At 62.3% G+C, this 57,373-nt stretch carries 46 protein-coding genes and 7 pseudogenes; 33 read left to right on the top strand and 20 right to left on the bottom strand.

Annotation, left to right across the window (positions count from 1 at the left end; genetic code table 11):
* Positions 1-282 (top strand): tol-pal system YbgF family protein (locus tag AC3FKH_RS27085; protein WP_488678802.1); only part of this gene is annotated, 282 nt, incomplete at its 5' end.
* Positions 283-361: 79 nt separating this feature from the next.
* On the opposite strand, the gene AC3FKH_RS27090 is transcribed toward AC3FKH_RS27085, so the two are convergent.
* Positions 362-727, bottom strand: a complete 366-nt coding sequence (locus AC3FKH_RS27090; RefSeq protein WP_488678803.1) for a hypothetical protein — start codon at positions 725-727, stop codon at positions 362-364.
* Between the two features lie 153 nt (positions 728-880).
* On the bottom strand, positions 881-1,459 hold the full coding sequence (locus AC3FKH_RS27095; protein WP_488678805.1) for a TetR-like C-terminal domain-containing protein: 579 nt from the start codon (positions 1,457-1,459) through the stop codon (positions 881-883).
* A 187-nt stretch (positions 1,460-1,646) separates the two neighbouring features.
* Between AC3FKH_RS27095 and AC3FKH_RS27100 the strand changes: the two genes are divergently transcribed.
* Positions 1,647-2,498, top strand: coding sequence for a phytanoyl-CoA dioxygenase family protein (locus tag AC3FKH_RS27100; protein ID WP_488678806.1), 852 nt, complete (start codon positions 1,647-1,649; stop codon positions 2,496-2,498).
* An 81-nt stretch (positions 2,499-2,579) separates the two neighbouring features.
* Here AC3FKH_RS27100 and AC3FKH_RS27105 read toward each other — a convergent pair whose 3' ends face one another.
* The 5 genes from AC3FKH_RS27105 to AC3FKH_RS27125 form a co-directional block, all read right to left on the bottom strand.
* A complete protein-coding gene (locus tag AC3FKH_RS27105; RefSeq protein ID WP_488678807.1) occupies positions 2,580-2,987 on the bottom strand; it encodes a RidA family protein in 408 nt (135 codons plus the stop codon).
* Between the two features lie 13 nt (positions 2,988-3,000).
* The gene (locus AC3FKH_RS27110) at positions 3,001-4,338 is read right to left on the bottom strand and encodes an NAD(P)/FAD-dependent oxidoreductase (RefSeq protein ID WP_488678808.1); all 1,338 of its coding nucleotides are present in this window, start codon (positions 4,336-4,338) and stop codon (positions 3,001-3,003) included.
* Entirely contained in the window at positions 4,335-5,576 is a 1,242-nt protein-coding gene (locus tag AC3FKH_RS27115; protein WP_488678809.1) for an MFS transporter, read from the bottom strand. Before AC3FKH_RS27115 ends, AC3FKH_RS27110 begins: the two co-directional genes overlap by 4 nt.
* A gap of 105 nt (positions 5,577-5,681) precedes the next feature.
* A complete protein-coding gene (locus AC3FKH_RS27120) occupies positions 5,682-7,061 on the bottom strand; it encodes a DUF1329 domain-containing protein (RefSeq protein ID WP_488678810.1) in 1,380 nt (459 codons plus the stop codon).
* Between the two features lie 48 nt (positions 7,062-7,109).
* Entirely contained in the window at positions 7,110-8,666 is a 1,557-nt protein-coding gene (locus AC3FKH_RS27125) for a DUF1302 domain-containing protein (protein WP_488678924.1), read from the bottom strand.
* Between the two features lie 161 nt (positions 8,667-8,827).
* Between AC3FKH_RS27125 and AC3FKH_RS27130 the strand changes: the two genes are divergently transcribed.
* The 6 genes from AC3FKH_RS27130 to AC3FKH_RS27155 all read left to right on the top strand — a co-directional run bounded on the left by AC3FKH_RS27130 (position 8,828) and on the right by AC3FKH_RS27155 (position 17,786).
* The gene (locus AC3FKH_RS27130; protein ID WP_488678811.1) at positions 8,828-9,853 is read left to right on the top strand and encodes a WD40/YVTN/BNR-like repeat-containing protein; all 1,026 of its coding nucleotides are present in this window, start codon (positions 8,828-8,830) and stop codon (positions 9,851-9,853) included.
* A gap of 81 nt (positions 9,854-9,934) precedes the next feature.
* The gene (locus AC3FKH_RS27135) at positions 9,935-12,400 is read left to right on the top strand and encodes an efflux RND transporter permease subunit (RefSeq protein WP_488678812.1); all 2,466 of its coding nucleotides are present in this window, start codon (positions 9,935-9,937) and stop codon (positions 12,398-12,400) included.
* A gap of 319 nt (positions 12,401-12,719) precedes the next feature.
* Positions 12,720-13,904 carry a helix-turn-helix transcriptional regulator gene (locus AC3FKH_RS27140; RefSeq protein ID WP_488678813.1) on the top strand — a complete coding sequence of 395 codons (1,185 nt, stop codon included), beginning with the start codon at positions 12,720-12,722 and terminating at the stop codon, positions 13,902-13,904.
* A gap of 272 nt (positions 13,905-14,176) precedes the next feature.
* Entirely contained in the window at positions 14,177-15,943 is a 1,767-nt protein-coding gene (locus AC3FKH_RS27145) for an FAD-binding protein (RefSeq protein WP_488678814.1), read from the top strand.
* Positions 15,940-16,110 (top strand): hypothetical protein, encoded by a 171-nt coding sequence (locus AC3FKH_RS27150; protein ID WP_488678815.1) that lies wholly within the window; start codon positions 15,940-15,942, stop codon positions 16,108-16,110. The genes AC3FKH_RS27145 and AC3FKH_RS27150 overlap by 4 nt, the downstream gene beginning before the upstream one ends.
* A gap of 20 nt (positions 16,111-16,130) precedes the next feature.
* The gene (locus tag AC3FKH_RS27155; protein WP_488678816.1) at positions 16,131-17,786 is read left to right on the top strand and encodes an FAD-binding protein; all 1,656 of its coding nucleotides are present in this window, start codon (positions 16,131-16,133) and stop codon (positions 17,784-17,786) included.
* A gap of 286 nt (positions 17,787-18,072) precedes the next feature.
* On the opposite strand, the gene AC3FKH_RS27160 is transcribed toward AC3FKH_RS27155, so the two are convergent.
* The 3 genes from AC3FKH_RS27160 to AC3FKH_RS27170 all read right to left on the bottom strand — a co-directional run bounded on the left by AC3FKH_RS27160 (position 18,073) and on the right by AC3FKH_RS27170 (position 20,267).
* Positions 18,073-18,957 carry an SDR family NAD(P)-dependent oxidoreductase gene (locus AC3FKH_RS27160; protein ID WP_488678817.1) on the bottom strand — a complete coding sequence of 295 codons (885 nt, stop codon included), beginning with the start codon at positions 18,955-18,957 and terminating at the stop codon, positions 18,073-18,075.
* A gap of 141 nt (positions 18,958-19,098) precedes the next feature.
* Positions 19,099-19,263, bottom strand: a complete 165-nt coding sequence (locus AC3FKH_RS27165; protein ID WP_488678818.1) for a hypothetical protein — start codon at positions 19,261-19,263, stop codon at positions 19,099-19,101.
* Positions 19,263-20,267, bottom strand: a complete 1,005-nt coding sequence (locus tag AC3FKH_RS27170) for a helix-turn-helix transcriptional regulator (RefSeq protein WP_488678819.1) — start codon at positions 20,265-20,267, stop codon at positions 19,263-19,265. The genes AC3FKH_RS27165 and AC3FKH_RS27170 overlap by 1 nt, the downstream gene beginning before the upstream one ends.
* Before the next feature lie 311 nt (positions 20,268-20,578).
* Between AC3FKH_RS27170 and AC3FKH_RS27175 the strand changes: the two genes are divergently transcribed.
* From AC3FKH_RS27175 to AC3FKH_RS27200, 6 genes are all read left to right on the top strand, one after another.
* Positions 20,579-21,667: a 3-ketosteroid-9-alpha-monooxygenase, oxygenase component gene (locus AC3FKH_RS27175; protein ID WP_488678820.1), complete on the top strand. Its 1,089-nt coding sequence runs from the start codon at positions 20,579-20,581 to the stop codon at positions 21,665-21,667.
* Between the two features lie 13 nt (positions 21,668-21,680).
* Entirely contained in the window at positions 21,681-22,505 is an 825-nt protein-coding gene (locus AC3FKH_RS27180) for an SDR family NAD(P)-dependent oxidoreductase (RefSeq protein ID WP_488678821.1), read from the top strand.
* A gap of 70 nt (positions 22,506-22,575) precedes the next feature.
* A complete protein-coding gene (locus tag AC3FKH_RS27185; protein ID WP_488678822.1) occupies positions 22,576-23,406 on the top strand; it encodes an SDR family NAD(P)-dependent oxidoreductase in 831 nt (276 codons plus the stop codon).
* A gap of 44 nt (positions 23,407-23,450) precedes the next feature.
* Complete coding sequence (locus AC3FKH_RS27190; RefSeq protein ID WP_488678823.1) at positions 23,451-24,092, top strand: nuclear transport factor 2 family protein; 642 nt, start codon at positions 23,451-23,453, stop codon at positions 24,090-24,092.
* A 33-nt stretch (positions 24,093-24,125) separates the two neighbouring features.
* Complete coding sequence (locus AC3FKH_RS27195; RefSeq protein WP_488678824.1) at positions 24,126-25,235, top strand: alkene reductase; 1,110 nt, start codon at positions 24,126-24,128, stop codon at positions 25,233-25,235.
* A complete protein-coding gene (locus AC3FKH_RS27200; RefSeq protein WP_488678825.1) occupies positions 25,232-26,842 on the top strand; it encodes a FadD3 family acyl-CoA ligase in 1,611 nt (536 codons plus the stop codon). The genes AC3FKH_RS27195 and AC3FKH_RS27200 overlap by 4 nt, the downstream gene beginning before the upstream one ends.
* Here the strand turns inward: AC3FKH_RS27200 and AC3FKH_RS27205 are convergent.
* The 3 genes and pseudogenes from AC3FKH_RS27205 to AC3FKH_RS27215 form a co-directional block, all read right to left on the bottom strand.
* Positions 26,821-27,213: pseudogene (locus AC3FKH_RS27205) on the bottom strand (hypothetical protein); the annotation flags it as partial. The gene AC3FKH_RS27200 and the pseudogene AC3FKH_RS27205 sit on opposite strands and share 22 nt — an antisense overlap.
* Positions 27,214-27,328: 115 nt before the next feature.
* On the bottom strand, positions 27,329-27,745 hold the full coding sequence (locus AC3FKH_RS27210; protein ID WP_488678826.1) for an MFS transporter: 417 nt from the start codon (positions 27,743-27,745) through the stop codon (positions 27,329-27,331).
* Positions 27,746-27,879: 134 nt separating this feature from the next.
* The gene (locus tag AC3FKH_RS27215; RefSeq protein WP_488678827.1) at positions 27,880-28,926 is read right to left on the bottom strand and encodes an AraC family transcriptional regulator; all 1,047 of its coding nucleotides are present in this window, start codon (positions 28,924-28,926) and stop codon (positions 27,880-27,882) included.
* 304 nt (positions 28,927-29,230) lie between these two features.
* Here AC3FKH_RS27215 and andAc point away from each other — a divergent pair, with 304 nt between their 5' ends.
* From andAc to AC3FKH_RS27275, 12 genes and pseudogenes are all read left to right on the top strand, one after another.
* Entirely contained in the window at positions 29,231-30,508 is a 1,278-nt protein-coding gene (gene andAc / locus AC3FKH_RS27220) for an anthranilate 1,2-dioxygenase large subunit AndAc (RefSeq protein ID WP_488678828.1), read from the top strand.
* Position 30,509: 1 nt separating this feature from the next.
* Positions 30,510-30,986, top strand: a complete 477-nt coding sequence (andAd, locus tag AC3FKH_RS27225; RefSeq protein ID WP_488678829.1) for an anthranilate 1,2-dioxygenase small subunit AndAd — start codon at positions 30,510-30,512, stop codon at positions 30,984-30,986.
* Positions 30,987-30,998: 12 nt separating this feature from the next.
* Positions 30,999-31,331, top strand: a complete 333-nt coding sequence (andAb, locus tag AC3FKH_RS27230; protein ID WP_488678830.1) for an anthranilate 1,2-dioxygenase ferredoxin subunit AndAb — start codon at positions 30,999-31,001, stop codon at positions 31,329-31,331.
* 15 nt (positions 31,332-31,346) lie between these two features.
* Positions 31,347-32,570, top strand: a complete 1,224-nt coding sequence (locus AC3FKH_RS27235) for an NAD(P)/FAD-dependent oxidoreductase (protein WP_488678831.1) — start codon at positions 31,347-31,349, stop codon at positions 32,568-32,570.
* A 65-nt stretch (positions 32,571-32,635) separates the two neighbouring features.
* Positions 32,636-34,022: pseudogene (locus AC3FKH_RS27240) on the top strand (MFS transporter).
* A 14-nt stretch (positions 34,023-34,036) separates the two neighbouring features.
* On the top strand, positions 34,037-34,954 hold the full coding sequence (locus tag AC3FKH_RS27245; protein ID WP_488678832.1) for a dioxygenase family protein: 918 nt from the start codon (positions 34,037-34,039) through the stop codon (positions 34,952-34,954).
* A 168-nt stretch (positions 34,955-35,122) separates the two neighbouring features.
* Positions 35,123-36,847: an amidohydrolase gene (locus AC3FKH_RS27250; protein ID WP_488678833.1), complete on the top strand. Its 1,725-nt coding sequence runs from the start codon at positions 35,123-35,125 to the stop codon at positions 36,845-36,847.
* Between the two features lie 310 nt (positions 36,848-37,157).
* The gene (gene tnpA / locus AC3FKH_RS27255) at positions 37,158-37,532 is read left to right on the top strand and encodes an IS66-like element accessory protein TnpA (protein ID WP_488678834.1); all 375 of its coding nucleotides are present in this window, start codon (positions 37,158-37,160) and stop codon (positions 37,530-37,532) included.
* On the top strand, positions 37,529-37,876 hold the full coding sequence (gene tnpB / locus AC3FKH_RS27260; protein ID WP_488678835.1) for an IS66 family insertion sequence element accessory protein TnpB: 348 nt from the start codon (positions 37,529-37,531) through the stop codon (positions 37,874-37,876). Before tnpA ends, tnpB begins: the two co-directional genes overlap by 4 nt.
* A 30-nt stretch (positions 37,877-37,906) precedes the next feature.
* Complete coding sequence (gene tnpC / locus AC3FKH_RS27265) at positions 37,907-39,487, top strand: IS66 family transposase (protein ID WP_488678836.1); 1,581 nt, start codon at positions 37,907-37,909, stop codon at positions 39,485-39,487.
* A gap of 1,861 nt (positions 39,488-41,348) precedes the next feature.
* Entirely contained in the window at positions 41,349-41,714 is a 366-nt protein-coding gene (locus AC3FKH_RS27270) for a hypothetical protein (protein ID WP_488678837.1), read from the top strand.
* Between the two features lie 585 nt (positions 41,715-42,299).
* A complete protein-coding gene (locus AC3FKH_RS27275; RefSeq protein WP_488678838.1) occupies positions 42,300-43,055 on the top strand; it encodes a hypothetical protein in 756 nt (251 codons plus the stop codon).
* A 728-nt stretch (positions 43,056-43,783) separates the two neighbouring features.
* Here AC3FKH_RS27275 and AC3FKH_RS27280 read toward each other — a convergent pair.
* A pseudogene (locus AC3FKH_RS27280) lies at positions 43,784-44,436 on the bottom strand (Tn3 family transposase); the annotation flags it as partial.
* Between the two features lie 118 nt (positions 44,437-44,554).
* Between AC3FKH_RS27280 and AC3FKH_RS27285 the strand changes: the two are divergent.
* Both AC3FKH_RS27285 and AC3FKH_RS27290 read left to right on the top strand, forming a co-directional pair.
* A pseudogene (locus AC3FKH_RS27285) lies at positions 44,555-45,377 on the top strand (DNA-binding protein); the annotation flags it as partial.
* Positions 45,361-45,604: pseudogene (locus AC3FKH_RS27290) on the top strand (H-NS histone family protein); the annotation flags it as partial. The pseudogenes AC3FKH_RS27285 and AC3FKH_RS27290, both read left to right, overlap by 17 nt.
* A gap of 170 nt (positions 45,605-45,774) precedes the next feature.
* Here AC3FKH_RS27290 and AC3FKH_RS27295 read toward each other — a convergent pair.
* Positions 45,775-46,566, bottom strand: coding sequence for a hypothetical protein (locus AC3FKH_RS27295; protein WP_488678839.1), 792 nt, complete (start codon positions 46,564-46,566; stop codon positions 45,775-45,777).
* 1,475 nt (positions 46,567-48,041) lie between these two features.
* On the opposite strand from AC3FKH_RS27295, the gene AC3FKH_RS27300 reads away from it, so the two are divergent.
* The gene (locus AC3FKH_RS27300) at positions 48,042-48,230 is read left to right on the top strand and encodes a hypothetical protein (protein WP_488678840.1); all 189 of its coding nucleotides are present in this window, start codon (positions 48,042-48,044) and stop codon (positions 48,228-48,230) included.
* Between the two features lie 369 nt (positions 48,231-48,599).
* Here the strand turns inward: AC3FKH_RS27300 and AC3FKH_RS27305 are convergent.
* A pseudogene (locus AC3FKH_RS27305) lies at positions 48,600-48,704 on the bottom strand (hypothetical protein); the annotation flags it as partial.
* A gap of 95 nt (positions 48,705-48,799) precedes the next feature.
* Here AC3FKH_RS27305 and AC3FKH_RS27310 point away from each other — a divergent pair.
* Together AC3FKH_RS27310 and AC3FKH_RS27315 are read left to right on the top strand one after the other, a co-directional pair.
* On the top strand, positions 48,800-49,123 hold the full coding sequence (locus AC3FKH_RS27310) for a P-type ATPase actuator domain-containing protein (RefSeq protein ID WP_488678926.1): 324 nt from the start codon (positions 48,800-48,802) through the stop codon (positions 49,121-49,123).
* Between the two features lie 239 nt (positions 49,124-49,362).
* Entirely contained in the window at positions 49,363-50,976 is a 1,614-nt protein-coding gene (locus AC3FKH_RS27315) for a Fic family protein (RefSeq protein ID WP_488678841.1), read from the top strand.
* Between the two features lie 40 nt (positions 50,977-51,016).
* Here the strand turns inward: AC3FKH_RS27315 and AC3FKH_RS27320 are convergent.
* The 3 genes and pseudogenes from AC3FKH_RS27320 to AC3FKH_RS27330 form a co-directional block, all read right to left on the bottom strand.
* A pseudogene (locus tag AC3FKH_RS27320) lies at positions 51,017-51,148 on the bottom strand (LysR family transcriptional regulator); the annotation flags it as partial.
* Positions 51,149-52,268: 1,120 nt separating this feature from the next.
* Entirely contained in the window at positions 52,269-52,496 is a 228-nt protein-coding gene (locus AC3FKH_RS27325; RefSeq protein WP_488678842.1) for a hypothetical protein, read from the bottom strand.
* A 237-nt stretch (positions 52,497-52,733) separates the two neighbouring features.
* A complete protein-coding gene (locus tag AC3FKH_RS27330) occupies positions 52,734-53,081 on the bottom strand; it encodes a hypothetical protein (RefSeq protein ID WP_488678844.1) in 348 nt (115 codons plus the stop codon).
* Positions 53,082-53,962: 881 nt separating this feature from the next.
* Here AC3FKH_RS27330 and AC3FKH_RS27335 point away from each other — a divergent pair.
* Complete coding sequence (locus tag AC3FKH_RS27335) at positions 53,963-54,976, top strand: alpha/beta fold hydrolase (RefSeq protein WP_488678846.1); 1,014 nt, start codon at positions 53,963-53,965, stop codon at positions 54,974-54,976.
* A gap of 374 nt (positions 54,977-55,350) precedes the next feature.
* Here AC3FKH_RS27335 and AC3FKH_RS27340 read toward each other — a convergent pair whose 3' ends face one another.
* Positions 55,351-55,614 (bottom strand): hypothetical protein, encoded by a 264-nt coding sequence (locus AC3FKH_RS27340; protein ID WP_488678847.1) that lies wholly within the window; start codon positions 55,612-55,614, stop codon positions 55,351-55,353.
* A 1,007-nt stretch (positions 55,615-56,621) separates the two neighbouring features.
* On the opposite strand from AC3FKH_RS27340, the gene AC3FKH_RS27345 reads away from it, so the two are divergent.
* On the top strand, positions 56,622-56,993 hold the full coding sequence (locus AC3FKH_RS27345; RefSeq protein ID WP_488678848.1) for a hemerythrin domain-containing protein: 372 nt from the start codon (positions 56,622-56,624) through the stop codon (positions 56,991-56,993).
* The last annotated feature ends 380 nt before the right edge of the window (positions 56,994-57,373 follow it).

Below are 57,373 nucleotides of genomic sequence, written 5' to 3' on the forward strand. Positions count from 1 at the left end.
ATCTGTTGTGGGGGGGGGGGTTTTTCTAATTTTTGCGCTCCAGCCAATATTTGCCAATCCCGGCCTGCCCTCTATAAGGGGTCTACCTGGGTGCTGCACACGATGATCGATGCCAACCCGACGCATCCCAAGGTGCCGGACGCCATGATCGCCGTGGCCAATAATCAGCTCAAGTCCGTCCAGAAGGCGGCCGCGCGCAAAACGCTGGAGCGGGTGGTGGCCAAGTATCCCGGTACCGAAGGCGCGCGTGCGGCGAACAATCGCTTGAAGACGCTGAAGTAAGTGCGGCGGCTTCCCGCCGCACCACGCGCCGAAGGCCTGCCCAAGAATCGACGCGTTGGATCTGGTCGCCGAGATAGGATCAGGGTGACGGCCACTGGCTAAACACAATCAGAGCTGCCGCACCGCGGCCGCGCACACATACGTCATCACAGTAGTCGACCACTGCAGCGGGCGTGAAGTTGCCTTCGACCGTGGCATCACGATTCGCAATTGCATCTGTGCCACCCGCTCCCAGGCCAACCGCCGCCCCAATCGCGATGCCGAGCAGCGCCACTGCCCATAACAACCGACTAAGCTTCATCGCTGTCTCCCTCCGGCCAATCTTCAGGCTTGTGTCGGGATCGTAGTCACTGAGCGAGGCGGCCACTTCGTCAATGCGGACTAAGTGGAATCCCCTAACAGGTAGCTTGGGATAATAACCGTCACTTGATCGTGAAGTGCTCAATAGCCAGCGCCGGGCGTCCTTTTCTCAAGGAAAGGACTTCCGCCTTGCCGCTTAGTCAGCCCGGTTTGGTGCGTTCTCCAAGTTGGCCACCCCCGGTCGGATAAGAGCATTCAAATAGCAAGATGTATGCTGCTCGGCATCCTTCGGAAAGACTCAATTGCAAGCCTTAATCAACTGCGCTGCCAGCCGTTCGATATAGCGATCATCCGGCGTTTGTTTCAGAAAGATGATGGCCGAAACGATGGGCGCGACCATCATCGACACCAGAATCTCGGCGTCGTGTTCCGGGTCGATATCGCCCCTGGCCTGCGCTTGAAGGATTGGCGTCTGGAAGGAAGCCAGTACACCGCTCCAGTGCGCGGCGATCATTTCGCGGAACTCAGCGTTTGTCGTCGACGCCAGGATCGTGTTCATCGCGATCTCCACCGGATCGCTGAGAAAGTCCCGTAGCGTGAATGCCATTCGGGTAATGTCCGCCCGCCAGTCCCCGGTGAACTGAACGTCGATTCGCGAGGTGTGCTCACTCAGCGCCTCAGCGATCAGGGAGGCGCGATCCGGCCAGCGACGATGGATGGTCGTGCGATGGACATTGGAAAGCCTAGCTACTTCCTGTAACTCAAAATCAATGTTACCCGCCTCGATGAGTTCGAGAACGGTCGTGGCGATGGCCTTGCGAACCTGTTCCGTCCGGCCGCCCGGCCGGACGAGGCCAGGTCCATTTTGAACACCCATGTCGTTTGCGCTCCGTCTTTTTTTCACGCCGAATCATAGCTTGACGCGTCACCACCACGTAGCTAGCATGCCACTAATGCATCTGGCGATGCATTAGTGGCATGCCGAAACTTCCCGAGTCTGCGAACTGGGGTCTGACCATGGCTTGCCACATCGATTGTCGCCACTAAACCAAGGACAAACACATATGGCAGAGATAGCCCGTTACCGCGCAGACACCTCCCTTGAACTCATCGGTAATGCGCTGGAAGAGCATGGCGCCGTTATCGTCGAAGGATTGCTTGATCCCGCTACGCTTGCCGAACTGGATCGGGATATCGATCCGCTGATTTCGGCTTCCGATCCGGCGCAGCCGCACCTGAATCAAGCCGTCGCCGCATTCTTTGGCAAGCATGTCCGTCATCTGACCGGTCTGGCAGGCAAGTCCGATGCCTTCGCCGAAAAGGTCATGTGCCATCCTTTGTATCTGGCGCTTTGCGATCGCTTCCTGCTGCCCAACTGCGCGGACTACCAGCTCAACCTCGGGCATATGATGGACCGCGGCCCCGGTGCTCACGCCCAGATGATCCATCGCGACGAGGACTTGTGGATCCACTTCCGCCAGCCGCGGCCGATCCTGCAACTGGCTACGGTTGTCGCCCTGGTGGATTTCACCAGAGAAAACGGCGCAACGCTTGTCGTCCCCGGCAGCCATCGATGGCCGCGCGAACGCCAGCCCGAGGAATCGGAAATTGCCTTTGCCGAAATGCCTGCAGGGTCCGCCGTGATTTACCAGGGGGCGACCCTGCATGCTGGAGGAGCAAACGCAACCGCGGACCAATGGCGGCGCGGCTTCCACATGAGCTACGCCCTTGGCTGGCTTAGGACCGAGGAGAACAACGTACTGTCCGTGCCGCCTGCGCAGGCGCGGCGGCTTTCGCAACGGGCCCAACGCCTGCTCGGATACGGCGTGCACGATGCCATCGAAGACAACGGCGGCTATCTGGGGATGGTTGATTTGCGCATTCCGCTTGAGCTGCTGAGCGAAGGGAAGCTCTGACGATGCATTCTCGAAGCGGAAAGGGAAGCCCTTTCCGCTTCCCTTTGAGCTTTGTGAAATCCGCCCGCACGGGCGGGACGCTTACGCGTCAAAGGCAACGACCGCAGAGATCTCTACCAATATATCGGGGCTTGCCAATGCCTGTACCCCGACCATCGTGAACGCATGGGCAGGGAAGGGCTCCCCATCCACGGCGACCGAAAGCGCCGCGACGAACTGCTCCGCGACCGCTGGCCTCAGATCGCGCAGATAGACGGTACTGCTGACAATATCGTGTATCGACGCGCCGGCAGCCTGTACCGCGGTCTGAAGGTTCTTTAGCGCCTCGATCGACTGGAGGCGGTAGTCGTCGCCGCCCACTACCTCGAAGCGCGCATTGCACGCGGTCTGGCCGGCGATGAACGCGAGCCTGTTGCCGGTGCTCACGACGACCTGGCTGAGTGGGGGGAAGCTGAGTAGTTCGGGAGGGTTCAGGTGCTGCTTTGTCATGGGTAGTTTCCTTTCAGGCGAGGTGCATGCGGTCGATGACCCGGGCGACCGGAATCATGAAGTGTCGGGTCTTGAACTCGAAGAGTCTCTGGAAACGGACCGGCTCAGGCTTCTCCAATGGCAGCATGCAGTCGTCGGGACGCTCGCTTGCCAGCGCATGGGCGAGGCTCAGGCCCAACTGAGGGCCCATGACGTTGCCCCATGTGCCGAGGTTCATCAGCGCAAGCACGCCGTCGTCAACCTGATACAGCTTCGGATAGTCCTCGTGGTAGACGGAAGACGAGTTTGCCGTGATGCCGGTCCAGTACGCCCCCAGTTCGATGTAGAACTCGCGTGTACGGGGATAGATCCTATGGAGGTGGCGCAGGAAGTAGGCGAAGTAGGTTTTCGCCTCGTGGGCGCGTCCCGGATGGGGAATGGTTGCGGTGACGAGGCGATTGCGTCCATCAATCACCATCGGGTAGAGCCCGGTCGGATAGTGCGTCATGGCGAGACGGGAAGGGTTGATGATGTCGAGCAGTGCCGGCGACAAGGGCTTGCTTGCCATGCCGCATGCGACCAGCGGATATTGCGTGTGCGCCAGTTCCGGGAAAAACGGGTTGCCGGCGTGCCCATTGGTGCAAATGACGATACGCTGCGTAAGTACGCTGCCGCGCGCAGTACGGACCCGCCATCGCTGCCCTTCGCGATGGCACCCGATGACCAGGGAGTCTCCGAACACCCGCGCACCATGCCGCACGGCTGCCGTGATCATTCCATTGGTGAAGAGGTACGGATTGACGCGACCGCCTTCGCGCCAGTGGATGCCGTAGCCGTACTTCCCTGTACCGAGCAGTTCCTGAAGGGGCGCTCCCGTGATGACATCGACGTCGTAGCCATGTGATTTCCACAGCGCGGCCTTTCGCGCGAGGGCCGCATGGGGCCGATAGGCAGCTTCAACCATTCCGGACCTGACAGCATCGCCGTCGATGCCGTGCCTGGCGCACAGGTCGAATACGATATTGCGATGTTCCATGAAGAATTCGGCGAAGCGCGCGCCGCAATCGCCCCAACCGCGCAGGGGTTCCAGGTTGTCGAGGAAAGCCTGCACATGCCCCGCGTTGCGTCCGGATGCACCGTTGCCCGGTTGCCGGGCTTCGAGCGTCACGACGTTCACCCCGCGCTCGGCCAGGTGCAGCGACAGTGAGGCGCCCGCCAATCCCGCACCGATGACGACAATGTCGGTATCGATGTCGTCGGCGAGTGCCCTGTGCGTCGGCAGGCGCTGCTCTGGCCGCCATCCGCTGTGTTCGATGGCGATCGCACCCGTCTCATAGTCGGCATACCTGGCCGATGGGATAAAGGGCATCATCGGGCAGTCTCCCGGACAAGGTCGGCTTGTTGCAGGAGAGAGATAGGCAGCAGCGCGGCGACAAGCAGAGCGGCACAGATAGCGAGGGCGATGGTGTACGTATGGGTGGCATCCACCAGATAGCCGAGCACTTCCGGACTGAATGCGGATCCCACGCCGGATATCAGGTTGCCAATGCCCAGCAGGCTGCCGAAGTTGCGCTGCCCCATGGCTTCCGCGAGCAGTAGCGGCGAGAGCTGGTTTGCAAGATTGAAAGTGCTGCCCCAGATGAGGGAGAACAGCGCAATCGCAATCATGCCCATGCCGTGGTGGCCCACGGCCAGCAGACAGAGGATGCCGATCGCGCCCAATGCCGTGCCTGCGAGCAGGACAGCCTTCGCGCCCCATCGTGTACTGAGCGCACCAAACAGGATGTTGCCAACGAGGGTCGCCGCGCCGATTGCCATGTAGATGGCCGCTGCGCGTTCGGCGGAGTAGCCGGCCGATATCAGGTACGGCACCAGGGCGATATATACGCCGAGGCTGCTCAACGTGATCAGCATCAACATGACGATCCACAACCAGTATCGCGGCATGCGCAGCGCTTCGCCGATGTCATGGCCGTGCAGCAGCATCGGGACCGGCTCACCATGCGCCCCGCTCAGGCGCGAATCGGGCAGGCGCGCGATCCAGACCAGTATCGGCACACAGGTAAGGGCAATGATGGCCGCGATCCCCTGCATGGCGTAGCGCCAGCCCAGCGATTGCGTGATGTAAGTGACCGGCAGCGGAAACAGGATGGCGCCCAGCGCGGCGCCCGCAAGCAGGATGCCGAAGGCCACGCTCTGCCGGTTCGGGGCGATCCACTGCGACGCGAGGGTGATAGCCGGCACGTAAGTTGATGCGCCCACGCCGATCCCTGCCACGCCCAGCATGACGGTCAGCTGCGAAACATCGCCGGCATAGGCCGCAGCCAGGTAGCCAAGCACTGTCAGGGCTGCGCCGCCGGTCATTACGGGCCGTGGCGACATGCGGTCAAGCAGCCATCCGGCTGCCGGCATGGCGAGCGTCATGGTGAGCAGGAACACCGTTGCCATGCGTGCCGCCTCTTCGTTTGTGCACTGGAACGCCTGCTGGATTGGCGGTGTGAACACACTCAACACGTTGAGCGTGGTACCGAAGATGATGCATAACACCACGGCCAGGCCGATAACGATGCCCCAGCCGTAGCGTGAATCGGGTTGGATGGTTGTCTTCATAGGGTCGAGTCCTGCTCCGGGCCGGCCGTGGCCGGCCCGGGCCGATACGATGGTGGGATTGGTGCTTCGCCGACAACGCGTGGCGATGCGCACAAGGAGGGAGCCTTACTTGCCGGCGCCGCGGATCGCGTCCGGCGAGTAGTACGCCTCTGTACTCTTGGCATTCGGCGTCAGCACCGGCGCAGGTGCCTCGTTGGTCAGGCGATCGGCGTAATAGGCACCGGAAACGAGGTCGTGATAGAACGTCGACGTCGAATAGAAGTCCTTGGCATCGAACGCGTAGATCGTCGGGGCGAAGTTGGTTCGCCACAGTGTGCCGCGCGCATCGTAGTTGTCGGCAGCCACTGCGCTCCAGGTGTCCTCATCAATGTAGAGAACCCGCTTTGCATACTGGTGGCGGAAGTTCTCCTTCAGAGTTGCCTGCAGGACCCAGACACGATGCAGTTCGAAGCGCAGGAACTCCATGTTCTCGTGACCCTTGGTCAGCAGCGAGGCGTAATTGAGCTTCGGGTCGAGCAACTTGTAGTTGTTATAGGGAACATAGACTTCGCGCTTGCCGACAATCTTCCAGTCGTAACGCTGACCGGAGCCGTTGAATAGCCGGTCGTCATCGACAGTGCGGAATCCGCCGGGCCCCTGCGGCTGGTCATAGCCAAACTCCGGCGCCTGGCGCACGCGTCGCGTGCCGGGGTTGTACACCCAGGTGCGTCGCGTATCCGCGCCTTCCTGATCCCACATCTCATAGCCTGTGATGATGGTGCCGCGGTCGGAAAGCGGCAGCATGGTCGTTGAACGATAGAAACTCTTGCTGTTCAGCGGGTTCTTCGGATCGAATACTTCGGCGCCGATCGGGGCATAGACGGTGTACTGGGTCTTGCCCCAGACGACGTTGCCATTCGGATAGACGACGGCCTGGTCGTAGACAGCGTCTTCCGCGATGAGGTCGGACGCCATGCGCAGGTTCCACATCAGCTCGACCCCCGATTTTGGAATCGGAAACGGCGCCAGTGGCGGAAAATCCCGGAGTCCATTCTGATCGCTGGTCATGCTCGTCCGCGCAGCCCACGTGCGGATCGCGTTGTACTTGCTTTCTGGGAGGGCAAAGTCCCGGTGACTCGGATACACGTACATCTTGAACGTATCCGGGTAGCGCTTGAACATTGCCTTCTGGCCGTCGGTCAATCTCGACTCATGCTGATGCATGTTCTGGGGCGTGATCACGACCAGCGGCTTTTCATTGGCGTACGGGTCCGGATAGCGATCGCCGGAATTGAAGTGGGTGCCAGGCGGCGTACCCACAATCCTGGCGGTCCAGGCCGGGATGCTCCCGTCTGCGTTGGCCGCGCGCTCGGCCCCCATGGGTGTCAGCGGACCATCAAGCCGCTTGATCTCATCGGGCGTAAGCTTGGCGAATGCCGCGACGGCGAAGGTTGCGCCGGCCATCCAGGCCAGGGCTCGCAGGGTGGGAAGAGCAATGCGTTTCATGTTCGGATTCCTCGGGATGTGAGTGACTCGAATGGTTTGCTGCGGGCCTCAGAACGAGTACGTCGCGGTTCCGACGACATAGTCGCGATCGGAGAGTGGCCGGGTGACGGGATTTACCCCGCCCATGTACCTGGCATACACAAGCCCGAGTTTCAGGTTGTTCATATAGGTGAACGTCAGCCCGATCGACGCTTGCGTGTCGTGGATCCCGCTCAATGCGCCGAGCGAGCCGGCCAGGGAGGTATTACCGGCGAACTGATGCGCGAAGGTCATCGGCACGTCGAGATCCCAGCCGTCGAACACATTCTTGTAGCTCAGCGTCCAGGCAATTTCGAAGGCGGCCGCGTCGCGCGTGTTGGTCAGTTCCGTCGAACCCTGCAGCGCCGTTATGCCGAGGACACGGACATAGGACACCTCAGCCGCGATCGATTGTGACCGTGCGAGAAACGTCGGGCCGATCATATGAATGGCGGATAGGTTGGTCTGCCAGACATTGCCGCGGGTGGCACCCGGCCCGTCCGGGGTGTTGACCAGCACGGCCGCGCCGGATCGGTATGAAGTCTCGCCCGCGACATTGACGCCGCCGAGTTCCGTCGAGAAGCTTGCCCCGGCCAACTGGATGTTCCCGAAGTATTCCTGCTGGTACTGCAGGGTCGGGAAGAAGCTCGCAACGACATTGGGATTCGTGTCGTTGTAGTGCAGGTAATAGAGCCCGAATTCCGTGCCCTTGTCCGCGCGCCAGCGTGTACCCACGCCCCACTGGTTGTGGCTCTTGGGCTTGATGTCGGGGCCGCGGGGAATCCGCAGACCGTCCGGGCCGATGATGAACTGCGCACCGGGGCCGACCACGTCGGAGAAGCTGAAATAGCCGCCCGGGGGCACCAGTTCATTGGGGCGGAACTGGAACTGGTAGTAACCGAGCACGCTGAAGCTCGGCGCAAGTTGCCATTGCAACGACAGTTGGGGAGTGGGCAGCAGGATGTCCTTGACCTCCGCACCGGCGACGTAGCCCTTTGTTGCATCCACCGGCCCCTGGGCCGCGGCGATATTGGCGAAGAACAGGCTTTCGCCCCAGGCGACGACTTGGCTTCCGAGCTTGACGTTCAGATCGGTGTCGCCGAGTTTGACGGTATCGTAGGCATACGCCGAGAGCAGCTTCACACGCTCGCCGAGATAGTGCCGCGCGTCCGATGTGAACCGGTTGGACGGCCCGTCATGGTTGACCGTTTCTGGTGCGTCGTTGGCATTCGGTCGGTGATAGGCCTGGTCGTAGAACGCACTGAAGCGCAGGAAGAACCCGAGGTTCTGGTGCTTGAGATCGGCCTCGGCAAGCAGGCTGACCTGGTTCTCGATCAGTCCGCCCTTCCTGAAATTGCGGTCGCCGTCATCGCCGTTGATGTTCTCGGGCGCAAGCAATACGCCGCTCGGTGACCGCGTACGGATCCCCACGCCATAGCCCAGCGTCATGTGATAGTCGAGCGTTGTGTCCGCCCCGAGGTCGATGGTGTCCCCGGCCCATGCCGGCATGACCACCGCCGTTGTTGCCAATGCCACTAACGTCCTTCGCCACCGCGCGGGTGGCCTGCCCAACCCAAGCCGCTGCATGCGCATTGCCTCTCCTCTTGAGAATGCCTACCTGAAAGTTGCCGGCGAAGTGTAGGTAGCAGCGGGTGTGCGGCGCATAGTCTGGACGTAGTACTGGGATTCCCTAATGCATCACGTGTAGTATTTGTGGGAGCATCGGTGCCGTACTGACAAAGGCACCCATGAAAACAACAATCCCCGGCGTTTCGTTCTCGGCGGTGGTGCTATGCGCGGCGCTGCTCTCGTTCTCGCCGCGTCCGTTGCCCGCGTTCGCGGCAACCGCCATTCACGCCAACCAGGTACAGATCAACGGCATCGCCCGGGCCGGAAGCCGGCTGGTTGCCGTGGGAGAACGTGGCGTTATCCTCGTCAGCGACGACAACGGCGCCGCATGGCGGCAGGCGCAGGTTTCGGCCGCTGAAGGCGTAGTGCTGACCCAGGTGTATTTCATCTCGCCGCGCATCGGCATTGCGGTGGGTCACCAGGGTCTGATCGTCCGTAGCGAGGACGGTGGCGAGCACTGGCGTGAAGTGCGAATCGACGCGGAGCGCTCCGACCCATTGCTGTCGGTATGGGGCGACTACCCAGGGCAGGTGTTTGCGGTGGGCAGCTTCGGCCAGTTGCTGGTCTCGCGCAACGCCGGGCTGAGTTGGCAGGCGTTGGAGACGCCAGCGGGCGACCAACATCTCAACGCGATCGTTGGCGACGCGGAAGGCCACCTGGTCATTGCCGGCGAGTCAGGCTTGCTGTTGCGCTCGCTCGACCACGGCACCACCTGGAAAAAGCTCTCCGTGCCATATGAAGGATCGCTGTTCGGCGCGCTGATCCTGGCCAATGGAGACTGGATCGCCTATGGCATGCGCGGTCACGTGCTACGCAGCACGGACCGCGGAGAAACCTGGGCCAATGCCGAGGGAAGCCTTGGCGCCTCGTATTTCGGCGGCACGCAGCGCGACGACGGCGAACTCGTGCTGGTCGGGCAGGGCGGGGCCGCCGTCACCTCACGGGACAACGGAAAGACGTTCGCCGTGAGCAGCGCAGGCGGTGCGCAAAGCCTCGCTGCGGTGTCGGACCTGGGGCGGGGAATCCTGGCTCTCGGCGGCGATCTCGGCGTGGCAATCGTGTCCGGGTCAACGCCGGCATTGAATACCCCGTCCCCGTTGCCGAACGCATCTAGCCCGCGCGCCAACCAAGACAAGCCTTCCTGATAAAGCGCGCCCTGGCACGGGTCACGTGCCGGGTGCATGCACAGCGCTGTCCGCTGCCCGTCGTACTTCTCTGAGATGCTCATGAACTCGCCACGCCCCCGGCGGCTGCCCGCCAACTCTCTTCCCTACCGTCTGGTGGACCGCTGCGCCGATACGCTGATCCGCTATCGGCGCATCCTGCTGATCCTGTGTATTGCGGCGACCGTAGCGCTCGGCATCTCGGCAACGCGGCTGTGCCTCGATCCAGGGTTCGAGAAGATGATCCCGATGCAGCACCCGTACATGCAGGTCTTCAACCGCTACGCGAATGCATTTCCGGGGGCGAATACCGTACTCGTCAGCTTGCGCTGGAAGGGCCAGGGCGACATCTACAACCAGGCGTTCATGGATGCGCTACGACATGCGACCGACGACGTCTTTTTCATTCCCGGCATCAATCGCGCACGCGTCTTCTCGCTGTTCACGCCAAACGTTCACTACACGGAGGTGACGGAGGCCGGCTTCCGTGGCGAGTCGGTGGTGCCAGGGCAGTTCTCCAGTGCCAATCCCGAAGACCTTGCCAGAGTCCGGCATAACGTGGCACGCTCGGGCCAGATCGGCAGCCTGGTGGGCAATGACCTGAGATCGGCGCTCGTGCGCGCGGAGTTCCGCGACACCGACCCCGACGGCGGCCGGCGCCTGGACTATGCAGCCGTCGCCCAAAAACTCGAGGCTGTCCGTGCTCGCTACACGAACCAGGATATCGAAGTCGACATCATTGGCTTCGCCAAGCTCGTCGGAGACGTCGAGGCGCGCATCAGCGGCGTGGTCGCCTTCTTCGCGCTGGCCTTCCTGATTACCGCGGTCCTGCTGCTGCTCTACACACGCTCAATGCGGACGACCGTGCTGGCGCTGTCGGTGGCCCTGTTGCCGGTTGTGTGGCTGCTGGGCGCTCTGCCAATGCTGGGGCTGGGCATCGATCCGATGTCGATCCTGGTGCCGTTCCTGATCTTTTCGATCGGCGTATCACATGCGGTGCAGATGGCCAATGCGTGGAAGCAGGCCCTGGTTGCGGGCCTGCCATCGGTGGACGCTGCCCGCGACGCGTTCCGCAAGCTGTTCCTGCCCGGTACGGTGGCATTGCTGACCAACGCGCTGGGCTTCATGGTCATCATGCGAATCCAGATCGACATCGTGCGCGAACTCGGTGTCACCGCTTGCCTGGGGGTGCTGCTGATGATCATGACGAACAAGGTCTTTCTGCCCATCCTCTTGTCGTACACACGGATCGAAGCGAGCGCACTTGCGCATGCCCGTCGCCGCGAGGCAGCTGGCGGGGACCGGCTCTGGGCCGGCTTTGCAGTGTTCGCGAGACCAATGCCTGCTGCGGCGGTACTGTCGTCGGCCCTTGTGCTGCTTGCCTGCGGAACGCTGGAATCGCGCAAGCTAGAGATTGGCGACATCGGCGCTGGCGCACCGGAGTTGCGCAGTACGTCGCGCTACAACCTCGACAATGCAGCGATCACCAGCCAGTACGACATCGGGGTGGACGTGCTGTCGGTCATCGTCGAAGTGACCGGTGTCGAAAGTGCGTGCCTGGACTATGCGGCAATGAGCGCCATCGAGCGTTTTGAAATGTCCATGCGGGGTGTGGCGGGCGTGCAGTCGGTCGTCAGCGTGCCGACCGCGGCAAAGGTATCGATTGCGGCCTTCAATGAGGGCAATCCGCGCTGGGCCGCATTGCCGCGCAGCGGCGACGGCCTGACACAGGGTGCCAGCGCCTACGATCCCGACAATGGGATGAACACCGAGAACTGCAAGGCCTCGCAGGTATTGATCTATTCGCGCAATCATGAAGGCAAGACCATCGCGCACATCATCTCGGAAGCGAAGCGGCTGGCCGAGCAGAACACCAACTCGAACGTTGCGTTTCAGCTCGGCGGTGGCAACGTCGGCGTGATGGCCGCGACCAATGAAGCTGTCGGCGAGGCCGAGGTGGCCATGCTGCTGTCGATCTTCGGTGCGATCGCCTTGCTGTGCCTGCTTACCTTCAGGTCGTGGCGCGCGGTGCTGTGCATCGTCGTGCCGCTCACCATTGTGTCGATCCTCTGCAATGCCGTGATGGCGCGGCTTGGCATCGGATTGAAAGTGGCTACATTGCCGGTGATCACGCTTGGTGTCGGTGTCGGCGTTGATTACGGCATCTACCTCTACGAGCGCATGCAGCACGAGCTTCATGCTGGTGCCTCTCTTCCCGACGCCTTCCTGGATGCCATGCGGCAACGCGGCACGGCGGCACTGTTTACCGCAGTCACGATGTTCATCGGCGTTGGGACTTGGGCATTCTCGGCCCTCAAGTTCCAGGTCGATATGGGTGTGCTGCTGGCCTTCATGTTCCTGGTCAACTTGTTTGGTGCCGTCTTCTTGCTGCCCGCGCTTGCGGCGTGGCTTGGAGTTGAGCGGGCCGAGCGCCCGTCAACGGGGCCGATGCGCGACCCACAAGAGAATTCTCCCGGAGTCAGGCAATCGATTGCCATGACCATCCCTGAGTGGGAGCGCGAGAATTGATTCTCTCGCGGCGTAGCCGTCGGCGATCTTCGCCCATGCGGTAGATCCATCTCCTCTTATCGCATGGATTTTAGCCCATCTTTATGACGGGCTTTTTTTCGTCGCCGACTTGCGGTGGAGGGGCGGGCGATGATTCGGTGTTGCCCTTGCCCGACTCCTTAGTCCGTTCGGATTACGTTGGCTGGCTGCAGAAAATTTTGGTCTCGTCGATCGCCCCGAATGAATGAACTTGCCTCCTATAATCGGCGGCCGCCTTGCGGCAGCGCATAAAGGCCCGAGCCTGCCACGGCTGGGGCGAGAAGAAGGGAGACAAGAGGAGATGCTGATGGAAGTGACCCAGAGTCCGGCGTCTGCCGGAGCGTTCGCACAGCTGGCACTGTCGCCTTCGGAATTCAGTACGCTGATCGGAAAAATCTACCAGGGTCCGATGGAGCAGGTGCCGTGGGGAAGTGCGCTCGAGGCGCTACGCAAGCAGCTACGTGCGAGCTTTGTCACGCTGATTCTGCGCTCGCCGGCCGCAGGCCGTGCGGGGCTGATGGTGAATGCGTCGGAGCACGACACTACGCAGCCCGGCGAGGCTTCCTACAACAGCTATTACTACTCGCTCGACCCATTCGTCGGCCTGCCATCCGATCGCGTGATCACCATCGATGAGCACCTGGGGCAAGCTGCGTGGTGTGGCAGCGAACTGTACCAGCAATTTCTGTGTCCTCTCGGCGTGCGCTTCGTGCTCGGCGCGGACTTGCACACAGACGACGGGGTGGAGTGTCGTTTCCGTGTTTCACGCAATATCGATGTTCCGGACTTTACCCAACCAGAAAAAGCGCTCTGCACGGCATTGCTACCGCACTTGAAACGCGCCGTGGACCTGCATTCCCGGATGGATATGGTCGAGTCCGAGCGCAATGTCTGTGCCGCAGCCATCGATCGAATGCTGGTCGGAATGGTCATGGTGGATGAGTCGGGCACGATTATCAAGACCAACGCCGCGGCGGATGAGATTCTGGCCGCCCGGGATGGCGTCCGCGTTGCCACGGGCGAGTTGGATGTCGATTACGAGCAAGAGAAGCGAAGGTTTCGCCGCCTGCTGCGCCAGGCCCTGACGGCGCATCTGGGCACTGCTACCGCGGTGACAGAAGCGATGTCGGTCACGCGCCCATCTGGCAAGGCCAAGCTTGGCGTACTGATCCGCACCATACCGCTGAGCGATTGGTCGGAAGACAACCGGCACCGCCCTGCCTGTGTGATCTTTATCCGCGATCCCGAGCGAAAGTCGCAGGCTTCGCGTGACATGGTCCGGCAGTTGTTTGACTTCACCCCGGCCGAAACAGAGCTTGCTTTGCAGCTAGCCAATGGCCTTACGCTGGATGAGTCGGCAGAAGAACTCGGAATCAGCAAAAACACGGCACGTGCGCACTTGCGCTCGATCTTCGCCAAGACAGGGGTGACGCGGCAAGCAAAGCTGGTGCGGATGCTGCTCGGCAGTGTGGTTCCACTCAGCTGAACTCGCCTTCCCGTCAGAGCACGCACTGTTGGGGCAGGAATCATGCGAGTAGGGGAATTTTTTAGTCCCATCAGACGATGGAACCTGACGATGGTAATGCAACCATCAATTCCGATTGCACGAACCACCAACAAGGAGACAGTTGTGCATCGGGACATCAATTCAACGGTACTGCCCTCTGAACAGATCTGCAGTGCCCAAGACAAGTACAGGGCGTTTCAACGGCACTTTCGACATTCCCGTGCGGAACTGCCAACACACGGGACGCATTCATGAGACAGAGCATAGGACAACCACAGGCCACGGAGTTCGACGTAGTGGTAGTCGGTTCCGGCGCTGGTGCCATGCTCGCCGCGTGCCGCGCGGCGGACGAAGGGCTGACGGTGGTGGTGCTCGAAAAGAGCAGCCAGTACGGCGGTACCTCCGCCATCTCCGGCGGCGGAATCTGGATTCCGCTGAACCACCATATCGCGCCGGCCGGCGGCCACGACAGCTACGATGCAGCGCTTACCTACCTCATGGCCTGCACCGGCAGTGATGGCGATCCGGCGCGATTGCGCGCCTATCTCGAGCACGCTCCGCGCATGCTGCGCTATCTTGAGGAGGAGGTGGGCGTGCGCTATTGCACGATGCCGCGCTACGCAGACTACTTCCCAAAGCTGCCGGGGGCAATGTCAGGCTATCGCGCACTTGACCCGCTGCCTTTCGACGGCGCACTTCTCGGAGATGAATTCGCGCGATTGCGGGCGCCATCTCCCGCAACGCTGGTCGCCGGACGGCTGTCCATTACGTCGGGCGAAGCCCATACGTTGCTGAGCAAATCGAGCGGATGGATGGGACTGGCGTTGCGCCAGTTCGCCCGTTACTGGCTGGATCTCGGCTGGCGCCGCAAGACCCGGCGCGACCGCCGTCTTACCCTTGGCAATGCGCTGGCGGGCGGGTTGCGGCGCGCCATGATGAATCGCGCGATCCCGCTTTGGCTCGATACGCCGCTGAAAGACCTGCTGGTCGAAGACGGCGGCGTGGTGGGGGTGCGTGCGACGCGCAACGGGCAGCACGTGAATCTCCGCGCGCGGGTCGGCGTGATCCTGGCTGCCGGAGGTTTTGAGCGTAGCCAGGCCATGCGCGACCGGTACCTGCCCAAGCCGACAGAGACGGCCTGGAGTGCCACGCCTCCCAACAATACCGGCGACGCAATCCGAGCTGGCCAGGCGGCGGGTGCCGAGGTTGCTTTGATGTCTCATGTCTGGGGGGCGCCCACGGTACACGTGCGTGGCGAGGAGAAGCAGCAGCCGTTGTTCGTTGAGCGCGCCATGCCAGGCTGCCTGGTGGTGAACGGCCAGGGGCGGCGATTCGTCAATGAGACCGCACCCTACTCGGAGTTCGTCGCGGCCATGTATCGGGACCATGCACAAACTGGTTGCACCGTACCGGCATGGATGATCTTCGATGCCACGTTCCGTCGCAAGTACCCCTGCGGACCGATCATGCCGGCGTCGGTCATGCCGGATCGCAACATCCCCCCCGGCCTTTCCGACATCCTGTTGCGGGCCGATTCGCTTGACGGGCTGGCCGCGCAGGCTGGCATCGATGCCGCGGGCCTTGCCGACAGCGTGGCGCGCATGAACCGCTATGCGGCGACCGGCCTCGATGAGGAGTTTGGCAAGGGCGACAACCCCTTCGATACCTACTATGCCGACCCGCAAGTGAAGCCCAACCCCTGCCTCGCGCCCGTGGCCAAAGCGCCGTTCTATGCGGTGCGCATTGATGCCGGCGATATCGGCACCAAGGGTGGCCTTGTCACGGATGCAAGCGCCCGCGTGCTGCGCGAAGACGGCTCACCGATTCCCGGGCTGTTCGCCATTGGCAATACCAGTGCATCGGTGATGGGCACAAGCTACCCCGGTGCGGGCGCCACCATCGGCCCCGCCATGACCTTCGGCCTGGTCGCGGCGGACACGCTGGCCGGGATGTCCCGCTGCCCTGAGGCCCGTGCCGCCAACGCTGCCACTCGGGAATTTGCCCAGGAGACCCAATGAGCGACAGGCAATCCTTCACGCAAATTCCGGCACTGGTTACCGACGCGATCTGCGGTTCGCTGGCTATCGTTGCCGGACTTCGTGGCCCGCGCCCACGCCACGCCGACACCGATGCGTGCCAGGTGCGTGGCATCACGCTGCATCAATATGCGGGTAGAAAATCATGACACCATTGAATGAAGCCACTATGCCAATTGCCGAACCGCTGCGGCTCGACAACCCTGATGCCTTTGCCTGGCAGGCAAGCTGCGATGCGGTAATCGTCGGCTTCGGAGCGGCTGGCGCCTGTGCGGCGCTTGAAGCGTCGGCTGGCGGGCGCAAGGCGATCGTCGCGGAGCGCTTCGAAGGCGGCGGGGCCACCATCAAGAGCGGCGGCGTTGTCTATGCCGGCGGCGGCACGACTTACCAAGCCGCGGCAGGGTATCACGACACGCCCCAGGCGATGGCGGACTATCTGCGCCAGGAAGTCGGCGACGTCGTCAGCGAGACGACTCTTCAGTCGTTCTGTGCGCGCAGCCGAGAAATGCTCGGCTGGCTGGAGGGTCACGGCGCTGAGTTTTCGGCGGCCATGCCGCCGCGCAAGACTTCGTACCCGGCTCAGCCTTATTACCTCTACTACTCGGGCAACGAGGCCGTGCCTGCCTACGCGCGCCTAGCGCAGCCGGCACCCCGCGGGCATCGCACCAAGGGGCGCGGCATGTCCGGACGCGCGCTTTACAGCACGTTGCAACGCGCGGTGCAGGGCAGCGCGAATGTCTCTGTGCTGCGTCACACGGCGGCGCGCAGGCTGATTACCGATGCCAGTGGCGCAGTGATCGGTGTCGAGTTGTGGCAAGTGCCACCGGGCAAGCTGCAGCGCAGGCATGCCCGCCTGGCACGCTGGGCGGAGCAGATACACAATATGGCGCCCGCGATAGCCGATGCGCTGCGCGCGCGGCTGCTGCGGCTGGAACTGCGTCATGCACGGCCGTACGCAGTAAGGGCCGACGCGGTGGTGCTGGCCAGCGGGGGCTTCATCTTCAACCGGCAGATGGTCTCGCATCATGCGAGGAAATACAGTCTGAACTGGCGCCTTGGCGCCACCGGTTGCGATGGCAGCGGCATCCAGCTTGGGCTGTCCGCGGGCGGCGAGGCACGGCACCTGGAGCGCGTATCGGCATGGCGCTTCATCAATCCGCCGTTCGACTGGGCGCGCGGTTGCGTGGTTGATGCACGCGGCGCGCGAATCGGCAACGAAGAGGTCTACGGTGCCACGCTCGGACACGCCATGTGCGAGCACCACGAGGGTCGGGCGTGGTTGATCCTGAACCGCAAGCTGGCACGCGCGGCGTTGCGAGAATGCTTGAGCGGGAAACTCTGGACATTTCAGGCCGTGCCCGCCGCGCTGCTGATGCTGGCCGGCGGCCATCGCGCTTCTTCGGTGGATACGCTCGCGGATCGCCTTCGGATGCCACGGGCCGCGCTGCAAGCAACGCTCGCGGCCTATAGCGCCGCGGCGCGTGGCGAACGGCCCGACCCGGCAGGCAAGTCCTCCGGGATGTGCGCGCCACTCGATGAGGGCCCCTGGCTAGCTATCGACATCTCTGCGCACAGTCGCTTTTTCCCGTGCTCCTCGATCACGCTGGGCGGGCTGCGGGTCAACGAACAGAGCGGGCAGGTGCTGTCGGAAACGGGGGCGCCGGTCACTGGCCTGTATGCAGTCGGTCGCACCGCGGTAGGGCTGGCGTCAAACCATTACGTGAGCGGCCTGTCGCTGGCCGACTGTATCTGGTCCGGGCGCAACGCAGGCCGGCACATCGCAGGTTGTCCGCGTTCGCAACCATCAGAGGCAGTTTCCGTATAAGCCAACGAACTGGATAAAAAGGGTTGTCATTCCTGCCGACGCTCTTCGTAGCGTCGGTAACAAAGATGCATGGCTGCCGGTGCGCAAGGACGCGCCTGTCGTGCTGTTCGCCGTCAATGAGGCGACCTGGCCGGCCTTGGCGGGCGAGCGGGGGATGCGGCCTTTATCGAGCCGCACAACCCGTTCAGCGAAACCGCTGGCAACAAGTGAGGAAGATCGCCCGGGGTTCTGCGCCATGCCGCTTACTACGGTCATGGCGCATCGTTACAGGACAGGGCGCTCCGATTCAGCGCTGCGAGGGAATGTTGCCGCCGTCGACGATAAGTTCGGTGCCGGTAACGTAGCTGGCCTCGTTCGACAGGAGAAAACGGACCGCACGCCCGATTTCGGCTGGGGTGCCCAGGCGCCCCAGCTGGATGCGACGCTCGAAGGTACCGGCGGGCAGGGCGTCAATGGCAGGCTGGAGCATCGGCGTGTGGATCTGGCCGGGAGACACCGCATTGATGCGGATGCCGTCGCTGCCAAGACTGTCGGCAAGCGAGCGCACCAGCGAGAGCAGGCCACCCTTGGAGGCTGAGTAAGCCGGAATCAGCGCATTGCCCAGCGTGGCATTGATCGAGGCGATGCCGACCACGGCTGCGCCGGCTTGCGCGCGCAGGTCAGGTAGCATGGCTTGCACCAACAGCGCCATGGCACGCAGGTTGACATCCAGAACCGCATCCCAACGGGCCTGTGTCAGGCCATCGATCCCGCTCTGATCCACCACGCCGGCAGCATGCACCATGCCGCCCAGCGGCGGCAGGGCCGCACGAGTGCGTGCGAGCGCGTCATCGATGCCGGCGGGGTCGCGCAGGTCGATGCCGATCCCGCAGGTTGGTACGTCGTAGCGCTCGGCAAGCGCGGCGGCGACCGCGCGCGCCTTGTCCTCCTGGATATCCCAGACGGCGACTGGCCGGCCGATGGCGGCCAGAGCCGCCGCGCAAGCCTCGCCGATGCCGGAGGCGCCACCGGTTATCACGACTGCGCTGGCCGGAGTGTTGAGGGCCACGCGCAAGTCGTCGGCGGCAGGTTGTTGGATGGTCACTTGGTATGTCTCCCGGATGTCATGGTTGGTCGTACAGCCGCGGTAGACGCGGCTGATCTCTGCATTGTTTCCGGTCACGCCGGACACAACATAGTCCAAACTGACTAAAACAACCTCGTCAGGGACTGTTTTCCAACCACGGCACCCGCCCGGGCGGGCCAAGCCGTCTGGTCCCATCATCCCGACGTTCAGCCGCCTTACCGGGCGGCCTGGGTGCTCCGGATCACGTCAGCCAAGCGGAATAATGCTGTGCAGGACGGTTTGCACCAGAGCCGCCTGCCGGGTCACGCCTGTCTTGGCAAACACGGCACGCAAGTGTGCGCGTGCAGTATTGCGGCGGATATCGAGTTCCTGCGCGGCTTCGTCCAGCGACAGGCCCTGGGTCAGCAACATCACGAGCGCCGCCTCCGCCCGGGTGAACCGAACATGTTGCGCAGCAGATCGGTCGAGGCGAGAGCCTTTTGCTCCGGGTCGCGGATGAACACCGCCACAGCGGGCTGGCGCGGATGCTGCGACCACGCTTGCGCGGCGATGGGGCGCACCAGTAGCCCCAGCTTGCCACGGCCGCCCTGGCGCGGCACGGACAGTCCGATCGGTATGCCGGGCTGAACTGCGTCGCGCAATGTCGTGGCCTGGCGGACCAAAGCCTGCAGCTTGCGGTTCTCCGGCGGGGAGTCGACCATCAACTGGCCATTGCAGACCATCAGGCCGTCCCTTGCCGCGAGGAGTTCGTCAGCCATGCCGTTGGTGGTGAGGATCTGGCCGGTATCGTCCAGGACCACCGATCCGATGAGCAGCCTGTCCACGGTGCCGGCATAGAGTTGCCGCTCCGACTCGGTCGTGTTGAGGTTTGCGTGGATCCGCACGGCGCGCTGCAGGTGAGGCACGATGCGCTGGCAAAGTGCCTTGTCGGTATCGGAGAAATCCTCACTCCCGTGCGGGCGGCACACCCGCAGGCGACACTCCTCCCCCTGCTCCGCACGGATGTCCACGCCCATAATCCGGAGCACGTCGTAGGGCTTGTTGAAAAAGCGATAGATCTCGCTCTCCAGCCACCTGGCCTCGCCGATCAGTTCGAAAACGGTCACAACCCGCCCGTTGGGCAAGTTGACGAAGGGGTCGATCGCATAGAAATGCTGCGCGTAGGCGCCGGTGCCGACGGTGGTATCGACCGCGCTGGAAGTGATCATCAGGCCGGGCGATGCATCTGAAGGCGGGCGCAACACCAGTGTCACGTAGTTGGCTGCGAGCAGGTGCCGAAGGGCATCGAGCAACGACTGCCATGGGATCTGAAGCAGCGGGCCGTCGTAAACCAGGCCGATCAGATCGCTGATCTCGTCCATGTCGAGCGCGGATTCGCCGGCGCGCCGGGCGTCGATCCAGGTGGGGCGTGTCATCGGTCTTGTCTCAATTCTGACGTGCAATGCTGCTTGGGCGTCGCACTATTTCGGCCCTTGGGTGCCACCGGCCTGCGGTCAGCCGCGAATGATAGCGGCTTGGTCCCGCCGTCCGCATTGGGTGTTTCCCCGGACGTTTGGCCCATACGATGGCTGCATGTGACGAAATGTCGTCCCAACAGACTAGCTTTGGGCCGGACGGCGACATGTCGCGCGCAAATGCGCCGAATCTAGTCCGTGAGGACCATGCCCGCGAACCTCCCCTGTCAAAACAATATACCCGTGTGCAAACAGTCCATCACGGAGCAGACATGGAAGCGCAGCAAACCTCGCAGACAATCCCGCCGGCCAGTCGCTATGCCCGCGGGTGGCATTGCCTCGGGCAAGCCTCGGACTACAAGGACGGCAAGCCCCACCGGCTCAACATCTTCGGCACGCGCCTCGTGGGATTCACCGGAGAGGACGGACGCATCCGTATCCTCGACGCGTGGTGCCCGCACATGGGCGCGGACCTGGCCCTGGGCGAGGTGAAGGGCAATGCCATCGTGTGCCGCTTTCATGGCTGGCACTGGAATGGCGACGGCGCCTGCGAGCACGTGCCGTGCGCCAAGCGCATTCCGCCCAAGGCGCGCACGCGGGCGTGGACGGTCTGCGAGCAGAACCACCTGCTGTTCATCTGGCACGACCCCGAGGGCGCGCCGCCGCCGGCCGAGGTGGCGGTTCCGCGCATCAACGCCTGCTTCTCGAGCGAGTGGACGGGTTGGACGATCCGCAAGATGGTAATCGGCAACAACTGCCGCGAGCTTGTCGACAACCTGGTGGACGTCGCGCATTTCGGGCCGGTGCACGGTTCACCGGCCGTCTATTTCTGCAACACGTTTGACCGTCACATCGGCTATCAGATGTTCCGCGGCGAAGAGAGCGAACTGCTTGGCAGTGGCCTGGTTGCTGACAGCGCGTACTTCGGGCCGGCCTACCACGTGACGCGCATGACCGCGGAGGTCGACGGCAACCCCATTGACACCATTCTGCTCAATTGCCATGTACCGATCGACTCGCATAGCTTCGAGCTGCGCTACGGCGTGATGGTCAAGAAAGTGCCGGGGCAGTCGGAGGAGCAGAACCAGCAGATGGCGCAGGCCTATGTCGAGCAGGCGCAGGCCTCTTTCTTCCAGGACGTTGAGATTTGGCACAACAAGATCCGCGTCGACCGTCCGGTGCTCAGCGACGCCGACGGTCCGGTCTATCAGCTGCGCGAGTGGTACCGCCAGTTCTACACCGATGTTGCCAACCTGCCTGGCGACCTGGACCGCAAGAAGGTCTTCGAGCGGCGCGACGGCACCTGGCGCACGCTGGATGACGTGCCGCAGGAGGCCGTGAGCAAGCTGCACCTGATCTGATCGAGGAGCGGTCATGCGACTGGAAGGAAAGGTGGCGCTGATCACGGGCGCCGGATCCGGCATGGGCCGGGCCATAACCGAGCGCTTTGCGGCCGAGGGCGCCGCGGTGGTCGTCGTCGATCGCGATGCTGGCACCGCGCAGGCGACTCTTGACGGAATCGGCAACAGACAGGGCATGGCGTGCGGCTGCGATGTTGCGGACAGCGCGGCGGTCGTGGCGCTGCACGACGAGGTCTCAAGGCGCTGGGGGCGGCTCGACATTCTTGTCAACAATGCGGGCATCGGGCAAGTGCCGGGAGACGGCTTCGAGCACTATCAGATGCGTGCGGCAGAGCGCGGGCGCCAGCTGGCTGCTGGCGAAACGCCTACGGTATATACCGACATGATTGTCGACCTAACCGATGCGGGCTGGCAGCGCGTGGTGGACGTCAATCTCAATGGCACGTTCTATTGCTCGCGCGAGGCTGTGCGGCTGATGGCGCGCGCCGGGGCCGGCGGTGCCATCGTCAATATCGCCAGTGTCTCTGCGCTTAGCGGCGAAGGCCCTCTCAGCTACTGCGCGTCAAAAGCAGCTGTGCTTGGCCTCACACGGTGCCTGGCGCGCGACCTGGGCCCGCGTGGCATCCGTGTCAACGCGATCTGCCCGGGCCCTACGCGCACGCCGATGATGCAGTCCATCAGCGAGGAATGGGCGCGCAGCCTGGAGAGTGCGATCCCGCTCGGCCGCATGGCCGAGCCAGAAGAGATTGCAGCGGCGGCGCTGTTCCTGGTGAGCGCGGACGGCAGGCAAATGACGGGCCAGACGCTGTCCGTCAGCGGCGGCATGGCCATGATTTGACGGTGCAGGCCTAGGGCAACGCGCTCGGATCGTTGCCCCGCCTGGAGATAAAGATTAAAGGAAGAACAGCATGCAGGTAACGGGACGATTGCAGGACAAGGTTGCGCTGATCAGCGGCGCGGGCACGGGCATCGGCGCCGCCACCGCCGCGCGCTTTGCGGCCGAAGGGGCAAAGGTGATGCTGTGCGGGCGGCGCGAGGCGCCGCTGCGGGCCGTGGCCGAGGAGATCCAGTCGCGTGGTGGCGAGGCCGCGTGGGTGCAGGCCGATGTGACCAGCGAGGCGGACGTAGAGCGGGCCGTGGCACAGACCGTCGCCCGGTTCGGCGGCTTGCATATCATGGTCAACAACGCCGTCAACTATACCTGGGGCGTGCTCGATGAGGTCAGCACCGAAGCCTGGCGGCAGTGCCTGAGCGGCAGCCTGGATGTTGCCTTCTTCGGCACGCGTGCGGCGCTGCGCGTGATGAAGGCGGCAGGCGGCGGCGCCATCGTCAACCTGGGGTCGGTGGTGGGGTTGCTCGGCAGTCCGGGGCTGTCGGCCTATGGTGCTGCCAAGGCGGGCGTGCTGAATTTCAGCCGTGCCGTGGCGCTCGAGGGCGCCGCCCACAATGTACGTGTCAACGTGGTGATTCCCGGTGTCGTCTGGAGCGAGGGCACGCGCGAGGCGCTTGCCAGCGAGGAAATCGCAAGCGGTACCGCACGCTCCGTGCCTTTGGGGCGAGTGGGTGAGCCGCAAGAAGTGGCTGACGCCATCCTGTTCCTGGCCTCGGACGAGGCCTCGTACATCACCGGACAGAGCCTGGTCGTCGACGGTGGCAAGACCTGCCGGCTTGACGTGGGCGCTACTGACTACGTGTCACAAACATCTGCCGAGCGGCGCACCGAGCCGCAGGCAAGCTGAGCGTATCCCCCTGAATGACGATGGAGAGAAAAGTGACAACAGACATGGCGCTGGACCCGGCGCGCACGGAATCGCTGCAGGACCGGCTTGATCGACTGGAGTCGATCGAGGAAATCCGTATGTTGCCGGCCAAGTATTCGCTAGCGCTCGACATGCGAGACCTGGACGCCTGGACCAGCCTATTTCCAGAGGACGTCGCGGTGGGGAAGGACCAGGTCGGCCGCGAGCACCTGCGACGCTGGATCGACGAAACTTTGCGCAATCAGTTCACCGTGACGTCGCACCACATTGGCGGGCACATCATCGAATTCCAGGATGCGGACCACGCGAGCGGCGTGGTGTACTCGAAGAACGAGCATGAGACCGGCCCGGAGTGGGTCATTATGCAGATGCTCTACTGGGACGACTACGAGCGTATTGACGGGCACTGGTATTTCCGTCGTCGCCTGCCATGCTATCTCTACGCAAGCGACCTGAACAAGCCGCCCATCGGCGACAGGAAGATGCGCTGGCCGGGCCGTGAGCCATACGAAGGTTCCTGGCATGCACTGTGGCCCTCGTGGAAGGCGTTCTGGAATGCCAAGCCAGGTGATTCTCTGCCCGGCGTCTCCGGGCCGGTCCCGCTGGATCAGTTCCTTGCAACGATGCGCCGCGGGTCCTCGCTGCCCAAGGTCCGCACGCGCTGACGCCACACCGAAACCGGAAGAGGAATAGAAGCGATGAGCACCACCTTGTTCGAGCCGCTTCGGCTCGGCGACATTGCACTGGCCAACCGTATCGTCATGGCGCCGATGACGCGCAGTCGCGCCGGTCCGGGAGACCTGCCCACGGAACTTCACCAGGCGTACTACGCGCAGCGCGCGGGTGCCGGACTGATTGTCGCTGAAGGCACCTACCCGAGCCGGCACGGCAAGGGGTATTGCCGCACGCCGGGCATCGAGACCGTCGCGCAGATGGACGCCTGGCGCGAAGTCACTGGCGCTGCCCGAAGCCAGGGGGCGGCGATGGTGCTGCAGCTAATGCATGCGGGGCGCATCGCGAGCCGCCACAACAAGGCGGTGGACGCGCAGACGGTGGCACCCTCTGCTATCCGTGCGCGCGGCACCATCTATGCCGACGGACATGGCATGGTCGAGATGGAGACGCCACGGTCGCTGGCAGGGCATGAAATCGTAGCAGTGATCAACGAGTACCGTCAGGCGGCGGTCAACGCCATGGCTGCCGGCTTTGACGGCGTCGAACTACATTGCAGCAGCGGATACCTGCCGATGCAATTCCTGCTTGCGTGTGCCAACCAGCGCAGCGACGGCTACGGTGGATCGCGCACCGCGCGTCTGCGCTTCGTCGTGGAAACGATCGAGGCCATGGCAGGGGCGATCGGCCCGGGGCGCGTGGGCTTGCGCATCTGCCCCGGCAACCCCTTCAACGACATGCGCGATGACGACCCGGCCGCTACCTACGGCGCGCTGCTAGATGCCGTGGCGCCGCTCGGGCTGGCCTATCTGCATGTGAGCCGCTCTCCCGATGCCGCGCTGGATGCTTTCGCGCTGGCGCGTCGGCATTTTGGTGGCGCGCTCATCGTCAATGATGGTTTCGACGGCGCGAGTGCCACGCGAGCCCTGGCCGACGGCATCGGCGATGCGGTTTCGTTCGCGCGCCATTTCATCGCCAATCCCGATCTGCCTGCGCGCCTGCGGCAAAGCGCAACGCTGGCCGCGTTCGATCGCACGCTGCTTTATACGCCGGGTGCGCGCGGCTACACGGATTACCCGTCCGCTGTGGAGCTTGGCGCGAGCGGCCAGACCGTTCAGGGGGGGTTGCAACGATGAGGGAGCCCTTGCCACAGCACCTGGATAGTTCAACGAATCCGGCGATTTCCACCATTCCTGACGCCTTGGCGCGCACGGCACGGCTGCATGGCAATACGGTAGCCATCGAGGAAGAAGACCATCTCATGCGCTACGGCGAACTGCACGAGGCGGCGTGCGTCGCGGGGCGAGCGCTGATGGCGCTGGGCCTGGAGCCGGGCGAGCGTGTCGCTGTCTGGGCGCCTAACCTGCATGAGTGGATCGTTGCGGCGCTCGGCATCCAGATGGCCGGGGCAGTCCTGGTGCCGCTCAATACGCGGTACAAGGGCGGTGAGGCGGCCGACATTCTCGCCAGAAGCGGAGCTCGCGTGCTGTTCAGCATTGCCGAGTTCCTTGGTGTCGACTATCCCGCTATGTTATGCGGGCACGCATTGCCCGCATTGCGCCACCACGTCATCCTGCGCGGCGAACGCGAAGGCTGCCTGACCTGGAAGTCCTTCCTCGCGCACGCAGAAGACACGTCCGCGGAAATGCTCGACGCGCGCGTGGCCGCACTGACACCGGATAGTCCGTCTGACTTGCTGTACACCTCCGGCACCACGGGCAAGCCCAAGGGGGTGATCAGTACGCATGGGCAGAACCTGCGCGCCTTTTCCGACTGGTCGGCTATCGTTGGCCTGCGCACAGGTGACCGTTACCTGATCATCAATCCCTTTTTTCATGCGTTCGGCTACAAGGCCGGCTGGCTCGCGGCGCTGATCCGCGGCGCGACGATCTTGCCTCAGGCGCAGTTCGACGCCGAAGCCGTGCTTGCGTGCGTCGAGCGGCACCGTGTGAGTTTCCTGCCGGGATCGCCCACGCTCTACCTTAGCTTACTTGCCCATCCGCGCTTGGACGCATACGACTTGTCAACGCTGCGGGTGGCCGTCACGGGAGCGGCATCGATTGCACCCGAGCTGATCCGGCGCATGCGCAAGGTTCTCGGCTTTGATGTCGTGCTGACCGCTTATGGACTGACCGAGTGCTGCGGCCTCGCGACAGTCTGCCGCCTTGGTGACGGCCTGCAGACCGTAGCAAATACCTGCGGGCGTCCGCTTTCGGACGTGGAGATCCGCTGCGTGGACGCTCAAGGCAATGATGTTACAGTTGGTGAGGCGGGCGAGGTGTGGATCCGCGGCTACAACGTCATGCGTGGCTACTTCGACGACGCAGCAGCCTCACGCGAAGCCGTCGACGACGCTGGTTGGCTGCATACGGGCGACATCGGAAAACTGGACGCCGCCGGAAATCTGTCGATCACAGGGCGGCTCAAGGACATGTTCATCGTCGGCGGGTTCAACTGCTATCCGGCGGAAATCGAGCACCTGATCGGCACGCATCCAGCGGTGGCGCAGGTCGCTGTTGTCGGTGTGCCCGATGCGCGCATGGGGGAAGTCGGCAACGCTTTCGTGGTATTGCGCGAAGGCGAAAGTCTCAGCGGCGAGGCCTTGCTGGAATGGTGCCGGCCGCGTCTGGCCAACTACAAGGTGCCGCGCTCCGTGGCCTTTATAGCGGCGCTGCCGACCAACGCCGCAGGCAAGGTGGTCAAGCACGAACTGATAGCGCTTCAGGCGATGGCTGGCACTTGAGCGTCCTCTCCGGGGAGGGGAGGACGCCCAAACCAGGGGGAAACGACCGACCACTCTTTGGCCAGGATGTAGCCCGCCTGTACCGCCGAAACATGGTGCGCCTTCACCATTAGCGGAATCGCCCAGGAGGTGAAGCCGAGGGTTCCCCAGAATGCACCGCATCCCGCCAGCGCCAGCGCCAGCGCCAGCAAGATGAACTTCCTAGTCAAGAGCGCGCTGACGCCTGATCGCACCTGGCCATGCGAGCCCGCTGTGCGGATGCGGGTCTCTTCCGACGGCAGCACGTCCTTGGATTGCGCCCGGTCACGAAGAACCGCGGCACAGATCACAGCTAGAATCACGGCAACCACGCCAAGGAGGCGATAGCTCGTGCGCCAGCCATATTATTTCCACGAGCGTCGGCAGGATCGCATTCGTTGAAATGACGGCAACCGATGACGCGCTCATGAGAAGCCCCACAGCCCTGCCGCGCTCGTTCTTCTCGAACTATGTCGTCACCAGCTTCACACCCGTGGCGTAGTCTGCGCCGGCAGTCAGGCCCATGAGCGCCTGCAGGACCAGGCCGATTTTCAGCGTCGGGGTATAGGAAAAGGCGTACGTCGCGACGGCAAGACCAACGAGCGAGGAGGAGAGTGCCACGCGGCCGCCAACACGGTCAGTAGCGAATCCACACACGAAGTTGGACAGGACGTAACCGACATAGAACGCCGTCACGAACATGCCAAGCGCTGCAAGCGGCAGCGACAACGATTGCCCCAAGGGAATTGCTAGCGTTCCCCAAGCGAGGCGACACACGGTTGAGAGGACGAGAGCGGCCCATGCAACCATCAACACGAGCCATCTGAAGCGTGAGCCCGCTGGGGTTGCATCCATGGACAACTGGGTGGTGGTTTCGGCATTCATCGAGTCTCCTGTCGGTCGTCATTGTCGGCATGAGCCATTGACGCTGGCACGCATGGCTTGCTGACAATGATGCAACGTTAGCGGACCGTACAAGGCACGCCGAACTGAAAACGGTGTTCCAGTGCTGGAACCGTTTATGCCTGACGCTTCTGCGTATCGCTCGGCAGTTCGTTGAAGCGCGCCGCGTAGTAAGCGGCGAAGCGGCCCAGGTGCCCGAAGCCGAGCTCCAGCGCCGTTTCGGTGATGCTGGCGGCCGGATCGAGCAGCAGCCTGGCGCGCACCGAGTCGAGGCGAGCGTTGCGCAACAGTTCCATCGGCGAGACGCCGAAATAGCGGTGACACAGGGCATTGAGCGAGCGGCCACTGATACCTGCGGCACGAGCCAGGTCTTCAAGGGAGACCGGTGCACTCAGGTGCGACTCGATATATGCGACTACCGCATCCATCTGGCGCGTGCCGCGGCTTGCCGGTTCCGGTCCGGACGGCGCGTGCAGTGTGGCCTGCAACGGCAAAGGCAACGGCGAGGCATCGACGGGCTGGTGCAAGAGCAGGAACAGGGCAAGGCTTCGCTCCAGGTGACCGGCCCATCTGACGTGAACCGCGGAATCCGGGCAGGAAAGCAAATTCAGCATCGAATGGGCGATCAGCTCCCACTGCGCTTCGAGCGCACGTGGCAGGAGAAATCCGGACGCGAGCGGCGCACGGTCGCTTTCGCGGCCCCCGGCCTCTAGCAGCAGGCTGTTGGGTACCTTGACGATCAGCTGCTGATTGCCGCGACTCCAGCGCAGGCGAACGCGCTCCTTAGGCGACAGCACAGCAGTACGGCCTTCGGCGACCCACAGCCGTTGGCCATCACACTCGATCTCCGCGCCGGCGCCGAGCGAGGTATGCACGAGGGAAAAATCATCGAAAGGTCGCGCGGTTACCTCCACCTCGGGACCGTAGCGCAACGCATAGATCTTCACGAGATCGAGTTGGCCCTTGAACATGGCCGCGTCGGGCGCTCCGGCTTTCCAGCGAAGCACGTGGTCGGTGAGTTCGCGGGCGACGTGGTCGTGCGCCTCGACGCGCACATCCGATTGAAACAGCGGATTGCCATAGAGCGTGGCGAGGACCGGAGTCCGTGGTGAAAGGGGCACTTTCTTGTCTCCCTGTTCGGGCTTTGCGAGGGTTTCCGTCATGGCACAGCGCTGGAACGGACGTGAGACCCGGGCTGGTCTGCAGGGGTCGGTTGCCCCTTTCCTGCGTTTCATATTGCCATAGCACCGGTGGCATGGGTACCGCAAGCAGGCGCCTTGCGTTCCGCGCCTTCCTGAACCGGACTGCCGGCACCGGATCCCCTGCCATTTTCGGATAGCCGATACGATTTCCGCCGGAAACGGATCGGTACACCGTGAAAGTCGACCAATTCCGGCTAGTCCGAACGGGCAGTGGATTCCTACACTCGGTCCATCGCCAACACACAAGAATTTTGCGGAGACAGCAATGTCAGACTCCCTACAGACAGGCGCATGCGCCAGCAACCGGCAGGTGTCCTTTCCACAGCCCGATGGCTCTTGCGTTCCCTACAGTGTCTTCAGCTCGCAGGAAGTCTACGAGCGAGAGCAGGAGCGTATCTATCGCGGGCCGTACTGGAGCTTTGTGGCTCTGTCTTGCGAGATTCCCAATCTCAACGATTTCAAGAGCACCTTCGTCGGCGAGACCCCCGTCGTGGTGACACGCACGGCCAGCGGCTTTTCATGCTGGGTTAATCGGTGCGCGCACCGCGGGGCAATGGTATGCCGCGAGAAGCATGGCAACGCGGCGTCTCATACCTGCGTCTATCATCAGTGGAACTATTCGTGCGAAGGCGATCTGCAGGGCGTGCCGTTCCGCCGTGGACAAAAGCAGGGAACCATTGCGCTCAGCGGCATGGCCAAGGCTTTCGATCCGTCGCAGCACGGCCTGCAGAAGCTGCGTGTGGAAGAGTATCGGGGTCTGCTGTTTGCCACGTTCAGCGATGCGGCGCCTCCGCTGGCCGACTATATCGGCCCCGAGATGCGTCCCTGGGTAGACCGGGTCTTCCACAAGCCCATCGTCTACCTGGGATGCACGCGCCAGTACTCGAAGTCGAACTGGAAGCTCTACTTCGAGAACGTCAAGGATCCGTACCACGCGAGCCTGCTGCATCTGTTCCACACCACCTTCAACATCTTCCGCGTCGGCATGAGCGCGCGCTCCATCCCGGATGCCGCGCACGGCCTGCATAGCCTCATCACGGTGACAAAGCCGAAGATGGACACCAACACTGCGGCGGCCTACACCGACCAGAAGATCCGCTCGATGCAGGACGGCTTCGAACTGGAGGACCCGTATGTACTGGGGCAGGTCCCGGAGTTCGAGGAAGACTGCACCAATCACATTCAGCCGCTCTTCCCGCAGCTGGTCATTCAGCAGATTCACAACACGCTGGTGGCGCGGCAATTGCTGCCCAAGGGCCCGAATAATTTCGAGCTGGTGTTCCACTTCTTCGGCTATGAGGACGATACCCCGGAACTGCGCGAGCTGCGCTTGCTGCAAGCCAATCTGGTGGGGCCGGCAGGCTACATCTCGATGGAGGATACCGAGGCGACCGAGCTGGTGCAGCGCGGTACCGTGCGCGACGGCGACAAGACCTCGTACATGGGAATGGGCCTGGATGCGCCCGAGCAGACCAACAGCAATATCACGGAAAACCTGATTCGCCGTTTCTGGTCCGGCTATCAGCGTGCAATGGGTTACTGATATGGAACACAACCTGCAACTATGGATGGAGATGAGCGCACTACAGCACCGCTATGTGCACGCCATCGACAACAACCTGCTGGAAATCTGGCCGGCCTTCTTCACCGCGGATGGCACGTACACCATCATCTCGCGCGAAAACGCCGATCGCGGCCTGCCCGCGCCGATCATCCACTGCCGTAACCAGAAGATGATGCGCGACCGCGTCGTCGCACTGCGGCACGCCAACATCTTCGAAGCGCACGGCTATCGGCATGCGCTCGGCGGTCTGGTGATCGAGTCCGTGGCCGGCGATGAGATCCGCATGGCCTCAAGCTATATCGTCGTCAATACCGGCGCTCTCGGCGACTCCGTCGTGTACCAGGCCGGTGTCTATCGCGACACGGTCGTCCGGCAGGACGGCGCATGGCGCTATAAGGAAAAGCGCGTGGTCTACGACACCTCGCGGGTCCAGACCCTTCTCGCAACGCCGATCTAGGAGCGCCTCACCATGAGCCATTGGCATGACGTCGGCGGATCCGACGAATTCATTGAAGATGAGCCGCGCGCCGTCGACGCGGCGGGCGTATCGATTGCCGTGTTCCGCGTCGGCGACGAGCTGTTCGCGCTGCACGACCTGTGTACCCACGAGCGTGTACCGCTGTCCGAAGGTTTTGTCGAGGACGGCTGCGTCGAGTGCCCGCTGCACCAGGGTCTGTTCGACCTTCGCACCGGCGCGCCGCGCAAGGCGCCTTGCGTGACGCCAGTGCAGACCTATCCGGTGCGGGTCGCGGAAGGGCGGGTGCTGGTCCAGGTGCTCCCGCCCGTGGTCGTGTCGGCCTGAGAGCGGGGGATTGCGATGCTTACGGATCCGACGACCATTATCATCATCGGCGCTGGGCAGGCCGGTGCCTGGGCGGCGCGCACGCTGCGCGACGAGGGCTTCGATGGCCGCTTGCTGCTGATCGGCGACGAGTCTCACCCGCCCTACGAGCGGCCACCGCTTTCCAAGTCGGTGTTGTCCGGTGAGGCGGCTCCGGAGAGCCTGCATCTCCTGAACGACGCCACGCTCGCCGGCTTGTCTGTCGAATGGCTGGCGAATGCGCGGGTGGTGCGTCTCGATCGGCCGGCCCGGCGCGTGGTGCTGGCCGATGGCAGCGCAATCCGCTATGACAAGGTCATCCTCTGCACCGGTGGCAAAGCACGCGAACTTATGGTGCCAGGGAGTGGACTGCCTGGCGTGCATTCGCTTCGCACCATCGACGATGCGCTGAGGCTGGGTCCGCTGCTGCGCAGCGGAGCGCGTGTGGCGGTGGTTGGCGGCGGCTGGATCGGACTCGAAGTCGCGGCAACCGCGCGTACGCGCGGTGCCGCCGTGACCGTGATCGAGACCATGAGGCGGCTGTGCGAGCGAAGTGTGCCGGAAGGATTGTCCGCGCACCTGCACGCCCTGCATGTAGCCCACGGTGCGCAAGTGCTGCTGGGGACAGCGGTGGCGGGCTTTTTTTCCGGCGTGGCAGGCGGACTTAATGTCGCACTGTCCGATGGCCGCACCATCCCGTGCGACGTCGCTGTGGTTGGCATCGGTCTTGTGCCCAACGACGAGCTGGCGCGCGAAGCGGGGCTGGACTGCGAAGGCGGCGTACTGGTCGACGAGCAATGCCGCACGTCCGACCCCGACATACTCGCCGCCGGTGACGTTGCTGTTGCGCGCAACAGCTGGGCCGGACGCAAATTGCGGCTCGAATCATGGCAGAACGCTCAGGAACAGGGCATTGCGGCGGCCCGAGCGGCGCTGGGCCGTGACGTTCACTACGATCCGCTGCCATGGTTCTGGTCGGATCAGCATGGCACAAACTTCCAAATTTACGGCATACCTGCGCCGTCGCACCTGGTCGTTGTACGGGGTGATCCTGCGGCGGGCAGCTTCATGTTCTTCTATCTGGAAGGCGACCGGCTGAAGGCTGCGCTCGGTGGCAATGCAGCGCGCGACCTGCGCTTCGCGCGTCGCCTGATCGAAAAACGAAGTCCGGTCAGACCGGAAGATCTGGCCGACGCCGGTGTATCGCTGGCCAAGCTTTGATGGTTGCCCCTGACAGCCAATGTCACACAGGAAGCGACAAAAAAGCATAAGGAAACGGAGGAGACATGCGACAAATCGATATACAGAGAATGGCCGCCGAGGCCAGGCTCAATGCCTTCCACTACCGCGTACTGATCTGGTGCGCGCTGATCATCATCTTCGACGGCTATGACCTCGCCGTTGCCGGCATCGCGCTGCCATCGATCATCAAGGAGATGGAAGTCGGCCCGACCCAGGCCGGCTTCCTGGTCAGCACTGCGCTGTTCGGCATGATGTTCGGCAATATCCTGCTGGGTACCATTGCCGACAAGATCGGCCGCCGCTGGGCCATCGCCGGTCTGCATCGCGCTGTTCAGCGTGTTTACCGCCGCTGCGGGGCTATGCAAGGACCCCATGCTGTTCGGCGCGGCGCGCTTCGTTGCCGGAATCGGCATCGGCGGCGTGATGCCGAACGTGATCGCACAGATGACTGAGTACGCGCCGCAGCGCATGCGCAGCACCATGGTGACGCTGATGTTCAGCGGCTATTCGGTCGGCGGCATGCTCGCGGCGGTGCTGGGCAAGAGCCTGATGGAAAGCTACGGCTGGCAATCGGTGTTTGTCGCCGCAGGGTTGCCGTTGCTGCTGATCCCTCTGGTCCTGAAGTCGATGCCGGAATCCGTGCCGTTCCTGATCCGGCGGGGCCGCACCGATGAACTCAAACGCCTGGCGGCCAGCATTGAACCGGGCTACCGGCCGGGTGCCGAAGACCTCTTTGTCGTCGCGGGTGCCGACGTGTCCGGCAGTGCACATTTGCGCCAATTGTTTCAGCAAGGCCGCGGACTGAGCACGCTGATGTTCTGGCTGTCGTGCTTCATGTGCTTGTTCATGGTCTACGCGCTCAGTTCCTGGCTGGCCAAGCTGATGGCCAGCGCCGGCTACAGCCTGGGCTCGGCGCTGACCTTCGTGCTGGTGCTCAACCTTGGCGGCATGATTGGCGCCATTGGCGGCGGCTGGCTCGCTGACAAGCTGCATATCAAGTATGTGTTGATCGGCATGTACCTGATGGCCGCAGTGTCGATCACCCTGCTGGGCCATCCCATGCCGACCGGCTGGCTGTACCTGCTGGTCGGCCTCGCCGGGGCATCGACCATTGGCACGCAGATCGTCGGCTGCGCCTACGCGGGTCAGTTCTATCCGAGCGGCATCCGGGCCGCCGGCATTGGCTGGACACTGGGCATGGGCCGTGGCGGCGCCATCCTGGCACCCATTGTCATCGGCGTACTGGTCGGCATGGGACTGCGGCTCGAGCACAACTTCATGGCCATTGCGGTGCCCGGAATGGCAGCGGCGCTGGCCGTGCTGATGATCCGGCACGCGCGCTCTGCGTCGGTCGCGGCCGCGCCGCTCCCGGCCCCGGCCAGTGCCGGAAGGATCGAAATTCCGCAACGTTCTGCAGATTCCAACATTTAAGGAGAGCACTCATCATGGCTGAATACACCCCTTCTGAACTCCTGGCGCTGGTCAACGGCAGCCAGGTCAGCGCTGGCGACGAGCGCGTGCGCGCCATCACCGCGCGTATCGTTGCGGACCTGTTCCGCACCATCGAGGCGTTCCACGTCACCCCGGCGGAGTTCTGGTCGACCATGCAATGGCTGACGCGCCTTGGCCAGGCCGATATGGTCGGCCTGATCTCGGCTGGCCTTGGTTTTGACCGCCTGCTCGATATTCTCGAGGATGAAGCCGACCAGGCGGCTGCGCGCGCCCAGGGAACGCCACGTGCCATTGAAGGCCCCCTCTACGTTGCCGGTGCGCCGGTGGCCCAGCGCGAGGTGCGCCTGGATGAAGGCAACGAAGGCAAGGGCGAAGTCCTGGTGATGGAAGGCCGCGTATTGGATCTGCAAAGCAAGCCCGTGCCGCACGCCAGCGTCGACGTCTGGCATTGCAACGAACTGGGACGCTACTCGCACTTCGACCCGGCGCAGCCCGACTACAACCTACGCCGCCGCATCGAGACCGACGCCGACGGCAACTACCGGTTCCGCAGCTTCCTGCCGCCGGGCTATGCGATTCCGCCCGAGAGCCCGGTGTCGGAACTGTTCGCGCTGCTGGGGCGCCACGGCAACCGCCCGGCCCACATCCACTTCCTTGTATCGGGCGGCGGCAAGCGTGCGCTGACCACGCAGGTCAACATCCCCGGCGACACCTTCTTGGACGACGATTTCGCCTTCGCCACGCGCGATGGCCTGGTCGTCTCCATGGAGAAGGTGGCGCACTCGCCCGAGTACGCCTCGCTCGGCGTGACTGGCCCGTTCACCCATGTGCGCTTCGACTTCGTGCTCCAGGATGCACTGAACGAAGTAGAAACGATTGCGGCCAGCCGCTACGCCACCGCAATGGCCTGAGCGACACCAGGGCGAGGCCGAACCGGCCGTAGAAATGATTGAAATATAAACAATCGTAAATAAATTAATTGCGAAAGGGCCATCCTGCGGGATGATCCGCTCGTTCCGGCTGTCGGCGACAACGTCGGAATTGCACACGCAAACAAGAAAGAAATGGAGGAGACGCGAATGAAACAAAGCACAAGCAGGGGAGTTCCGGGTTGGCTCGGTCTTGCGGCTATCGTGTTGTCGCTTGCAGGCTGCGGGGATGGCTCGTCCGAACCGGTCGCCGACGCCATTTACACCAACGCGAAAGTCCTGACCGTCGATGCCGGCAACGCTGTGCAACCGGGATTTGCCGTCAAGGATGGAAAATTTCTGGCGATCGGATCTGCAGACGTATTGGCCAAGCATCTCGGGCCTGCCACACGTGTCGTTGACATGGGCGGACGAACCATTGTCCCTGGGCTCAGCGACGGGCACTTGCATGGCGCGGGGGGCGGGCCTGGCATCGACCTGTCGCGTACGCGCAGGATTGAAGATGTGCTGGCAGCGGTTCGCGAGGCCGTGGCCAGCCATGCGCCGGGCGAACTGCTGCAAAGCAACTCCGACTGGCACGAGGCGCAACTGAAGGAGGTTCGACTTCCAACCCGCGCCGAGCTCGACGCGGCAGCACCGAACAACCCGCTGGTGCTGCACCGTGGGGGCCTGACGGCCATGCTCAACAGTGCTGCATTGGCCAAGTGGAATATCACCGCCAGTACAGCGTCGCCCGACGGCGGCATCATCCAGAAAGACAGCAACGGCCAGTTGACCGGCGTCCTAATCAACAACGCGCGCTCACTGATGACGCTGCCCGCGCCGCCAAAATTCGACACCGCGGCCCTGGATGAAATGCAGCACAAGCTCAATGCGTTAGGCCTGACCAGCGTACGCGTGCCGGGCATGTTCACGGGTACCGACGTGCCCTCTGCCTATGCCGTCATCCGCCAGCTCCAAGCTGCGGGCAAGCTGAGCCTGCGCTTCCAATTGCTGCTCAACGCCATGGCGCCGGTGAATTCGGCCGCGCAGATCAAGTCGATGATTGCCTCGGCTCAGCTGCCGCCCGGCTCTGGCGACGAATGGGTGCGCATCTGGGGTGCGAAGACCTCGGTCGATGGCGGGTTTGAAGGCGGCTACATGAGCCAGCCTTACAGCGAGCCATACGGTAAGGGCGGAACGTTCTTCGGACTGCCGCTGGTTTCGGGCCAGGCGTATCAGGATGTGGTGGGTGAACTGGCCCGGAACAAGTACCGCGTGGCTGTGCACGTGGTGGGCGATGCGGCACTGGACCAGGTTCTGACAGCGTGGGAAAGCCTCGACAAGGCAAGCCCAGGCGCCGTCAGAGGTTGGACAATCGAGCATGCATTCGTGGTTCGCAAGGAGCAGCTCAACCGAGTACGCGCCCTGGGCGCGAGGCTGTCCGTGCAGGCCCACCTGTACGTTGCCGCACCGGTGCTGTCGAAGTACTGGGGGCACGATCGGGCAGAACACGTGACCCCCGTGAAGACCTTCATGGACGCCGGCTTCCAGCTCGTCGGGGGTACCGATTCCGCGAACATGCCGGTAAATCCGTTCTGGGGAATGTATCACTTCATTACCCGCGACACGATCACCGACGGCATATATGGACCGGACGAGCGAGTAGGGCGCGCCGACGTGCTGCGCATGTTCACCATCAACTATGCCGACCTGAACGGCGAGGCCGATACCAAGGGCTCGATCGAAAAGGGGAAGCTGGCCGACTTCGTGGTGTTGTCGGGAGACTATCTGACCGTGCCTGAAGTCGACATCCAGAATCTCCATGCAGTTGCCACCTATGTCGGGGGCCGCCAGGTGTACCGCGATGCGGCTACTTCGGTTCCGGCCTATTGAATCCGAGGACCCATTAGGAGAGCTCAATGGTGCACCTACAATGCCTGCATGGCTTTAGATCCTGGGTCGGCGACGTCCTTCAACTGGCAGTGTTCGCCATGATGATGCCTTCGGCCTCGAGCGCAGCATTGCGATGATTCACAGGCTAATGGCGACAACCTGACAGCGTCGGGGGAAGGCTTATTGATGCTCTGAAGCAGTTGCAGCGTAACGGCCCGGTGAATACCGTCTTTCCGAACTGAGGCAATGTAGGCAAGCTCAGGTGTCTTCGCGGATAGCGCAGATGTCCGCTTAATCTAGGCGCACACCTATGAAGCCACTGCCCAGCCCCGGCCCGGAGGGTCACATCCAGCGGCGACGCCGGTTCACTGAATCCTTCAAGCGCGATATCGTCGCCCAGTGCAATGCGTCCGGCGCTTCGGTATCCGCCATTGCCTTAGCCAACGGTCTCAATACGAACCAGGTCTTCAAGTGGCGCCGCTCGGTGCTGAGCGCAGATCAGATGTCACCGGCAGCCATGGTGCCTGTAACTGTGCAGGACATTGTCTCTGAGACTGCCACGGGCGCCCGGATACTGCAGCACGAAGGCACCGTCGAGATCGTGCTCAAGCGAGGCACAATCCGCCTGGCTGGCCCCGTGGACGTTGCCATACTGACTGCGCTGATGGCGCCGCTGATCCCATGATCGGCCTGCCTGCAGGAACGCGCGTGTGGCTGGCCGCTGGCGTTACCGACATGCGCTGCGGCTTTAACGGCTTGCTGGCCAAGGCGCAAGCCACCTTGACCGATGACCCATACAATGGGCACGTCTTCGTCTTCCGGGGCAGGCGCGGCGATCTGCTCAAGGTCCTGTGGTGGAGCGGCGATGGGTTGTGCCTGCTGGCCAAGCGCCTGGAGCGCGGCCGCTTCGTCTGGCCGCAGGCCGACAGCGGCAAGGTTCACCTGACACCGGCACAGCTATCGATGCTGCTCGAGGGCATCGACTGGCGCAAGCCTGAACGCACCTGGCGGCCGACGCTGGCCTTGTAAACCGAAGCGCCGAGTTCTACACTGGCCGGCATGCTCAATGATCCCTCATCACTTCCCGATGACCTCGCCACCCTGAAGGCGATGATCGTCGCACGGGATGCGGCCCTCACCGCCGAGCGACTGCGGGTCACCACTCTGGAAGGGCAGCTCAGCGATCGCGCCATTGAGATCGAGCACCTTAAGCTACTGATCGCCAAGCTCAAGCGTCAGCAGTATGGACGCAGGTCCGAGAAACTGGACCGGCAGATCGAGCAGCTCGAACTTAAGCTCGAGGAACTGCAGACCGACGAGGGCGTGGCGGCGCTACGTGCGCCACGAGTGCGCAGCACTGGTACCAACGGTGGGCGCAATCCGCTACCCGCGCACCTCGAGCGCGAAGACGTGGTGCACACCCCAGCCGAGACCACGTGCTGCGCATGTGGCAGCTCCTTCACGGTACTTGGCGAAGACGTCTCGGAGCAACTGGAACTGGTGCCCGCACGGCTACGTGTCATCCGGCACCGGCGCGTAAAGCTCGCCTGTACCGGCTGTGATCGCATCGTACAGGCCCCCGCACCCAGCCGGCCCATCGACCGTGGCATTCCAGGCCCGGGACTGCTGGCCAATGTGCTGGTGTCAAAGTTCTGTGATCACCAGCCCCTGTATCGCCAGTGCGCGCGCTGGGAACGCGAAGGCATCGAGTTACCGGAGTCCACGCTGGGCGACTGGGTCGGCGGCTGTTCGGCATTGCTCAGTCCGCTTGTGGAGGCCGTGCACAACTACGTGATGCGTGGCATCAAAATGCATGGCGACGATACGCCGATCCCGGTGCTGGCGCCGGGCAACGGAAAGACGAAGATCGCACGGCTGTGGACCTATGTTCGTGACGACCGGCCGGCGGCCGATACTGCACCGCCGGCAGTCTGGTTCGCCTACTCGCCGGACCGAAAGGGCGAACACCCGCAGCGCCATCTGCGGTCCTTCTCTGGAACGCTGCAGGCCGATGCGTACGCCGGCTTCAATGGGGTCTATGAGACTGGGCGGGTGCAAGAGGCCGCTTGCTGGGCGCACGCCAGGCGCAAGTTCCACGAGCTACATGTGGTACGGCCTAATGCCATCACCGACCAGGCGCTGACACGAATCGGCGAGCTCTATGACATCGAGCGGGAGATCCGTGGACAGCCACCAGACCTGCGTCGGGAGATCCGGCAACGCGAGGCCGTGCCGCGACTGGCGGCGCTTAAGGCTTGGCTGGAAGATACGGCGGCCAAGCTCTCGCGCAAATCCGATATCACGGCCGCCATCCTCTATACGCTCAAGCGCTGGCAGGCGTTCACACGCTACGCTGAGGATGGGCGACTGGAAATCGACAACAACAGCGCCGAGCGCGCGCTGCGCGCAGTCGCTTTAGGTCGCAAGAACTATCTCTTCGCTGGTGCGGACAGTGGCGGAGAACGGGCCGCGGCGATGTACACGCTCATCGGCACAGCCAGGCTCAATGACCTCAACCCAGAGGCGTACCTCCGCCACGTGCTGGGTCGCATCGCCGGTCACCCAATCAACCGCATCGACGAACTGCTGCCCTGGGCCATTGCAGCCGAGCTGGCGCCACTCGACGCGCCGGCTGCCTGACTCACTCCTACGTCAAGATCGGATGGTCTGGCGCCGTCAAGGACGATGCTGTCTGGGAGGTTACGCTGAATGCGCAGACGGACCACGACATTCATCTCGATGACACGCTCGCTGAGCTGCCCGAAAACTATCCAACAGTAGTGCTCGACTTAACCTCAAGAACCTTGAGACCAAGCTTATGGGCCAACGCCACTCCTGACGTTCGCGTCTTGCAGCACTCGATCCAAAAGTCTGTCCCAGCAACTGCGATGGCATATGGTGGCACGTCGTCACTGGCCTCGCTCTGCCTATAAACTACCACCTCGACACCTTCTTCCAAGAAGCGCGACATATCGGCTCGATGCGCCAGGGGCACCTTCTCGAGATGTGCGGACTGAACGGCTGTAAGACTCATAGAGGAATCACCTAGTTTGATCAAGACTAGACAGCAAAAGCCGTCACATCAATACGCTATCACATCACGGCGTTACGCGAGACTGCTCAACGCTCAAGTCTGCAAGCTATCAGGCTTTATGCGTCGGACCGTTCCCCTCAATCACCGTCCACGCAATCACATCGCGCTTGCCGGCCAAGACCGTTCGGATGGCCATGTTGTCACCTGTCAATACGGTACTGGTCGGACCGTTACGTTGCAGCAGCGGTCAGCATTGAAGAGCGGCTTGCACTAATGCGTAAACAAGCCGCTCCGAGTTTTGACCTTCCCCCCCATATGTCTATTGCCGATTGCGTGGCCACGAGCCGTCAGAAATAAGCGGGCCCGCCGCATGGACGCGCACCCCATTCGCCAGCCGCGCAGCGCCTATCTGGCGTTCGGATCGTCGGAGGGCCCGCGACGCGGGGTGGCGCCGATCTTCCGTACGGGCTGGGCGGAAGGGCACGCTTCGACGAAGGCCGTCGTCGTCGGACGCACGCTTGGTGGGAGGCTCGGATCGCCGGCCGGCGTCCATCCTGCCGCCCATGTCGCGGCCACAGCCCGCTCCCACCGCGCGCACCGGGACAGCCTTGGTGGAACGGCCTGTCTCCGGTCGGACACCAACAGACGGTCGCGTTTGGCTGCCCCCCGCGTTGGGCCCAGGGCCGGTGTGCGAGAATACGCGGCAGCCAAAAGCGGGACTCGCTTCGGTCGCGACCACACAACGCGGAGAGGGAATTGGCCAAGAATCTACTTGTCGGCCTGGTAACGATGGTACTGGCAACCTCGGCGTTTGCCGTCGAGCGCTACATAGAAGTCTGGAACCCGCCGGAAGCGCGCAGTGCTGCCGCGAAACCCCCGAAGCCATCGGCCCACAAGCCGAAGAAAAGTCGTGTGGCTTCTCCTGCAATCAGCCGGGTGCGTCGAGTCGCGGCGGTATCCACGTTACGGCCGGCCGTAACGGCAAGGCCGGGCAGGCCGAGATTCCACGACCTTCCGCGGCAGATGACGCCAGAGGGCAACGTGCTTCGTGTGGCAGGTGGCCAGTCTCGCTTCGACGTTGAGCACTGATGCCGTCCGAGCGCTACAAGGGGGATTGTGCTTTTGCTGCAATTGGATACGGTCGCACCCCAAATTTTTTGTAAGTCAATGACTTGCGAAAGAGTCGACATCGTCGATAGAAGGGGCTCGGAAGCCTGCTGCGTGCGGCTTGGACCGGTCACCCTATCAATCTATAGCTCAAGGACGATCACCCCTTGGCTTGCTACGAGGTCTCATTAGGGGAGCGGTAGGGATGGGTAAAATGGCTGCCAATTGATTTCCCTCCCGATCGGGGATTTCGTCATAGCTTCTGGCGTGCTAATTTCGGCCACTGGGCGCGCTATTCTGCCCACAATAAGAGCCGGGATCCGGCACAAAGAACAAGATCGATTCGAGGGGAAAGTAACTATGCGCAAGACAACGCTTGTCACAGGCCTCTGCCTGCTGGCACTTCAAGGGTGCGCCACCAAAAACTACGGCCGCCAAGGCAATCTGACGGATTTCGAGAAGCAGACGATGAGCTGCCGCGAAATCGAGCTCGAGCAAGCCAAGGTCCAGGGTTTCATCCAGCATGTCGACAAGGAGAGCGAGTTTGACGGGCGCTCGGTTCTCTCATTCCTGGGCGACTTCGGCATCGGCAACGTGATCGAGAAGGACAGCGCCATGAAGAGCGCGAACGACCGGGCCTACCAGCTTCAGATGACGGCCTACCAGCGCGGCTGCAGCACCGCGAAGCCTCAGCCGACTGCACAGCTCCAGCCTCCCTCGCGATAGCAGGCGGAGCATCCAGCGGCCCTCTGGGCCGAATTGGCGCTATTGAGGCACAACACACATTGCATGTTGCCATGCCCAGGCTGAATGCGCTGTTGCTTAAGCAGATGGAATGAAGCCACGAGACCTTGCCGGCCATAAGGCGGCACCGAAGCATCTTACGGAGACACCCAACTTCAAGCCACTAAAGCGTGGGAAGCTGCCCAAGCCGCTTCATAAGCTTGGTGGACCGCGGGTGTTCTCCACAGAGCTTATTCAGCTATCAGACACGCACTCTGCTGTCTTCTATTGGCGCGATGGGGAAACGCTGCAGGATCGCTCGTTTTATGGGCATCTATTTTGCAGCTTGCGAACTGGGGCCCTCTCTCCGCTCTTCGAATTCCACTACCATCCGAGCCATAAGGGGCTGCACTGCAAAGTCCCATGCAACACGGAATCGGACTATACGAACCGTGGGCTACCCGGCGCACCAGAGCTGGCTATCAAGTCTCACCGGCTACTGGACCCTGGTATAGAATCAGATCGCGCACAGCTATTGGGAGCCGCCTGCAGTGCTTGCGGCATCACATTAGGTGGAGCAAACAGCCTATGGAACAAGTGACCAGCCTCAAGCGCGCCATCTGCTCGCTATTCGATGTGCACTCCGACGAAGGAGGAGTGCAGCGCATAGTCACGCCGTTGGAATATGCTGGTACGGGCGATCGTATCGTCGTCCGTGTTCGCGTCCGCGATGACGGGTCGATGGACATTGATGAAAACGGTGAGGCGGCCTTCTATGCCGGCCTCTCCGGCGGCGACATTGAGTCAGAAGTTGTGAATCGATGGGCGCTTGATCTTCCAAATCATAGTCCCGTCCGATTTTCTTCCGATGAGGTGCTTCGCGCTAAAGTCACGGACGAGCGATTGATTGCGCCCTACATTTTCCGCGTCGCCGAAGCCGCTCAACAGCTGTTTGCCTTGGCATCCTCGCGCGCAGATCGCCAAGCCAGTGATTTCAAAGACCGCGTATCTGAAGTCATTGTAAAGACTGCAAACGACCTGGAGTTGCCTTATCACAGCGATGTCGAATTGCCGATTGCCGGTGGACTCGTTGCCGACCACGTGATTGATAGCGCAACGCCTCTAATAGTCATTGCGGCAACTAGTGTCGCGCGACTTCTGGAGGCTGAGGTCATACACATGCAGTATCGAATGAGCAAGAAGGACGGCTTTGTGCTCGCTATTGCGGAAAGTCCGACTGCAGTCGGCAAGAAGCAATTTGAGCGAGCAAATTACTACACCGGCAAAACAGTTAGCTTCAGCCCACATGATCTCTCTCAACTGATTGCTGGCTATGCGAACTAACGCCGCCCGCTGAGGCGGGCCATTTTTAATGCCGCTATTCGCGCTTGCTCGCCGCCCTCATCGGATAGCCGCTTCCATTCGAAGTACTTCTTGAGAACCCAGCCCGCTCGGTATTCATCGACGGCAGTCATAGTGGCGAGACGGGAGCGCGCGCGACCAAGTTCAATTGCAGCCGTGATCGAGAGCCTGACGGACCGGCTGTGGATCTGGATGGGACCGCGGGGTGATGGCGGCATCGAGCTGACGTTAGCCGGCCCGCGTGCCAAATGGGAGCTGCACAACAAGGGTTCGAAACTCCGGAGTGCGCTCAGGAGGCTTGGGGCAACCCACCGCATGGCGTACAGGCTGCGCTCGAAGCCCTGGACGAAGCGATATGAACAAGTCTAACGGCGTGCCGGAGTGGGGCACCGACCCGGTATCCCTTTGTTTTCGATGCAATTTACCGGGATAGCTACCCCAAGCATTCATGCGGGTTTCCGGCAGATGCCCGGAAGATATCCCCATAAAATCAATCACTTGCTGACTGGTCCGTTTTCCGCATCCACAGATACCGATCTGTAGCATGGGCGTGGCGGTAGGGAGGGGCGGTCAGCCGAGTCGGAGCCGACGAGCGGATGACGCCAAGCGCTCGGCGGTCAGGGGATGCATGTCGCCGGTGTGACTATTGCGCATCCAGAGGTATCAGTTCTTTGGTACAACTCTCTGAGCCGCTTTCAAAGCAAAAGCGGTTACGCCGTGCGCCACTGCGAAGATGAGTCCTGGAACGCCGCGGTGGGCATGAGCCGATGCACATAGCGCGCGATGGGAAACTCAAAAGTGCCCCGCAGATTGATCCCCTCGAGATGGGTCAGACCAATATGCCGAAGGTCCTCAGATCGAGTCGTCTCGCTGCTGATTCTCTCGAGGACGTCCCAGCTGCGTTGCATGTGCATCGTATTCCAAGCCATTACTGAATTGGATAGCAAGGTCAAGGACGATGACAATGCCGCCAGCGACGCGTCATGGCGCGCCAGCTCGATTGGTATCTTGCCGGAATGGATCGCACGCTGGAGAATGTGAACCGCTTCACCGCGGTTCAACACGTGCTGCATCTCATGGCGAAATGCGGTATTCGTGAAATAGTCGATCAGGAAGATCGTACGAAACAACCGTCCGAGATGCATGCCGGCCTCATAGACTGGCTGTCCGCGCGCCGCCACCCCAAAGCGCGAGAGTGCCTGGACTGCGGTGCATTGCCCGCTTTGCACGGACGCCGCAATCCGCACCAGCTCGTCCCAGGCGGACTCAATGAGGCTCAGTCGAACATCGGCATCGGTGACGGCGCCAGTTCGCCAGACACATTATGATGCCTGGGAACATGCAGGCGTCTGTCGCGCAGGTAACGGCCCGGAAACCCGCATGGCTGGGAGGGGGCGGCTACCCCGGTAAACTGCAGCAAAAACAAAGTGAGACCTAACGGGGAGACGTCCCTCTTAGTCAGCCCCCGTTTTGGCCCGCACTCCGAGGTGGCGACGCTACGCGCGGAAGCCCGGCACGCCGCGAGCGAAGCGGACGCCGAGCGGGATGCGGCGCGCGCGGAGACGGCCGCCGCGCATGAGGACGCTGCGGCAGTTTCGGCCCAGCTGGCGGAAGCGCGGCAGGCCCGCGACACCGTGCAGGCGGACCTGGCCGAGGAGTGGCAGGCGCACGCCGCGACGCAGGCCCGGATCGAGGCTGGACGGACGGAACTGGGGGCGGGCCGACGGCAGCTGGACGCGCTGCGCACCCAATTCTCGACGAAGCTTGAGCGGGCGCGCGAGGCGGTAACGCTCGCGCAGGAACGCGCCGAAGCCAGCGAGCGGCGCAGCCTGCGCGAGCTGGACGCCGAGCGCACCGCGCGCCGGAAAAGCGAGCGCACAGCCGACGACCTGCGCGGCGAACTGGCGGCGGCCCGCGGCGAGGCGCGCGAAGCTGGAAGCGCAGACTGCGGCGCTAGCCGATCGGCTTGCGGCCACCGAACAGGCGCAGCGCAAGGCGGCGGGCGAACTCGACGCCGTGCAGGCGGAACTCGCCGCGGCGCAGCGCCGGGCCGAGTGGGCCGAAGCGGAAGCGGCGCTCGCGCGCCAGTTGCTGGCCACCTTGCGCGTCGCACCGCGCGAACGCCAGGGGGGAGGCGGTAGTGGAAGGCGGCGCAAGGCCGGCAGTCCACCGGCGACCGCGCCGGAAGACCAGGGCAAAGGTCAGTGGGAAGAGCGGGACGACGAGCAGGGGGCGCCGGCGCGGCCTGGCAATCAGGACGATGGGAACGACAGCCGTGACGGCAGCGATGACAGCACGAACTGAGCGCGCGGACGCGATCCGCTGGATCCAGGCACAAATGGACGACTATGGGCTGACCCTGAAAGACCTGGACGCGGCGGGGTGCTTCGCGTCGCCGCCCGAGCCCCCCATCGTCGGTGCTCCGCTATCGCAGCGCGGAAGGGCAGACCTGGGACGGGCAGGGCGGGATGCCGTCGTGGCTCGAGCGGGCGGTCAACGCCGCGCAGAGCGTGGAGTTTTTCAAGGTCGGAAGAGGGGTGGCCGGGATTCGTCTAGGAGCGGACGCCCGGCTCAAATCAGAGGTCGCGGCGATATGCGCACCGACCGGATTGAGACCCCTGAGTCCCTGGAAACCATACCGGGTACCCGCTATAGCGCACTTCATCACGAGCGGGCGATGAAAAATTCAAATCCCAATTTACTATATATGTTTGTAAAATCGAATTAGTTGTTCGAAATATTTCTTCGATGCTGGCGCACCCTGTCCGTCAGGAAATTTCTCACGAAGCATCTGTGCCTCCGTCCTATGGCCGACAATTCGTTTATCCCACTGATGATACTTCCATAGCGCTTCAAAAGCCCCGATATGATTGCAACGAAGGTCATCATCGATAGCGACTGCACATTTTTCAACAATGCCTAGCCACGTCTGCAACCGCGTCTCCGAAAGTCGCTGGAAGTTCTTTGGCGCGAATGTAAGGGGATCTTCGTAGTCTGGGATCAGTCTACCAAAGGTGTGACCAACACCATTACGAAGGCGTCGCATATCGTTAAGTGCTCCAACTGCGGAGGACAAAGGGCTCGGAACCGCTCCGAAATACCGACCATAGTTGTCAAGCCGTTTTGACCAATCGCCTTTTGTTAGGCCGACGACATGCGTCTTCACTGTGCCAATATGCTCCCGCGTGTGCTTCTCCGGCAGGGTCTTCAAAAGCGCAATGCCATCTACCGCTTTGGAACTCCTGAGAAGTACGGCAGGATTAGAAAGCAATGCCAACTGTGATACAGAGCTTAGGTATGTTTCAAAATATGACGACACTGACATGAGTGACGCGAGTCGCGTCCAATTGTGAAAATCGCCAATGTGTGACTCCCATTGAGAAATCGAAAAATCCATCCGCTTCGCTTGCTTCGCCGGTAGTGGAACCGCGGCAGCAACCTTTTGAGTATTCGTGAACCCGCCTTTTCGAAAATGATGAGTGGACGAGTACATTGACACTGCACCGGCCCAATAAATATCATTCAACTCGGTGTGGTGCCTTTTAAAAACGGCGAATGGCCAAGTGCGCGGCCATGGGCTTATCCAGCGATCAAAAGACGGCATATTTTTGTATTTTTTGTTAAAAAATCAGAATATTTATATCAATCGAAAACAGATTTTTTTCAGACTTCACAAGATGACACCCTTGTTAGAACTTGCAGTTTAAACGACATTTGAGCTTGGCGTAATCGGGCGGTTGCTTGTTTCGAGATTGAACATAACGCCCGAACAAAGAAAAATTCTTTGTCGTGATGTCACAGGCGGAAGGTACCCGAGTGAGCGAGCAGGTTGGAACTGGCGTGAGCGGCAAGTCGACAACGCGGGTACGTCTTGTGTTTGAAGTGAAGAACTCCGGCGACTGCAAAGTCGTCACAGCCTTTCCTTTGTAGACTTTGGTAGTTTGTTGCGAGTTCGCACAGTCTCTCGCCCGCTTAGCTTGCAACTGATGTCGCAAGAGTTGCGGTACTTGTGGCGCATGCCCACGCCGAAGGTGTCGCCGTGCTCGATTCCGGGGATCTTGTCGTAGCATTCCTCGAGTTACCGGCGAAAGGAGACGACAATTTATTCGCCGTACCTAGGACGGGGAGCCTCAGTTGAACAGCAGCGCAGCATAGTGCTTGCCCGGCCATATCTGATACGTGGCGGACGCGTTAGAGCGTGTACCTGTTTCTGCGTACGGTGGGACAGGGTTCTTGTCACACCGCATGAATTGTTCGAGACTCGCCGCATCGGCAAATCTGCACGGTGCTGTCCCTGGCGCCCCATAAGACCGCCCGACGCGCTGCGCGCGGACTTGCCCGGCAGGCACGCATTATTGGTCCCCGAATAGCGCAGGAAACGGCGGCACTGCGCCAGCTATCCGCCCGGACTTGGAGCGTAAGCCGGATCCGACGGTCGGCATGTTCGTCCCGTTTCTCGCGGGGCCGATCACATACTCAGCGCCAGTGTGACCACGCGGCTCGGCAGCGCCCACCGGCGTGCCGCTACCGGGGCGGCAGACGCGGACACTGAGACCACCCCGCGCAGCCGCGTGGCCGCCAAGGGGCGGCTCGGCACGGAATTCGACGTGCAGCACCACAACGTATCCGGGCGCGCTCTTCGGCGCAGGCTGATGCAGCGTCCCTGCAGCGCATCGGATTGCGCGACGCACGTTATCGCGCCGGGGAGCCCGGTCTGGCAAGCTGCTCGCGTTGCGCAATGTTGGATATGGACGGCTGGCATCTTCCATCCGGCGTTTTGGGCACACCGTACCAGCACCAGTTTGACGAAACGCAATAACTGGTGGATCCATCTACGCCCATGGGGCGTCAACTTATATAGTGTCTTGGACCTGCCGGCACACCGATTGACCAGAAGCTGAACAGAACCCGTGGCAGTGCGCCGCAAAAGAAAAAGCACGAGAACAACGACCATGCCGGAGACGGGCGATGCTGAGTCCACGCGAAATTGCGGCCTTGCTGGTTCTGAACGATGCGAACGCCCATGAGGAACTGGATCCCGCTGACGTCGACGCGCTCGTAGAGCGCCAACTGGTCCGTCTCGAACTGGCGGAACGTGAAATACGCGTGACGGGGAAAGGGCTCAAACTTCTCGAGGCCATCGGCAGATATCATTGAAGTCGCCGCCATTCTGGCCCGAGCGACATCGGGGTCGCAAGCGCCTGTTATGCGCCGGCCACGGCCACGCTCGACGGCAAGCGATCTCCGGGCGAATCCGCCGAACAGTTGCTGTGCAAGGCGGACTTGGGCCTGTATCAGGCAAAAGGGGCTGGCCGCAACACCATCATGCCACGCTACCCGCATAGCGAAGCGCTGATGCTCGGCGATCCGCCAACGAGGGCCTAGCAGCGGACGCTCGCGATTGTTCAAGGCCGTCCGTGCAGCGCCAAATGAAAGCCTCCAGATGCGAAGCACGGCCGCCCCGGGCAGTCGTGCCAGCGTGCAGGTCATCCAGCGCGGCATTGGCACTGGAAAGAGGATAGGGCGTAGTAGAATGGTGCAGCGCGGGTCCCTGCTGAAGGTGGCAAGATGGTGCACCCCACGTCCGCCCGTCGCCATGCCGCTGCCCGCAAGGATGATTTTCGGCGCGTTATCGCCGCAGCCTTCCGGATTCCACTGTCGTATCGCTGATGCTGGCGACCGGTCGTGCCTTGCAGAACTACGCCCGATCTCGCGCCCGGCGGGAGATGACGGCGCAGCTAAGCCACGCTCCCAGGCGCGCCAATCGGCTCGAGGCGGTGCAATGGCGGCAGGTCGATGTCGCTGAAGTCCGTCCGGGAGACCGTTTGATGGTCCGACACGCGGTCTTGCCCGTCGACGGCGCGCTGACGATGCCCGCGGAGCTGGACGAGTCAGCGCTGACTGGCGAGTCTGCCATCCGCAATTACGTCGCGGGCGAGTCAATCAAGAGCGGCGCCGTGAATACCGGGGCCGCGCTGGAAATGATGTCTGGTGCCACGGAGGCGGAAAGTACGTTTGCCGGCATCGTCCGCATGGTCGCCGCCGCGTAGCACAGCGAGGTCCAAAACTGTTCAAAATATTGGACAGCGGGTTCCAAACGAGGCAAAAACGCCACATCTACCGTCCGGAGCCACCCGAAATCCACGATAAGCCGTAAAGCGCACATTTGATAATTGATTTTGTACCGATGCGCCAGTTTATAATCGATTTCACGCAGTCGTAATCGTCCACCCCATCATGAGCCCGTCTCTTAATCGATCCGTCGCGGGCCGCTGACATACGGAAGAGCATGCCACAACCCTTCGACAACCCGATCGGCGCGGCCTGGCTCATCAGGCATTTCGATCTGCCGCAGATGGCGACACTGCCCGTGAGTAGCCGCATCGGCACCCGCCGCACGACCGAGGCCGAGGATGGTTTTCGTCTGGAGACCTACACCGAGCAGATGCGCCCCGACGAGACGCCGGCGGCGAACTTGCAGTTCCATCTGCGCCATGAGGTCCCGCAACTGGAATTCCTAGCACGGCTCTTCGCGCGGGCGGGCGGAGAGTTTGTCCAGGAATGGGTCGCTCGAGAGCCTACCGGCCAATACGCCCGACGGGCCGCCTTCCTTTATGAATGGCTCACCGGTGCCGGACTCGAGGTTCCCCAACGCTTGGGCGGCAACTACGTCGACGCACTTGACGACGACAAGCAGGTGACGGCGTCGGCAGACGCGACTCAGAAGATTGCCCGCTGGCGCGTAAACGACAACATGCCTGGCACCCGCTACTTCTGCCCCACGCTCGCGAAGACCGATGCCTATCTGATTGCGGCGGCACGCGATGTCGCCGCTCTCTATGCGGGCCTGACGGACGAGTTCGGCGAGGAGTTGCTCATGCGCGCCGCGGCCTGGATTACGTTGCGCGAGAGCAAGAGCAGCTTCGTCATTGAGGGCGAGGGCGATCGCACCACGCGCATCCAGCGCTTCGCTGATGTGATGGGTCGGCGTACAGGCGAGGGCGAGCTGCCGCTGACGGACGCGGCAACGGCCGAGCTGCAACGCGAAATTCTTGGCGAGATCACGACGGTCACGCGCTTTGGCTTTCGCCAATCACCTGTGTTCGTGGGCGAGACCGTCCGCTTCAGCGAAGTCGTGCACTACGTCGCACCTGGTCAGGAAGATGTCGCCGACATGATGGAAGGGCTGCGGGTGTTCCTCGCGCGCACCGCCGGCCAGTCGCCGGTGATGCGTAGCGCGGTGGCCGCGTTTGGCTACGTCTACATCCACCCCATGGCGGACGGCAACGGACGGGTGCATCGATTCCTGATCAACGATGTGCTACGTCGGGACGGCGTCATCCCCGCGCCGGTGATCCTCCCGGTGTCAGCGGTCATCACGGATGACGCCGGCGAGCGCCGCGCATACGCTCGAGTGCTCGATGAGGTGTCTGCCCCGCTGATGCGACTCGTTCGCGACCACGTTCAGTTCGCATCCACGAGAACGCAATATCCGGACGGCATCTCGTCTAACCTGGAGTTCCACGGCGATGAGCTCGCTCGGCCGCTGTGGCGACATCTCGATCTGACTCCCCACGTCGTGTATCTCTCCAAGATCATCGAGCGCACGATCACCGAACAGATGCGAGAGGAATCGAAATATCTGCGCAGCCACACGCAGGCCAGGCTAGCGCTCAAGGAAATCGTGGAGATGCCCGACGAGCAAGCCGACCGGGTGTTGCGCTCCATCGAGCAGAACAAGGGGAAGCTCAGCAACGTCCTGGCAAAGGAAATGCCTGTGCTTGAGCGCCCCGGCATCTGGGAAACGGTTGTCGAGACCGTTGAGGCAGCGTTGCGCAACGATGCGCCGGCGGACCCGCACGTGGTGGAGCGCTATGACCCGACCAAACCCGCGGGCAAGTAATGTGCGCAAGACCGGTCGACTTATGGACACGCCAAGTAGAGCTAACCCAGCGCACGCCAAAGGACATCGGTACTGAAAGGCGGATGAGGCCCCGTGGCTGCGTCGACAGGTCCTTGGCGGCGTGCTCAGCCTCTTCTGCGTGCCGGTAGATTTCGCCCGCTCTCTCGGCAATGTTGGGCAGGGATATTGCCAAGCTGGCCAGCCGCAAAGCCCTACAAGCCATCGCGCTATCAGATGATCCAGCCGTTTGCATCGCCTGTCTCTTCACATGTCTCGCACACGAGCCAATGTCGACGATGGGATTGCGATGGCCGTCCGCGCCCTTGATTTGCTTCGGCGCGGACTGAAGGAGGACGACCGATAGCCGATAATCTCGCCTCGATCGCTAGGACGTCTGAAAGCCCTGTACTGGCACATCCAAACTATACCGCGGCCGATTTGACCCGTTGCGCCGTCGCGGTGCGGGATTGCGGGAACGAACTTCATTTCAAATAATACATTTGAATGTTTTTTGTCAGCCGTTATGTTGGAGGCGGAAGGCCCCGAGCGGTCCGGACGGCGCGTCCGTGCTGCAGTCATTAGCCGACGCGCCCGCGCAGAAGCGGGAGCAAAGTCGAAGTGGGCGGAGGCATCTATGGCACGGTAGGCCCGACTTCCGTCCCCCTAATTACCCAAGAAACCCATTTGCCGGCTGACACAGTGCGCGCCGGGGAACACCGCCTCATAGCCGTTCGCGCGCTGTCCAGCGGGAGGAGCGCGTGGGGCCAGGCACAGGAGTGGCCGCTAGGTAGGGCGCGATTGTCTTGGGCATGCTCATTTGGCCCAGTGCTGGGTTACACAAGGCACAGTTCCGACTCCGCCATGACGAAACGGAGACGCTGTCAATCCCACAATGGCGTAGCACCGTTTTGTGACACTTTCGTGTAATCTCGCGACCCATCAGCTCCTGCTATCCGGTGCGATTTCCATGGCACGATACCTTCAATTTGTGGCCCGGGCCTGCTGCGTCGGCGTCATCATTGTGGTCGTCGCCATCGTCTCCCGGCAAGTCTATCTGTGGAGCGCCGCGGAAGCCGGCAAGGCCGGTGAGGATGCGGCGCCTGCGGCTAAGATGTTGATCCGCTGCGAGACGGTGCACAGCCGCCTTCACAACCAGCACATTTCCGCGGACTTGGCGGATGCTGACGAGCCTCCACGGGCTCGTTGTCGAGAGTCTTGACGTCGGCGCGTCAGCATTCCACCAATGTCCTTTAGCGCCAAAGCAAGCCACGGCGGCCGCTGGATTGGCATGGTCACTGAGGTGTGTCGCCCCGCTTCTTGAGCGCCGCCAGCACTCGTTCGTTCAAGCCAAACCGGTAGAGTGTTGCACCCACTTGGGTCAACAAGGCCCGTTCCTTCCCCCCGATTGCTGGATCGGCCAACAGCACCGCCAAGCCGGCAATCGCGTCATCGACCTCCAATTCTGTCGTGTCGTCCAGCGCAAGGCGCTCGAAATCTCGTATCACGTCATCCGGGTCCATCGCGGCTCCATGTGGCTTCCTGCGCTAGTCTAGCCTGACGAGGCGCACGTCAATGCGCTTGCCAAGCGATCCACTGGATCCGTTGCGAAGAGGCGACTATGGGACTGGACGCTGGAAGGTCTCTAAACGGGCGGGTGCTTCGGCCCGTCGCCGCTCCACCAGAACGCCGGTCGGCTATCGCAACGCGGGAAGGCCAGCCCAGGACAGGAAGGACGAGTTGCCGTCGACCATGCGGCGTCAGGGCTCGTCAATGCTTCGCGTGGCCAAGGTCGTTTGCTTTTGCGCTGCGGCTGTCACGGAGGCGGTTCCTAATACACCGCTCAATGCCATTTTCGCGCCAGACTTCTTGAGGACCGGTCCCCAATCGAGCAGCCGATAGACCGGTCCTTCCTTCTCGATATGAACCCCAGCCTGCGCCGCCGCTTGCTTAACTAGCAGGGTGACAGTCTTCTTATCGATGCCAGTGCGCGCTACCACCTTGACCAAGGTCGCATCGGTGATGGCGTCGATTGCAGCCAAAACGGTAAGCATTCGCCGCAGGTCGCCCCTGGGGTATTTCGGTACGTCGTTGTCATCAACTGCCATCAATTATCCGCTCACCATGTTGGATCGGATTATCCGCGACAGTCTTTAAACGGCAGAGAAACGACGGGGGTTGACATTTGCAATGCGCGTGGCCAGGCGCAGCTCGGCGCATGCGCTCTGATGGAACCCGTGTTGCTGGCCACGGCGTCGGACACGTCCGAGCTCGAAGTCTTCGGGCAACGAAAGCGTCCGTGAGGGGGTCCACGCCGGCCAGATCTACCGTGCCGCTCAGGATCAGCTTCGATGGCGCCGCTAAGGCCATCGGCGTTCAGTTTCGATTGCGCAGTGGCATCGAAACTGTCGTAGAAATCTTGCAGCCGCCGGCCAGCGATGCCTTGATTAAGCGGCTCGGCGAAAGGTCTGAAAGCGTTCCGATACGGACACCAAAGATGAGAGCAGCCGCTGCAGACGGGCTTGCTCGTTCGCCGGCTCTCAACGCAGCAGATGCCCCCCACGCCGCTTTTCCGGAGTGATGTGAAGCTAGGCGGCAGTCCGAGTCTCGCGATCAGTCTCAGCAACTTAGCTCCCTCCGCCCATCATGGCCGCCACGACGCCGATCGCAAAGCGGGCAACCACGCCGCAGTAGCCGACGCGCAGACGTGTTTTTGGACCGACGTCCACTACTCACCCCATGGACTCGCGACCCATACCGGAATACGGAGGCCCGCTCTCAAGTCCACTATGCCTTTGTCTTTGGCGAATTATCCAATTTTTTGCCTCTGTTGCAATCCGGAGTTACATCCCGCAACTCGCCCGCTGCTACTAGCCGCCTGGGGGCGCTGGCCCACAGATTGCGGAGCGCATTCCGCTTACAGCACGGCGGGCACCGGTTTAGCGCTGGCGTTTGCTTGTCGGTTAATTTCATCATCGCTGAGACCTTCATGCCAGATTCCCACCGAACTTCATCGTCTTCTGACCGTTGGCACCATGCTGGCGTAGCAGCAGTGGCAGCCACGGCAGCCACTGCGGCTACGGCCGCCTTTGCCGTTCGCCGTCAGGCACGCGCGGCCGAGCGCGCGCATCCCCCCATTGGTCGGTTTATCAATGTCGACGGCGTTGCGCTGCACTATGTCGAGCGTGGCAAAGGTCCGCCTGTGCTGTTGTTACACGGCAATGGCGTGCAGGTGGAGGATTTTATCGGTAGTGGGCTCATCGATGCACTAGCGCGGCGGCATCGCGTGATAGCTGTCGACAGGCCCGGCTTCGGCTATAGCGAGCGTCCGCGGACCCGGCTGTGGACCCCGCGGCACCAGGCTGATTGGATCAGCCAGGCGCTGGCCCGGCTTGGGGTCACGCGCCCTGTCGTTGTTGGCCATTCGTGGGGCACCCTGGTCGCGCTGGAGATGGCACTGGCCGGGACTGGGGAAGCCAGCGGGCTCGTACTTCTTTCGGGCTATTACTACCCGACAGCCCGAGGCGATGTACTGATGAACTTGCCCGGGGCGATTCCATTGCTGGGAGACGTGCTGTGCAACACCCTTGTGCCCCTTGTCTGGCGTCTGGCGTTCAAGCGCTCGGTGCAGCTGATGTTCAGGCCGGCACCCGTGGCGCCGACGTTCCTCGATGCAGTCCCTAGGGAATTGATGCTTCGACCGGGGCAGATCCGTGCTGCCTCCGAGGACTCCACGTTCATGATTCCCGCGGTGGAAAGGCTTCACCGGCTTTATCCCCAGCTAACGTTGCCTGTGACGCTGATCGCTGGCGCCGGAGACGCAATAGTTGATGTGGACGCGCATAGTGTCAGGCTGCACGGCGATATCCCGCGTAGCACGTTGATCCTTGCCCCGGGCACCGGGCATATGGTTCACTATGGCGCCAACGCGTCCATCGTCAACGCGGTGGAGACCATGACGGGCACCGGGCTTAACGTGCCGGGACCGGGCTTAGCCACGTAAGGGAAGCACGAGAGCGGTCTTCGAGATTCGGTGCGTCCAGGTCGGCACGGCGATGCGACGTGAGGCGCGTAGCGGCGCTCGCATCTGGCTTGGACTGGATCTCGCGCCGCTAGGAAGCGTGGCAGCGGCTGCTGCAAGTGCCACTGCGGTGATCAGGGCTCTATTACCCTATCCACGTATGGATATGATAACTTCAGTGCACTGAATAAACCTCATGAGCGATGGAATGGCATCGTTAATCGGCTTGATCAAGGCGTCGAGGGGCAGCAACAGGATGGGGGCTGCTGCCCATTCTCACGCTGACGCTCCTTGGCAGTGCGTCGCCGTCTTTGGATCAGCCGAAGCAGAGGCCAGGTTCATGCACGCTGCGGAAGTCATGGAGGGTCGTTACAGGTATCGCCGTAACAGATAATGTCATAGAGAATCAGCGCGCGGTGCTTAACCAGCTCCGCCAGTCGATCGCGTAGCCGGGCACGGATCTGTTCGGCGCTCTGGCATTTAATGCCGTCCCGCCTGAGTTGTGCAATGCGCCGCTCCTGGGCCTGCATCCGTCTCTCAAGATGTTCAATGGCCCGATTTGTTTCGTGAAGTTCCTCGAGGTCGTCTTGGATGTTTGGGGTAAGAGATATTACTTGCATGACGACCTCCCATGCAGACGCTGCGTTTTTTGCCGCGCTTGTAGGCCGTCCAGATGCGATGTTCAATGCGCACCTGGACGCCGGCTTGCCGGACATCACAACCGTAACAATCGGATGGCGTGCAATGGCACAACGGTCAGGAGATGCGAGTGGTGGCGGCCGCGTTCGGCTCACCGTGCTGCACCGCCTCCCATGCTGCTTCCGGTGCTCGCGGAACCGGTCGCACCGGCCCCGGATCCGCCTTCGTATCCACCCAGCCCGCTGTCTGGCCCGGTCCCGACGTCTTTCCCGGACCCGCTTCTCGCACCGCCGGTACCGCTCATATCACGGGAACCGGTGGCGCCACCCGGCCCCGTCACACCACTGGCCCTGCCGCTACTGCCACAGCTACCGCGGCTATTCGTGGCGCTAACGCCACCGCGTCTGGTGCCCGGCGTGCTGGGAATGCGTGGAGAGCCGGTTGCGCCCATGGTGTTTCCGCTGGTGGCAGCAGACCCGGTTCCGCCGGCGGTACCACCAGAAGTACCGGCTGAATCGCCCGACGTCGACTGGACAGCCAGAAGGGAGCCATGCAGCGCAGTCGCGGACGCGCACAACATCTTGGTAATCAACATCCTTTTTTCCTCGTCAATCTCGTGTGGCTTATGCGGCGATGGCCGCTTGTGCGCTGACGCAACGGGCATGCCACGGTGATGGGCTTGTCGCCTCAGTGCGAACGCAACCGACATGTCACGCGTCTGCCGCCCGCGAATACCGGCCCCATATGAGGAAGAGCCGGGTGATATGCACCGTCTTCATCCCTCGTTGCATGGCCCGCGTCAAGAGAAGCCCATCCTGTGCGCCCGTTCGGCACATGGAACGGGCGACTAACCCGTGCATCTCTCAAAAAAAAATGACCCGCCACTGGAGATGGTTCGGGCCGAAGGAAGACGCCATTCACTGTAGCCCGCCGTCTGCCGGGGCACATGTCGGGCGTTGTCTGATTATTGCGAGCCGTAGCGTCTACCATGCGAAAGCCTCGCTCGCAACGCACCGCCCTCACCTTGCTGGTCGACGACCATCGCGCCGTCAAGAAGCTGATCAAGCAATTCCAGGAAGCGAAGGATCAAGCCGAGAAGCAATCCGTAGCGGCCGAGACCTGTCGACAGCTCACCGTCCACGCGCAGATCGAAGGCGAGATCTTCTACGCGGCGCTTCGCGGCGAGAGCAAGGAGATCGACAACATGCTCGACGAAGCCAAAGTCGAGCACGGCGTAGCGAAGGACCTGATCGCAGAGATCAAGTCAGGCGAGGACGAGATGCTCGAGGCACGCTATACGGGCACCATGTTGAGGAAGAGGAGAACAAACTCTTCCCGCGGTGATCAACGCCAAGATTGACCTCACCGAAGTCGCGCAGCAATTGGAAAGCCGAAAATCGGAGTTACTGGGCGAAACGTCAGAATAGTGGCTGGCACGTAATCTTTTCGCGCTTGGGTGCCGGCTGGAGGTGCATTGCCACACTGCTCGGCGCCGGTCCTTGTCGAGCTTGGGCACGCAAGTGCTCGGCATCTAAAGGCACGGGCGCCAGCACGCGGCACACCAGGCTGCGCGGGCAGCGATCGCCCGTTCTCCTTTACTTCACCCGATGAAAGAATTACTGCCCGACTGATCATGCGGGGGAGGGGAGCGGGCGGGAGGGACGGCACGGAAGGCACATTATGGTGGGGAGCCCGGGAAGAGCGACTCAGAACTGAAGGAGTTAATTTAGCGCCACGAGG

Source organism: Cupriavidus sp. 21MJTG02-4, assembly GCF_057798975.1.

What these genes read in the sequence shown, in the direction of transcription:
- AC3FKH_RS27095 (WP_488678805.1), bottom strand. Translation starts at nt 1,459, where the DNA reads ATGGGTGTTCAAAATGGACCTGGCCTCGTCCGGCCGGGCGGCCGGACG.
- AC3FKH_RS27100 (WP_488678806.1), top strand. Translation starts at nt 1,647, where the DNA reads ATGGCAGAGATAGCCCGTTACCGCGCAGACACCTCCCTTGAACTCATC.
- AC3FKH_RS27105 (WP_488678807.1), bottom strand. Translation starts at nt 2,987, where the DNA reads ATGACAAAGCAGCACCTGAACCCTCCCGAACTACTCAGCTTCCCCCCA.
- AC3FKH_RS27110 (WP_488678808.1), bottom strand. Translation starts at nt 4,338, where the DNA reads ATGATGCCCTTTATCCCATCGGCCAGGTATGCCGACTATGAGACGGGT.
- AC3FKH_RS27115 (WP_488678809.1), bottom strand. Translation starts at nt 5,576, where the DNA reads ATGAAGACAACCATCCAACCCGATTCACGCTACGGCTGGGGCATCGTT.
- AC3FKH_RS27120 (WP_488678810.1), bottom strand. Translation starts at nt 7,061, where the DNA reads ATGAAACGCATTGCTCTTCCCACCCTGCGAGCCCTGGCCTGGATGGCC.
- AC3FKH_RS27125 (WP_488678924.1), bottom strand. Translation starts at nt 8,666, where the DNA reads ATGCAGCGGCTTGGGTTGGGCAGGCCACCCGCGCGGTGGCGAAGGACG.
- AC3FKH_RS27130 (WP_488678811.1), top strand. Translation starts at nt 8,828, where the DNA reads ATGAAAACAACAATCCCCGGCGTTTCGTTCTCGGCGGTGGTGCTATGC.
- AC3FKH_RS27135 (WP_488678812.1), top strand. Translation starts at nt 9,935, where the DNA reads ATGAACTCGCCACGCCCCCGGCGGCTGCCCGCCAACTCTCTTCCCTAC.
- AC3FKH_RS27140 (WP_488678813.1), top strand. Translation starts at nt 12,720, where the DNA reads ATGCTGATGGAAGTGACCCAGAGTCCGGCGTCTGCCGGAGCGTTCGCA.
- AC3FKH_RS27145 (WP_488678814.1), top strand. Translation starts at nt 14,177, where the DNA reads ATGAGACAGAGCATAGGACAACCACAGGCCACGGAGTTCGACGTAGTG.
- AC3FKH_RS27150 (WP_488678815.1), top strand. Translation starts at nt 15,940, where the DNA reads ATGAGCGACAGGCAATCCTTCACGCAAATTCCGGCACTGGTTACCGAC.
- AC3FKH_RS27155 (WP_488678816.1), top strand. Translation starts at nt 16,131, where the DNA reads ATGCCAATTGCCGAACCGCTGCGGCTCGACAACCCTGATGCCTTTGCC.
- AC3FKH_RS27165 (WP_488678818.1), bottom strand. Translation starts at nt 19,263, where the DNA reads ATGTTGCTGACCCAGGGCCTGTCGCTGGACGAAGCCGCGCAGGAACTC.
- AC3FKH_RS27170 (WP_488678819.1), bottom strand. Translation starts at nt 20,267, where the DNA reads ATGACACGCCCCACCTGGATCGACGCCCGGCGCGCCGGCGAATCCGCG.
- AC3FKH_RS27175 (WP_488678820.1), top strand. Translation starts at nt 20,579, where the DNA reads ATGGAAGCGCAGCAAACCTCGCAGACAATCCCGCCGGCCAGTCGCTAT.
- AC3FKH_RS27180 (WP_488678821.1), top strand. Translation starts at nt 21,681, where the DNA reads ATGCGACTGGAAGGAAAGGTGGCGCTGATCACGGGCGCCGGATCCGGC.
- AC3FKH_RS27185 (WP_488678822.1), top strand. Translation starts at nt 22,576, where the DNA reads ATGCAGGTAACGGGACGATTGCAGGACAAGGTTGCGCTGATCAGCGGC.
- AC3FKH_RS27190 (WP_488678823.1), top strand. Translation starts at nt 23,451, where the DNA reads ATGGCGCTGGACCCGGCGCGCACGGAATCGCTGCAGGACCGGCTTGAT.
- AC3FKH_RS27195 (WP_488678824.1), top strand. Translation starts at nt 24,126, where the DNA reads ATGAGCACCACCTTGTTCGAGCCGCTTCGGCTCGGCGACATTGCACTG.
- AC3FKH_RS27200 (WP_488678825.1), top strand. Translation starts at nt 25,232, where the DNA reads ATGAGGGAGCCCTTGCCACAGCACCTGGATAGTTCAACGAATCCGGCG.
- AC3FKH_RS27210 (WP_488678826.1), bottom strand. Translation starts at nt 27,745, where the DNA reads ATGAATGCCGAAACCACCACCCAGTTGTCCATGGATGCAACCCCAGCG.
- AC3FKH_RS27215 (WP_488678827.1), bottom strand. Translation starts at nt 28,926, where the DNA reads ATGACGGAAACCCTCGCAAAGCCCGAACAGGGAGACAAGAAAGTGCCC.
- andAc (WP_488678828.1), top strand. Translation starts at nt 29,231, where the DNA reads ATGTCAGACTCCCTACAGACAGGCGCATGCGCCAGCAACCGGCAGGTG.
- andAd (WP_488678829.1), top strand. Translation starts at nt 30,510, where the DNA reads ATGGAACACAACCTGCAACTATGGATGGAGATGAGCGCACTACAGCAC.
- andAb (WP_488678830.1), top strand. Translation starts at nt 30,999, where the DNA reads ATGAGCCATTGGCATGACGTCGGCGGATCCGACGAATTCATTGAAGAT.
- AC3FKH_RS27235 (WP_488678831.1), top strand. Translation starts at nt 31,347, where the DNA reads ATGCTTACGGATCCGACGACCATTATCATCATCGGCGCTGGGCAGGCC.
- AC3FKH_RS27245 (WP_488678832.1), top strand. Translation starts at nt 34,037, where the DNA reads ATGGCTGAATACACCCCTTCTGAACTCCTGGCGCTGGTCAACGGCAGC.
- AC3FKH_RS27250 (WP_488678833.1), top strand. Translation starts at nt 35,123, where the DNA reads ATGAAACAAAGCACAAGCAGGGGAGTTCCGGGTTGGCTCGGTCTTGCG.
- tnpA (WP_488678834.1), top strand. Translation starts at nt 37,158, where the DNA reads ATGAAGCCACTGCCCAGCCCCGGCCCGGAGGGTCACATCCAGCGGCGA.
- tnpB (WP_488678835.1), top strand. Translation starts at nt 37,529, where the DNA reads ATGATCGGCCTGCCTGCAGGAACGCGCGTGTGGCTGGCCGCTGGCGTT.
- tnpC (WP_488678836.1), top strand. Translation starts at nt 37,907, where the DNA reads ATGCTCAATGATCCCTCATCACTTCCCGATGACCTCGCCACCCTGAAG.
- AC3FKH_RS27270 (WP_488678837.1), top strand. Translation starts at nt 41,349, where the DNA reads ATGCGCAAGACAACGCTTGTCACAGGCCTCTGCCTGCTGGCACTTCAA.
- AC3FKH_RS27275 (WP_488678838.1), top strand. Translation starts at nt 42,300, where the DNA reads ATGGAACAAGTGACCAGCCTCAAGCGCGCCATCTGCTCGCTATTCGAT.
- AC3FKH_RS27295 (WP_488678839.1), bottom strand. Translation starts at nt 46,566, where the DNA reads ATGTACTCGTCCACTCATCATTTTCGAAAAGGCGGGTTCACGAATACT.
- AC3FKH_RS27300 (WP_488678840.1), top strand. Translation starts at nt 48,042, where the DNA reads ATGCTGAGTCCACGCGAAATTGCGGCCTTGCTGGTTCTGAACGATGCG.
- AC3FKH_RS27310 (WP_488678926.1), top strand. Translation starts at nt 48,800, where the DNA reads ATGACGGCGCAGCTAAGCCACGCTCCCAGGCGCGCCAATCGGCTCGAG.
- AC3FKH_RS27315 (WP_488678841.1), top strand. Translation starts at nt 49,363, where the DNA reads ATGCCACAACCCTTCGACAACCCGATCGGCGCGGCCTGGCTCATCAGG.
- AC3FKH_RS27325 (WP_488678842.1), bottom strand. Translation starts at nt 52,496, where the DNA reads ATGGACCCGGATGACGTGATACGAGATTTCGAGCGCCTTGCGCTGGAC.
- AC3FKH_RS27330 (WP_488678844.1), bottom strand. Translation starts at nt 53,081, where the DNA reads ATGGCAGTTGATGACAACGACGTACCGAAATACCCCAGGGGCGACCTG.
- AC3FKH_RS27335 (WP_488678846.1), top strand. Translation starts at nt 53,963, where the DNA reads ATGCCAGATTCCCACCGAACTTCATCGTCTTCTGACCGTTGGCACCAT.
- AC3FKH_RS27340 (WP_488678847.1), bottom strand. Translation starts at nt 55,614, where the DNA reads ATGCAAGTAATATCTCTTACCCCAAACATCCAAGACGACCTCGAGGAA.
- AC3FKH_RS27345 (WP_488678848.1), top strand. Translation starts at nt 56,622, where the DNA reads ATGCGAAAGCCTCGCTCGCAACGCACCGCCCTCACCTTGCTGGTCGAC.